The organism is Clostridium sp. AF27-2AA (assembly GCF_003478505.1).
GTDB lineage: Bacteria > Bacillota > Clostridia > Lachnospirales > Lachnospiraceae > Brotaphodocola.
Genome location: NZ_QUFI01000001.1, coordinates 57,448 through 115,118, shown reverse-complemented (window position 1 = coordinate 115,118; position 57,671 = coordinate 57,448). Strand labels below are relative to the sequence as shown.

The 57,671-nt window shown below is 43.6% G+C and carries 63 protein-coding genes and 1 pseudogene; 37 read left to right on the top strand and 27 right to left on the bottom strand.

The features are described 5' to 3' along the window. Positions 1–4: 4 nt before the first annotated feature. From DWY84_RS00595 to DWY84_RS17535, 5 genes are all read right to left on the bottom strand, one after another. Entirely contained in the window at positions 5–235 is a 231-nt protein-coding gene (locus DWY84_RS00595; RefSeq protein ID WP_118529931.1) for a hypothetical protein, read from the bottom strand. 13 nt (positions 236–248) lie between these two features. Continuing rightward, the gene (locus DWY84_RS00590; protein ID WP_118529929.1) at positions 249–908 is read right to left on the bottom strand and encodes a hypothetical protein; all 660 of its coding nucleotides are present in this window, start codon (positions 906–908) and stop codon (positions 249–251) included. Positions 909–1,018: 110 nt separating this feature from the next. Beyond that, positions 1,019–2,692 (bottom strand): AAA family ATPase, encoded by a 1,674-nt coding sequence (locus tag DWY84_RS00585; RefSeq protein WP_118529927.1) that lies wholly within the window; start codon positions 2,690–2,692, stop codon positions 1,019–1,021. Between the two features lie 27 nt (positions 2,693–2,719). Then, a complete protein-coding gene (locus DWY84_RS00580; RefSeq protein ID WP_118529925.1) occupies positions 2,720–4,417 on the bottom strand; it encodes an AAA family ATPase in 1,698 nt (565 codons plus the stop codon). A 133-nt stretch (positions 4,418–4,550) separates the two neighbouring features. Further along, positions 4,551–5,051, bottom strand: a complete 501-nt coding sequence (locus DWY84_RS17535) for a hypothetical protein (protein WP_243024688.1) — start codon at positions 5,049–5,051, stop codon at positions 4,551–4,553. A 1,138-nt stretch (positions 5,052–6,189) separates the two neighbouring features. On the opposite strand from DWY84_RS17535, the gene DWY84_RS00565 reads away from it, so the two are divergent. The 10 genes and pseudogenes from DWY84_RS00565 (at position 6,190) to DWY84_RS17610 (ending at position 13,150) form a co-directional block, all read left to right on the top strand. Continuing rightward, on the top strand, positions 6,190–6,912 hold the full coding sequence (locus DWY84_RS00565) for a hypothetical protein (RefSeq protein ID WP_118529919.1): 723 nt from the start codon (positions 6,190–6,192) through the stop codon (positions 6,910–6,912). Positions 6,913–6,985: 73 nt separating this feature from the next. Beyond that, positions 6,986–7,852: a DUF6017 domain-containing protein gene (locus DWY84_RS00560; protein ID WP_118529917.1), complete on the top strand. Its 867-nt coding sequence runs from the start codon at positions 6,986–6,988 to the stop codon at positions 7,850–7,852. A 14-nt stretch (positions 7,853–7,866) separates the two neighbouring features. After that, positions 7,867–8,103: a DUF5348 domain-containing protein gene (locus tag DWY84_RS00555; protein ID WP_118529915.1), complete on the top strand. Its 237-nt coding sequence runs from the start codon at positions 7,867–7,869 to the stop codon at positions 8,101–8,103. Between the two features lie 87 nt (positions 8,104–8,190). Next, positions 8,191–8,667, top strand: a complete 477-nt coding sequence (locus DWY84_RS00550; RefSeq protein ID WP_118529913.1) for a PcfB family protein — start codon at positions 8,191–8,193, stop codon at positions 8,665–8,667. Between the two features lie 86 nt (positions 8,668–8,753). Next, a pseudogene (locus DWY84_RS00545) lies at positions 8,754–9,168 on the top strand (hypothetical protein); the annotation flags it as partial. After that, entirely contained in the window at positions 9,158–9,961 is an 804-nt protein-coding gene (locus tag DWY84_RS00540; protein ID WP_118529911.1) for a hypothetical protein, read from the top strand. The pseudogene DWY84_RS00545 and the gene DWY84_RS00540, both read left to right, overlap by 11 nt. A gap of 2 nt (positions 9,962–9,963) precedes the next feature. Continuing rightward, positions 9,964–11,934, top strand: a complete 1,971-nt coding sequence (locus DWY84_RS00535) for a C40 family peptidase (protein ID WP_118529909.1) — start codon at positions 9,964–9,966, stop codon at positions 11,932–11,934. Between the two features lie 22 nt (positions 11,935–11,956). Then, a complete protein-coding gene (locus DWY84_RS00530) occupies positions 11,957–12,220 on the top strand; it encodes a DUF4315 family protein (RefSeq protein ID WP_118529907.1) in 264 nt (87 codons plus the stop codon). Next, entirely contained in the window at positions 12,213–12,974 is a 762-nt protein-coding gene (locus DWY84_RS00525) for a DUF4366 domain-containing protein (protein ID WP_118529905.1), read from the top strand. Before DWY84_RS00530 ends, DWY84_RS00525 begins: the two co-directional genes overlap by 8 nt. Continuing rightward, positions 12,971–13,150, top strand: coding sequence for a hypothetical protein (locus DWY84_RS17610; protein WP_118529903.1), 180 nt, complete (start codon positions 12,971–12,973; stop codon positions 13,148–13,150). Before DWY84_RS00525 ends, DWY84_RS17610 begins: the two co-directional genes overlap by 4 nt. Here DWY84_RS17610 and DWY84_RS00515 read toward each other — a convergent pair. Beyond that, a complete protein-coding gene (locus DWY84_RS00515; protein ID WP_118529901.1) occupies positions 13,134–13,751 on the bottom strand; it encodes a hypothetical protein in 618 nt (205 codons plus the stop codon). The genes DWY84_RS17610 and DWY84_RS00515 overlap by 17 nt on opposite strands. 52 nt (positions 13,752–13,803) lie before the next feature. Between DWY84_RS00515 and DWY84_RS00510 the strand changes: the two genes are divergently transcribed. From DWY84_RS00510 to DWY84_RS00495, 4 genes are all read left to right on the top strand, one after another. Then, positions 13,804–15,540 (top strand): DNA topoisomerase, encoded by a 1,737-nt coding sequence (locus DWY84_RS00510; RefSeq protein WP_118529899.1) that lies wholly within the window; start codon positions 13,804–13,806, stop codon positions 15,538–15,540. Between the two features lie 7 nt (positions 15,541–15,547). Beyond that, positions 15,548–15,793, top strand: coding sequence for a helix-turn-helix domain-containing protein (locus DWY84_RS00505; protein ID WP_118530265.1), 246 nt, complete (start codon positions 15,548–15,550; stop codon positions 15,791–15,793). 427 nt (positions 15,794–16,220) lie between these two features. Beyond that, positions 16,221–16,415, top strand: coding sequence for a DUF3173 domain-containing protein (locus tag DWY84_RS00500; protein WP_118529897.1), 195 nt, complete (start codon positions 16,221–16,223; stop codon positions 16,413–16,415). A 35-nt stretch (positions 16,416–16,450) separates the two neighbouring features. After that, complete coding sequence (locus tag DWY84_RS00495; protein ID WP_118529895.1) at positions 16,451–17,635, top strand: site-specific integrase; 1,185 nt, start codon at positions 16,451–16,453, stop codon at positions 17,633–17,635. 240 nt (positions 17,636–17,875) lie between these two features. On the opposite strand, the gene DWY84_RS00490 is transcribed toward DWY84_RS00495, so the two are convergent. The 9 genes from DWY84_RS00490 to DWY84_RS00450 form a co-directional block, all read right to left on the bottom strand. Then, positions 17,876–18,094 (bottom strand): hypothetical protein, encoded by a 219-nt coding sequence (locus DWY84_RS00490; RefSeq protein WP_118529893.1) that lies wholly within the window; start codon positions 18,092–18,094, stop codon positions 17,876–17,878. 78 nt (positions 18,095–18,172) lie between these two features. Further along, positions 18,173–18,589, bottom strand: coding sequence for a YjdF family protein (locus DWY84_RS00485; RefSeq protein WP_118529891.1), 417 nt, complete (start codon positions 18,587–18,589; stop codon positions 18,173–18,175). A gap of 216 nt (positions 18,590–18,805) precedes the next feature. Continuing rightward, entirely contained in the window at positions 18,806–19,120 is a 315-nt protein-coding gene (locus DWY84_RS00480) for a hypothetical protein (protein ID WP_118529889.1), read from the bottom strand. Positions 19,121–19,133: 13 nt separating this feature from the next. Then, positions 19,134–20,483 carry a plasmid recombination protein gene (locus tag DWY84_RS00475; RefSeq protein ID WP_118529887.1) on the bottom strand — a complete coding sequence of 450 codons (1,350 nt, stop codon included), beginning with the start codon at positions 20,481–20,483 and terminating at the stop codon, positions 19,134–19,136. Between the two features lie 179 nt (positions 20,484–20,662). Then, positions 20,663–20,902: a hypothetical protein gene (locus DWY84_RS00470; protein WP_118529885.1), complete on the bottom strand. Its 240-nt coding sequence runs from the start codon at positions 20,900–20,902 to the stop codon at positions 20,663–20,665. A 108-nt stretch (positions 20,903–21,010) separates the two neighbouring features. Next, positions 21,011–21,991, bottom strand: a complete 981-nt coding sequence (locus tag DWY84_RS00465; protein ID WP_118529883.1) for an AAA family ATPase — start codon at positions 21,989–21,991, stop codon at positions 21,011–21,013. 101 nt (positions 21,992–22,092) lie between these two features. After that, positions 22,093–22,470, bottom strand: a complete 378-nt coding sequence (locus DWY84_RS00460) for a hypothetical protein (protein WP_118529881.1) — start codon at positions 22,468–22,470, stop codon at positions 22,093–22,095. Continuing rightward, positions 22,467–23,552 carry a site-specific integrase gene (locus DWY84_RS00455; protein WP_118529879.1) on the bottom strand — a complete coding sequence of 362 codons (1,086 nt, stop codon included), beginning with the start codon at positions 23,550–23,552 and terminating at the stop codon, positions 22,467–22,469. The genes DWY84_RS00460 and DWY84_RS00455 overlap by 4 nt, the downstream gene beginning before the upstream one ends. A gap of 55 nt (positions 23,553–23,607) precedes the next feature. Continuing rightward, a complete protein-coding gene (locus DWY84_RS00450) occupies positions 23,608–23,832 on the bottom strand; it encodes a DNA-binding protein (RefSeq protein WP_118529878.1) in 225 nt (74 codons plus the stop codon). A 204-nt stretch (positions 23,833–24,036) separates the two neighbouring features. On the opposite strand from DWY84_RS00450, the gene DWY84_RS00445 reads away from it, so the two are divergent. The 5 genes from DWY84_RS00445 to DWY84_RS00425 all read left to right on the top strand — a co-directional run bounded on the left by DWY84_RS00445 (position 24,037) and on the right by DWY84_RS00425 (position 28,086). Further along, positions 24,037–24,510: a GNAT family N-acetyltransferase gene (locus DWY84_RS00445; RefSeq protein ID WP_118529876.1), complete on the top strand. Its 474-nt coding sequence runs from the start codon at positions 24,037–24,039 to the stop codon at positions 24,508–24,510. Between the two features lie 22 nt (positions 24,511–24,532). Beyond that, the gene (locus DWY84_RS00440) at positions 24,533–25,102 is read left to right on the top strand and encodes a helix-turn-helix transcriptional regulator (protein WP_118529874.1); all 570 of its coding nucleotides are present in this window, start codon (positions 24,533–24,535) and stop codon (positions 25,100–25,102) included. Positions 25,103–25,150: 48 nt separating this feature from the next. Continuing rightward, positions 25,151–26,629 (top strand): hypothetical protein, encoded by a 1,479-nt coding sequence (locus DWY84_RS00435; RefSeq protein WP_118529872.1) that lies wholly within the window; start codon positions 25,151–25,153, stop codon positions 26,627–26,629. Between the two features lie 743 nt (positions 26,630–27,372). Then, positions 27,373–27,687 (top strand): YdcP family protein, encoded by a 315-nt coding sequence (locus DWY84_RS00430; protein ID WP_002578441.1) that lies wholly within the window; start codon positions 27,373–27,375, stop codon positions 27,685–27,687. Between the two features lie 21 nt (positions 27,688–27,708). Next, positions 27,709–28,086: a YdcP family protein gene (locus DWY84_RS00425; protein WP_118529870.1), complete on the top strand. Its 378-nt coding sequence runs from the start codon at positions 27,709–27,711 to the stop codon at positions 28,084–28,086. Between the two features lie 120 nt (positions 28,087–28,206). On the opposite strand, the gene DWY84_RS00420 is transcribed toward DWY84_RS00425, so the two are convergent. Continuing rightward, positions 28,207–28,473 carry a hypothetical protein gene (locus tag DWY84_RS00420; protein WP_117845358.1) on the bottom strand — a complete coding sequence of 89 codons (267 nt, stop codon included), beginning with the start codon at positions 28,471–28,473 and terminating at the stop codon, positions 28,207–28,209. 141 nt (positions 28,474–28,614) lie between these two features. On the opposite strand from DWY84_RS00420, the gene DWY84_RS00415 reads away from it, so the two are divergent. The 11 genes from DWY84_RS00415 to DWY84_RS00365 all read left to right on the top strand — a co-directional run bounded on the left by DWY84_RS00415 (position 28,615) and on the right by DWY84_RS00365 (position 40,645). Continuing rightward, a complete protein-coding gene (locus tag DWY84_RS00415; protein WP_118529868.1) occupies positions 28,615–30,012 on the top strand; it encodes an FtsK/SpoIIIE domain-containing protein in 1,398 nt (465 codons plus the stop codon). A 164-nt stretch (positions 30,013–30,176) separates the two neighbouring features. Further along, positions 30,177–31,388: a MobT family relaxase gene (mobT, locus tag DWY84_RS00410; RefSeq protein WP_347560259.1), complete on the top strand. Its 1,212-nt coding sequence runs from the start codon at positions 30,177–30,179 to the stop codon at positions 31,386–31,388. Positions 31,389–31,439: 51 nt separating this feature from the next. Then, positions 31,440–31,661: a hypothetical protein gene (locus DWY84_RS00405; protein WP_002570387.1), complete on the top strand. Its 222-nt coding sequence runs from the start codon at positions 31,440–31,442 to the stop codon at positions 31,659–31,661. A 186-nt stretch (positions 31,662–31,847) separates the two neighbouring features. Continuing rightward, the gene (locus DWY84_RS00400; protein WP_074133969.1) at positions 31,848–32,354 is read left to right on the top strand and encodes a superinfection exclusion B family protein; all 507 of its coding nucleotides are present in this window, start codon (positions 31,848–31,850) and stop codon (positions 32,352–32,354) included. 73 nt (positions 32,355–32,427) lie between these two features. Beyond that, positions 32,428–32,922 (top strand): antirestriction protein ArdA, encoded by a 495-nt coding sequence (locus DWY84_RS00395; protein WP_074133967.1) that lies wholly within the window; start codon positions 32,428–32,430, stop codon positions 32,920–32,922. A 16-nt stretch (positions 32,923–32,938) separates the two neighbouring features. Next, positions 32,939–33,436, top strand: coding sequence for an antirestriction protein ArdA (locus DWY84_RS00390; RefSeq protein ID WP_118529866.1), 498 nt, complete (start codon positions 32,939–32,941; stop codon positions 33,434–33,436). A gap of 90 nt (positions 33,437–33,526) precedes the next feature. Beyond that, positions 33,527–33,919 (top strand): conjugal transfer protein, encoded by a 393-nt coding sequence (locus tag DWY84_RS00385; RefSeq protein ID WP_005427021.1) that lies wholly within the window; start codon positions 33,527–33,529, stop codon positions 33,917–33,919. Next, entirely contained in the window at positions 33,903–36,356 is a 2,454-nt protein-coding gene (locus tag DWY84_RS00380; RefSeq protein ID WP_055058889.1) for an ATP-binding protein, read from the top strand. Before DWY84_RS00385 ends, DWY84_RS00380 begins: the two co-directional genes overlap by 17 nt. After that, entirely contained in the window at positions 36,353–38,719 is a 2,367-nt protein-coding gene (locus DWY84_RS00375; RefSeq protein WP_118529864.1) for a YtxH domain-containing protein, read from the top strand. The genes DWY84_RS00380 and DWY84_RS00375 overlap by 4 nt, the downstream gene beginning before the upstream one ends. Continuing rightward, entirely contained in the window at positions 38,716–39,720 is a 1,005-nt protein-coding gene (locus DWY84_RS00370; RefSeq protein WP_118529862.1) for a bifunctional lysozyme/C40 family peptidase, read from the top strand. Before DWY84_RS00375 ends, DWY84_RS00370 begins: the two co-directional genes overlap by 4 nt. Before the next feature lie 16 nt (positions 39,721–39,736). After that, entirely contained in the window at positions 39,737–40,645 is a 909-nt protein-coding gene (locus tag DWY84_RS00365; protein ID WP_118529860.1) for a conjugal transfer protein, read from the top strand. A gap of 74 nt (positions 40,646–40,719) precedes the next feature. On the opposite strand, the gene DWY84_RS00360 is transcribed toward DWY84_RS00365, so the two are convergent. Continuing rightward, positions 40,720–41,280: a TetR/AcrR family transcriptional regulator gene (locus tag DWY84_RS00360; protein ID WP_103900079.1), complete on the bottom strand. Its 561-nt coding sequence runs from the start codon at positions 41,278–41,280 to the stop codon at positions 40,720–40,722. A 179-nt stretch (positions 41,281–41,459) separates the two neighbouring features. On the opposite strand from DWY84_RS00360, the gene DWY84_RS00355 reads away from it, so the two are divergent. Further along, entirely contained in the window at positions 41,460–42,155 is a 696-nt protein-coding gene (locus tag DWY84_RS00355) for a hypothetical protein (RefSeq protein WP_015552517.1), read from the top strand. 32 nt (positions 42,156–42,187) lie between these two features. Here DWY84_RS00355 and DWY84_RS00350 read toward each other — a convergent pair whose 3' ends face one another. Further along, the gene (locus DWY84_RS00350) at positions 42,188–42,544 is read right to left on the bottom strand and encodes a helix-turn-helix domain-containing protein (RefSeq protein WP_118529858.1); all 357 of its coding nucleotides are present in this window, start codon (positions 42,542–42,544) and stop codon (positions 42,188–42,190) included. A 600-nt stretch (positions 42,545–43,144) separates the two neighbouring features. On the opposite strand from DWY84_RS00350, the gene DWY84_RS00345 reads away from it, so the two are divergent. The 4 genes from DWY84_RS00345 to DWY84_RS00325 all read left to right on the top strand — a co-directional run bounded on the left by DWY84_RS00345 (position 43,145) and on the right by DWY84_RS00325 (position 45,789). Continuing rightward, positions 43,145–43,564, top strand: a complete 420-nt coding sequence (locus tag DWY84_RS00345; protein WP_172749839.1) for a sigma factor-like helix-turn-helix DNA-binding protein — start codon at positions 43,145–43,147, stop codon at positions 43,562–43,564. Then, positions 43,561–43,800, top strand: coding sequence for a helix-turn-helix domain-containing protein (locus DWY84_RS00340; protein WP_118529854.1), 240 nt, complete (start codon positions 43,561–43,563; stop codon positions 43,798–43,800). Before DWY84_RS00345 ends, DWY84_RS00340 begins: the two co-directional genes overlap by 4 nt. Positions 43,801–44,373: 573 nt before the next feature. Further along, positions 44,374–44,568: a DUF3173 domain-containing protein gene (locus tag DWY84_RS00330; protein ID WP_011861908.1), complete on the top strand. Its 195-nt coding sequence runs from the start codon at positions 44,374–44,376 to the stop codon at positions 44,566–44,568. Between the two features lie 36 nt (positions 44,569–44,604). Then, a complete protein-coding gene (locus DWY84_RS00325) occupies positions 44,605–45,789 on the top strand; it encodes a site-specific integrase (protein ID WP_015552515.1) in 1,185 nt (394 codons plus the stop codon). 310 nt (positions 45,790–46,099) lie between these two features. On the opposite strand, the gene DWY84_RS00320 is transcribed toward DWY84_RS00325, so the two are convergent. The 8 genes from DWY84_RS00320 to DWY84_RS00285 all read right to left on the bottom strand — a co-directional run bounded on the left by DWY84_RS00320 (position 46,100) and on the right by DWY84_RS00285 (position 53,328). Then, positions 46,100–46,597, bottom strand: a complete 498-nt coding sequence (locus DWY84_RS00320; protein ID WP_009247521.1) for an aminoglycoside nucleotidyltransferase — start codon at positions 46,595–46,597, stop codon at positions 46,100–46,102. 84 nt (positions 46,598–46,681) lie between these two features. Then, the gene (locus tag DWY84_RS00315) at positions 46,682–48,226 is read right to left on the bottom strand and encodes an ATP-binding cassette domain-containing protein (protein ID WP_009247522.1); all 1,545 of its coding nucleotides are present in this window, start codon (positions 48,224–48,226) and stop codon (positions 46,682–46,684) included. Positions 48,227–48,679: 453 nt separating this feature from the next. After that, the gene (locus tag DWY84_RS00310; protein WP_009247523.1) at positions 48,680–49,057 is read right to left on the bottom strand and encodes a TnpV protein; all 378 of its coding nucleotides are present in this window, start codon (positions 49,055–49,057) and stop codon (positions 48,680–48,682) included. 26 nt (positions 49,058–49,083) lie between these two features. After that, positions 49,084–50,244 carry a plasmid recombination protein gene (locus tag DWY84_RS00305; protein ID WP_009247524.1) on the bottom strand — a complete coding sequence of 387 codons (1,161 nt, stop codon included), beginning with the start codon at positions 50,242–50,244 and terminating at the stop codon, positions 49,084–49,086. Positions 50,245–50,578: 334 nt separating this feature from the next. Further along, the gene (locus DWY84_RS00300; protein WP_009247525.1) at positions 50,579–51,733 is read right to left on the bottom strand and encodes an AAA family ATPase; all 1,155 of its coding nucleotides are present in this window, start codon (positions 51,731–51,733) and stop codon (positions 50,579–50,581) included. Then, on the bottom strand, positions 51,723–52,058 hold the full coding sequence (locus DWY84_RS00295; RefSeq protein WP_009247526.1) for a hypothetical protein: 336 nt from the start codon (positions 52,056–52,058) through the stop codon (positions 51,723–51,725). Before DWY84_RS00295 ends, DWY84_RS00300 begins: the two co-directional genes overlap by 11 nt. Further along, positions 52,048–53,139 (bottom strand): site-specific integrase, encoded by a 1,092-nt coding sequence (locus DWY84_RS00290; protein WP_009247527.1) that lies wholly within the window; start codon positions 53,137–53,139, stop codon positions 52,048–52,050. Before DWY84_RS00290 ends, DWY84_RS00295 begins: the two co-directional genes overlap by 11 nt. Then, the gene (locus DWY84_RS00285; RefSeq protein ID WP_009247528.1) at positions 53,140–53,328 is read right to left on the bottom strand and encodes a transcriptional regulator; all 189 of its coding nucleotides are present in this window, start codon (positions 53,326–53,328) and stop codon (positions 53,140–53,142) included. Between the two features lie 448 nt (positions 53,329–53,776). Between DWY84_RS00285 and DWY84_RS00280 the strand changes: the two genes are divergently transcribed. Further along, positions 53,777–54,307 (top strand): helix-turn-helix transcriptional regulator, encoded by a 531-nt coding sequence (locus DWY84_RS00280; RefSeq protein WP_009247529.1) that lies wholly within the window; start codon positions 53,777–53,779, stop codon positions 54,305–54,307. 292 nt (positions 54,308–54,599) lie between these two features. Here DWY84_RS00280 and guaA read toward each other — a convergent pair whose 3' ends face one another. Beyond that, positions 54,600–56,144 carry a glutamine-hydrolyzing GMP synthase gene (gene guaA / locus DWY84_RS00275; protein ID WP_118529852.1) on the bottom strand — a complete coding sequence of 515 codons (1,545 nt, stop codon included), beginning with the start codon at positions 56,142–56,144 and terminating at the stop codon, positions 54,600–54,602. Positions 56,145–56,437: 293 nt separating this feature from the next. Between guaA and DWY84_RS00270 the strand changes: the two genes are divergently transcribed. Then, on the top strand, positions 56,438–57,523 hold the full coding sequence (locus tag DWY84_RS00270; RefSeq protein WP_118529850.1) for a DUF4349 domain-containing protein: 1,086 nt from the start codon (positions 56,438–56,440) through the stop codon (positions 57,521–57,523). Positions 57,524–57,671 lie beyond the last annotated feature (148 nt).

Here is a 57,671-nt window from a genome sequence, read left to right as displayed (position 1 = left end):
TTTGTTACGATGTATCCGTTCGGAGCGAAATAGTAGCACTCTGAATTGCATCCTTGTTTCCATCAATCCACTGCCAGCCATCGTGATACCAGGTTGTTCCTGTGGCATTTGTTCCGTACCACCATCCTGTTTCATTCTTCTGCCATCCGATCGGGTTATCCGCAAACACCGGAACAACCATGATGAGTGATAATGTAAGCGCAGATAACGCGATTAACTTCTTTCGTAACTTCATCGATTTCTCCTTTTTACTGCTTCTTTACGTTCTCATAGCCATTCTCAGTCTCTGCGACCATTATACCAGGTGCTGAGAAATAAATATATGAATCACTACTGATGGCGGTTCTATTCGAACTTGTGCATTTAAACACGGTGTAGCCCATCTCATTTACACCTGCATAATGGTACGTATCCGTGACTCCGCCAAATCCAGGAAGCCATTCGGTATCTGTCAGCGTCTTGGTTGCCGGATCATACACGATCTTCATTGAAAACGAGTAAGTGCCAATATTGTATGCATAGGTTCCGCTATAGATATCGGTTGCCGGAGCCTGTGAATTTGTGGCCGTTCCGTTTGATGTATTCGACAGCACGGGTTCTGTGCTTACGTTCTTCGTCTTTACGGCTCCTCCTTCCGTCCATGCCCCATCACCGTTTACTACGTATCCATCCGGAGTTGTGGCATTTGAAAGCATATAGCCGCTGCCATCAAAGTAATAGCATTCTGCAATGCCATCTTTATTGCTATCGATCCACTGCCACTGTGACTTCGGGTAAGCGCCATTATCCTCCTGCCACCACCAGCCTTTTGAATTCTGCTGCCACTGACCGGCAAGTGCAGTCGTTGCTGTGCCCATCATCATGGCTACAATCATTGCAGATGCGATTAGCTTCTTTTTTATCTTCATATTCCTCTCTCCTTTTTTGAATATTTTGTTTTTCTTATGATCTTATTATCTCACAAGCGGATAATGGTTTAAAGGGTAATCTGTTTTTCAGATACGTATTTTTGTGAAAATCAACCTTTTCCCTTTACCATGCAGCGTTTCTTGAAAAACGAGATACCGTAGCAGAGAATCTTATCGTAATCATCCTCATATTCCTTCGCATACATCCGATTGTCGATCTGCTGCAAAGCCGTATCGCAGTCCTTCTCCAGGTTTCCCAGGGTCTTCGTATATTTCGCTTCGAAAATCGCAACGCACGCATTGATGGGATCATAAACGACCACATCGCTTCGCCCTTCTCCATGCTCCTTATTGGAGTCCACCATATATCCAGCGCCTGTAAAAATGCCCGCGAGAAATGCGTGGTAGAAATCCTCCCGATAGTCATGGTAGCTGATGGTGCGTCGGAGCAGGGCATTCATTTCCCTATTTATGCCTTCACTGTCACCACTAAAGACGGCATCAAACAGCGCATTTCGATTCCACTTCTTCGCGCTGTCATCAAACCATTTGATGACTGTTGTTTCGAAAATCTCGTTAATTTCTGCATTCGGAATCATGAGAGCTACCATACCGTCTGGAACTTCACCTTTATAATCCTCTTCCCGCGCCCGTGTTAAATATCCCGTCAGATATAGTGTACTCCAGAGGTTATCTTCTGATGAATGGAGATAATCATAGGTCAGGTTTTCATCCACACGTTGGACGATGCAGCCGCCCGCCATCAGTGTCTCAAGCTTCTTTGTGATCGTACTGCCCGCATAATCGATAAAGGAACGGATGATGGCATTGTCACTTGTGTTTTTCCAGTAGCTGATCGGCTTTGCCTTCGGATTGCGCTGAAGCTCCAGCATATAATTCATGACATCCCACGGACAGTAGACATCGAAATCCCCGAAATGGTAGCCATCGTACCATTTCTTCATGTTCTCTGCCTGTTCTGTCATATCAGCAGCTTTCAGCAGCTCATTAACCTCGCTCTGTACGAAGCCGAAATACTCGTTGAGACGAGAATTTGTAATCGTATCCGATACGAAATTATTTGTTCCCGTAAAGATGCTCTCTTTCGCGATCTTTAAACAGCCTGTCACGACCGCAAAACGAAGTGCCGGATTGTCTTTCAGGGCCTGCATCAATCCCTTCATAACATCAAGCATTTCATTATAGTAACCGTTGTTGTTCGCTTTCGCGACGGGAACATCGTACTCATCTATAAGAAGAATGACAGGCTTTCCATAATGTTGCTGCATCATTCTGGTAAGCAACATCAAACTTCCTTTCATGTTCTTCATGGAAGCCTGCCCCCATTCCAGCTGTTTCGCGATCTCCTTATCACTGGTGTCGATTCTGTCGCTGTCCAGCAGATAGCGATGCTCTTTATATAGTTCTGAGATAACCCATGTGAGCATATCGTATGCTCCGGTGAAGTCGAGGCCATCTACCTGTCGGAACGAAACAAAAATCGTCGGATACTGATTCATCCACTCATCGCACAGCGCCTGATTATCTGCAATCTCCAGCCCTTCAAATAACGCTTTGCTGTCCTTTCGGATATCGAAGAAGCTTTCCAGCATACTCATGCCGAGCGTTTTTCCAAAGCGCCGAGGACGGGTAATCAGTGTCACTTTCGTTCCGGTTCTACTGAGCAGTTCTCCGATCAGTCCCGATTTATCGATGTAGTAATACCCGTTTTTACGAATTTCTTCAAAGTCTGAAACCCCAACAGGAATATTCATTTTTTTCATTTCTGCGCCTCCTTTCGTCTCAATACCTCACAGCTTTTCACTGATTGCACAGCACCGTTTCTTACAGAATGTAATACCATACAGCCGGATATCCTTCCGATCATCATTCAGAAGATATTCCTGATAACGGCGATCCCTGATCTGATCGATAGCCTTTTGACAAGTCATCTTCATATCGTCAAAGTTTTTCGTATATTTTAGCTCGACGACGATCCCCGCATCCGGATCATCCGTTTCTACGATGATATCCGCAAATCCTTCTCCAGCTTCGACGTTTGACTTTACAAGCCAGTCTGCGTTTCCGGTAAGGATCCCGACGAGAAGATTGTGATAAGAGCTTTCTTTTTCTTCTTTTCTTGCCTTTGTATCAAATACGCTAATGGAATTACTGAGTACGCGGTTTAAATACTGCTCGACGCCTTCGGTATCACCTTCCTCAAACGCCTTCCAGAATGTGGTGAGGCGCTCCGTGTTACTGAAGATCGATTTTTTAAACCACTCGTTAATTTGAAGACGAAAGACTTCTCGTACTTCCCGGTTTGGAATAATCAACCGATAAGCTCCGTCTTCATTTCTTCCACTCTGCGTCAAATACCCGGTTGTAAAAAGAACGCTCCAGAGATTTTCGATGCTCTGATCGACCTCTTCATACGTGAGATCCAGGCGAAGCTCCTTTTCGATGGCCTCCCCGTTGACCAGACGCTCAATTTCATTCTTCGTCGTTTTATTTGCTTTATCGATAAAACGCTTTACGAGGTCATTTCCGCTCGTGTTGATCCAGTACGCTTCCGGCTTTGCCTCTTTGTCATCCTTCGCGCGGTCCACAAAATTTATTACATCCCATGGACAGTATACATCTGCATTTCCGAATCTGTATCCATCGTACCACTCCTTCACTTCTGCAAAACGATCTTCCATCTGATAATCAGAAAGTAACGTCCGTACCTCCGTATCTGTAAATCCAAATTGTTCATCGAAGCGTGTATCTGTGATCGATAGAATTTTAAAGTTGTTGAGACCAGTAAAAATACTTTCCTTCGAAACGCGAAGACAGCCGGTCAATACCGCGAACGCAAGCGAGTCATTCGTTTTTAATGCTTCACCTAACAGTCCGCGAATAAAGTGAACCATTTCTTTGTAATATCCATGCTGAAATGCTTTATCAAGCGGGACATCGTACTCATCGATGAGAATGACTGTTTTTTTACCATAATGCTTATATAAAAGAGCCGATAGCATTTTCATAGACGAAGATACAATGTCGGAATCTTCTTCCTGGACTGTCATATCTAAAAGTCGGCAATAATTCTTTTTATCTATATCCAGAAGTCGCTCGCTGTTTTTCAAACCATAAAATCTTTCAGCTTCCCGTTTGATCAGTTGAATACATCTACGTTTTGCTTCCGAAAAGCTTAAGCCCTCCACGTCCTTTAAAGAAAGAAAGATAACCGGATACTGTCCCTGATGCTGTTCGCACAGTTCCTTATTCTCAGAAATATAGAGCCCATCAAACAGCGATGTATCCGTTCCGATTTCAAAAAAGCTCTTCAGCATACTCATATTCAGGGTCTTACCAAAGCGACGCGGACGCGTGAACAGACTCACCTTGCCTAGACTGTCAAACAGCTGTTCAATCAGTTTCGTTTTATCGATATAGTAATACTGGTTTCTTCGAATCTCTTCAAAGTTTTCGATTCCCACCGGAAGTTTTAATCTTTTTTTCATAAATGCCTCCCGCCTTTATTTAGAACTTCTGTTTTCTTTTATTGTCTCACATTTTTAGTAAAAAAGAAAGAGGACGGAAAAAACATATATAAAAACACCGGATAAGAATTATTATCTTACCCGGCATTTTTCGTTATTTCTCTTCTTTAAATTTCTCGAAGCCCTTCTTATCTTCCGATGCTACACCTCTCTTATAAAAGTATTGACAGGTTTTACAATTTTCTGTTCCGTGCTTCTTATATGGGCACTTTATCATTTTATCGTACATGCAGCGATTCCGTACCTTTCTTGTGATAAGGAAGGCGATGAGTCCTGCAAATACGACAAACGGAATACTTGTTGCGACCGGATGCTCTTTAAAGGATGTAGCGAGTGCAGTATACACAGCAGTGATAACGCCAAGTGCCATCGCTGCAAGCTTATCTAAGAAGCTTGTTTTTGTGGCGACTGCGTTTGCCTGCTCGTAGCTTACATCTACCGCCATTGTGTAAACGGTCTGCTGTGACTCCGGGATCTTCTCCGCATATTCGCACTTCCAGATATAGCCTTCTGTTTCCGGAAGCGTTACTTCTCCATTGTAGACTGCAGAAATATCCTGTACAAGCTTCTTTCCCTTTCCAATGGCCTTTGCCAAAGCCCTTATTGGACATTGCGCGCATATCGAGGTCTTCCACACATACAGCATCATACCGATTGGCTATCTCGGTACTAAGCTTATGCATACAGTCCTTTCGCTGATTCGCAATGTGGCTTTCCTGGCGGTTTACCAGGCGGAGCTGTTTCATAAAGTTCTTAGACTTTCGTTCACCCTTACGGGAACCCTGCTTCTTCGAGAGCCTGCGTTGCAGCTTTGTTCGCTTGCGCTGCGCCTCCCGATAGAAATGTGGTATATCCTCCGTATGCCCATTTGAATCCGTATACAGTCCATCGGACTTATAATCAAGTCCAAGGACGTTTTCCGGCTTCAGTACAACAGGAGTGATATCCGGCACTTCTTTCTTATACGTGATGCTTACATAATATCGATTGTCTGCTTCCAGACTGACCGTGACGTAACAGATACTGCCATCCGGGATTCTCGTTTCCGGTGTCCGGACCCATCCGAGACATGGAAGCTTTACTCTATGCGGTTCAACACATATGACGCTTGCATGCGTAGTCGTATAAGATTGTTTTCCACGCTTGCTGTGAAACCTTGGATAACTACCCTGTTTATGAAAAAATCGATCAAACGCTGCATTCAGCTGACGGCAAGCATACTGTAATGCCTTTGAGTCTGCTTCCTTAAGCCATGGAAGATAGTTCTTCATTTCTGGAAGGAGATTCTGCATGGCATAGTAATTAAGATGTTCCTTGCGACGATTGTAGATCACCGTATTTCGTTCAAGCATCTTGTTGTAGATGTATCGGCAATGACTGAGTGTCACATCTATCTTATGGCGCTGCTCATCGTCTGGATAGATCCGCATCCTGATGGCCCGATTAAGAATCATACGTTGCCTCCTTTCAACCACTTATTGAGGAAACCGAATTTTACGTGAATGGCATTTTCAACCATTTATTTCGGTTAGCCCGTATCTTACTGCGTTTAAGCCTCTCTCTTTGTGAGAATCGAAATTCCGTTTTTTACACTTATCGACAAGATATTACCGCTACTATCCACACTTCTAGGTGCTTTCATAACATACTATGTTACGGTACTTAGCAAAAAAAATGAGATAAAGGTTAATGCACAAACTAAAGCAAGAGATGAATATTGGATACCTTGCTCTATGGCAATCTCAAATTTGCAAAAGAAAATTGCAGCATTAACAAAAGATGAAAACTGTTACGTTAGCTTTCAAGGAGAAAATAGTTGCGAACTACAAACTGCTGAATTATTAAAATATCTTCAAGCAGATAAAAGAGTTTTCTTTTATGAAAGAACCAGAAACATATTGAGCTTATTAGAAAAGAACATACAGGATTTTGAAAATGCAGTAGATAATGATGTTCAATCTCTCATAAAAGATTTCCGCAAACATTACTATTCTATGCTTCACAATTTTTCAGTCTATATCAACAACAACTGTACCGATTGTGCAATAACTATCAAAAAGACTTTGCCGCAGGAAATAAAAACTGCTCTATTAACACACAACGGTATCGTTTGGCATGGACAAGTAGTAAATGTTGACTTTATCAGAGGCGATTACGACCTTTCAAACACCTTTTCAACCGATATGTCCTATTCCTCTGATGATTTTTATTTTGATGTATGGTATCAAATAAAAGAGGGGTGCAAACAAAGAGAGGAATTTGGTTTAGCCCCCGAACAACAATTAGGTTTAGATGTTCTTGACTTTGAATATGAGAATATCGGCAAATTTGCTAACATACTAAACCAAGCTATTAAAACCAAAGATTATCAAGCAGAATATACAAAGATATTTGAAACGTTATCTTTACTACAATCAGAAATTTTAAATAACATTGACAAAGCCACAATTTTATAATTTCAATCCAAGTAGACGTTCAGCAATGAGCGTCTATTTTTTTACCCCAAAACCAGAAAGGAGCTGATACACCATGCCTGTATTCCGAGTGGAAAAGACAAGTAGCTACACCGTTATGTCGAACCACCACCTACGCAACCCAGATTTAACCCTAAAGGCAAAGGGACTTCTTTCTCTTATGCTCTCACTTCCCGAAAATTGGGACTACACCTTAAAAGGGCTGTCCTGTATCTGCCGGGAAAATGTTGACGCTATCCGCACCGCTGTATGGGAGCTGGAAAAAGCCGGGTACATTACCCGCAGACAGGGACGAGATGAAAAAGGGAAAATGACTGCTATTGAATACACAATATATGAATTTCCCCAGCCGCCGAAGCCCAAAATCCCGGTATCGGAAAATCCAATATCGGATAACCCGACAACGGAAATCCCGGTATCGGAAAATCCAACGCAATTAAATAAAGATAGATCAACCAAAGATTTATTAAATACAGATGTATCAAGTACCTATTCCATTCCTTTCCAGAAAGAAGCGGCTGCACCGCCGGAACGGAAAGGAAACGGATATACCAACATGGACGCAGTAAGGGCTTATGAGGAAGTCATTAAAGACAATATCGAATACCCCTATCTGATACAGGACAAGTCCGTTGACAAAGGTATGCTGGACGAGATTGTTTCCCTTATGCTGGAAACCGTCTGTACCCGCCGCAAGATGATACGGATTGCCGGAGACGATTATCCGGCAGAGCTGGTAAAAAGCAAATTTATGAAGCTAAACAGCAGTCATATCCGTTTTGTGCTGGACTGTATGCACCAGAACACCACCAAGATACGCAATATCAAAAAGTATCTGCTTGCGGTACTGTTCAACGCACCAAACACCATTGACAGCTATTACACCGCCCTAGTCAACCACGATATGTACGGCGGTGCTTGAAAGGAGGACAACACATGACAATCAAACCGGGAACGCTGGTTTATGACAAGGAAAGCGGACGCTATGACATACGCTCCGGCTTAAACGAGTATTACGGGGGCTTACATTGCGGACAGAGCTTTGAAGTCTTTGACGGGAAGCATTGGAAGCCTACCCGTATCGAAATGGATATGTGCCGGAACTGGTATCTGGTGGGTATCGACACCGACAATTTAGAGGGCTTACGGGTACGGAGAAATGCAAAGAGATAATACAGGGACAGCCGCAGAAACGGTATGTCCCTTTTTTCATGCCCGACCACCACCTAAATCACCCAATCCCACGAAAGGAGGAAAATCATGCAGGAACAAGTCAACGAAAAAACCGTTGCCCTATCCATAAAAACCGCCAAACTGACCGCTTCCGTTTTGCAGGCAGCTCTTAAAAAATTCCTGCAAGCCCAGAAAAATAAGCAACCCAAGCAGTACCAGGGAAAACAGACCCTAAAGCAGCTTATAAAGCAGAATACAGGCGTATCAAACATTGAAATCGCAGACGAAAACATCAAAGCCTTTGAGCCAATCGCCAGAAAGCACGGGCTTGATTACAGCTTAAAGAAAATCAAGGACGAGAACCCGCCCCGGTATCTGGTTTTCTTTAAGGGACGGGACATAGACGTTATGACCGAAGCGTTTCGGGAGTTTACCGCTACCCAGCTTAACCGCCAAAAAAAGCCGTCTATCCGTAAAGTCCTTGCTGCCTTTAAAGAAAAGGCAAAGGAGCTTAACAATAGCCGGGATAAAGTAAAAAACAAGGACAGGGGGCGTGAGCTATGAAACCAAATGTAAAAAAGCTGCTTATCCTTAATCTGCCGTACCTGTTCTTTGTATGGCTGTTTATGAAAGTGGGCGAAGCATACCGATTGGAGGACTTATATAACGCCTTAAAGGAACAGCCGGAAGCGGAAGCCCAGAGGGTAGCCGCCGCATTGGAACTATATGTGCATGGCAGCCTTAACGTGTTCAACCACCGCACCAACATAGACATACATAACCGCCTTGTGTGCTTTGACATTAAGGAGCTGGGGAAGCAGCTTAAAAAGCTGGGTATGCTGATTATACAGGATCAGGTCTGGGGACGTGTGACCGAGAACCGGGAGCTGCACGCAAATACATGGTTTTATTGTGATGAATTTCACTTGCTGTTAAAGGAGGAACAAACAGCCGCCTACTCCGTGGAAATCTGGAAGCGTTCCCTTTGTTGACCGCTTCCCTACCGATACGGAGCTGTACCACATAATGACAACACGCCCGGAGGAACTTGCCAATGGAGCGTAACAATCATCTTTTGTTGGAGATAAGGGAGCTGCCGCAGACGGAAGCGGTTGCGTTTATTCGGAGCTACCACTATTCAAAGGTACTGCCCCGCCTTATCAAGTATTATTTGGGCTTTTATGCAGACGAACAGCTCTTAGGGGTAGTCACGTTAGGCTGGGGAACACAGCCCTTACAGACCATAAAAAAGATATTTCCAAAGCATGACCTTGTAACTGCGTCCTATCTGGAAATCGGGAAAATGTGTTTTCTACCCTCTGAAAATCATAACGGGTATTTTGGCAGCCTTGCCCTCTCAACACTTGCAAAGTGGCTACGGGAGAATACGGGCTGCTTATTTTTATATACCCTTGCAGACGGCATTATGGGAAAATGCGGCTATGTATACCAAGCTGCTAATTTCCGCTACTTAGGGTGCTTTACTACAAGCGTTTACCGCTGTATGGCTACCGGGGAAAAGATACACCCCCGGAGTGCCGGACAGCTCCTAAAAGAAAACGCTGCCCTAGAGGGCGTTCAAAAAAAATGCTGGTTATCCCATGAATTTTGCGCCGCAAAAGGAATTGAAAAAATTAACGGGAGAATGTTCCGATATATCTACCCGTTACAGAAACAGGCACGAAAAATCTTAGACAGCTACCCACAGTATCAAGGCTTGCACTATCCCAAAGAAAAAGATTTATTTTTTGCCAGACGGACAGGCGAAAGACAATATATCCAGATTGCACAACCCACCTTTAACCGGGACGTGTGCCAATATAACCCGCAAAGCTACGGGACAGACAAGGAGGTGTGAGCTTGCAGCAGTTTAAGGCAAAGGACAAAATCACGCAGAAAATGACCCGTGACGGTGTTGTGGAAACCAATAAGGCTACCGGGGAGCAGACAAGAACCAGCAGCCGGGAAGCGGAAACCGATTATACCGAAAAATCTACCGCAGAAAAAGTCATTGACAAATCAAGTTATAGCGCAGGGAAACGGAAAGCCGGGAAACAGGCAAAGAAAGCCACAAAGGAAAACAAGCAGGCTGAAAAAGCCCTTAACCGTGAAAATCCCCGTCTGCATTTTTCCGAGGAAGAACGTGCCGACCCGGATTTGCAAAAGGCAATCCGTAAATCAGAAAAGGCAGCGGACAGGCTGGATACGGCAAAGGCGAATATCCCCAAACAGAAACGCATTAAAGCCGCCAGACGCTTTGATGAAGCAACCGGGCGGGCAAAGACCCGCCTGTACTTTGAAGAACGGGACAAACCGCCAAACGGGAAGTTCAAGCACAATCCGGCAGAACGACCTATTCGGGAAGTGACCTCTTTCATACACGGCAAAGTACACGAGGTAGAAAAAGATAACTCCGGCGTGGAGGGCGCACATAAGACGGAGCTTTTAGCAGAACGGGCGGCAGGCACAGCCAGACGCAAAATAAGGGAGGGTATCAGAAGCCATAAGCTAAAGCCCTACCGGAAACTTGAAAAAGCGCAAGCGAAAAGCCAAAAGGCAGATATAAACTACCTGTACCAAAAGACCCTCAAAGAACACCCGGATATTGCAGACAACTCCCTCTCCCACTTTTACCAAAAACAGAAAATCAAGCTGCAATATGCAAGGGACTTACGGGCAAAACAGAAAACCGCTGGTGCAGCCGGAAAAACAGCAAAAGCCGCCAAAAAGACGGCAAAGGAAGCCGCTAATAGTGCAAAGAATACCACAGATTTTTTTGTGAAGCAGTGGAAACTGATTTTACTTATCCTTGCTTTTTTGCTGCTCTTTGCCCTGCTCTCTGCGGGGCTGACTTCCTGCTCTGCCATGTTTGAGGGCGGTTTGACTTCCATTATTGGCACGTCCTACACCGCCGAAGATGAAGCTATCCGGGAAGTGGAAGCTGACTATAAGGCATTGGAAAGTGAGCTGCGGGAGAAAATCGAAAATATTGAAACCGATTACCCGGACTATGACGAATACCAATACCACTTAGACGAAATCGGGCATAACCCTTTTGAATCGGCTTCTTATCTGACCGCAAAGCTGCATGACTACACCAGAGCGGAAGCACAGGCAGAAATACAAGCCCTGTTTGAAAAGCAATATACCCTTACCCTGCGGGAAGAAGTACAGACACGCTACCGCACGGAAACCACCACCGACCCGGAAACCGGGGAAACAACCACCGAGGAAGTCCCCTACGACTATTGCATTCTCCATGTGACCCTAACAAACAAAAACATCTCTACCCTTGCCGGGGAGCTTCTTACCTCACAGCAAAAGGAAATGTTTGATATTTACATGGAAACCAAAGGCAATAAGCCGGACGTGTTCGGAGAAAATATCTATGCCGGGACACCGGGCGGCGGGCAGTATACCGATTATGAGATACCGCCGGACGCTCTATCTGATGAACGCTTTGCCGCCATGATTGCGGAAGCAGAAAAATATTTAGGCTACCCTTATGTGTGGGGCGGCAGCTCTCCGAGTACCAGCTTTGATTGTTCCGGCTTTGTGTGCTGGGTAATCAATCAGTCCGGCGTGGGAAATGTGGGGCGAACTACCGCACAAGGTATTTTCAACTACACAACGCCAATCGCACCAAGCGAAGCTAAGCCGGGGGATATTATCTTTTTTACCGGGACATATGACAGCGGAAGTGCGGTAAGCCATGTAGGAATTTATGTTGGTAACGGCATGATGATACATTGCGGCAACCCGATTTCCTATGCGTCCGTCAATACCCCTTATTGGCAGCAACATTTTTATGCTTATGGGCGGTTGCCATAACACAAAGAAAGGAGTTTTTCACATGATGAAGTTAGAAAGAATTGAAGCGGAAATTGCAAAGACCAAAGAAACAATTTCCAAACAACAGACAAGGCTTAGAGAACTGGAAGCCCAGAAAACCGAGGTAGAGAATTTGCAGATCGTTCAAATGGTGCGTGCGTTACGCATGACCCCGGCAGAGCTTTCCACCTTTTTAAACGGCAAACAGGAAAGCCCTTTAAAGGCTGCCCCTGCTGCTTCCACCACAAACACATTTACCAGACAGGAGGACACCGAGAATGAGTAAAAAAATCTTACATACCTTTATGACACTTGCTGCCGCCCTTATCCTTACGGGCGGCTTTTCCATGACTGCCTATGCAGGCGGCGGAGAGGAATACAAAATAACCGAACCTACACCTGCCACAGAGCCGGAGGAAACCACAGAACCCAGCGACCCTCTGACCCCGGAGGGCAACGCTACCCTTGTTGATGATATTTACGGAGAGAATAAGCAGCTTATCACGGTAACAACCAAATCGGGCAACTATTTCTATATCCTGATTGACCGAGCCGCCGATGGAGAAAATACCGTGCATTTCCTTAACAAAGTAGATGAAGCTGACCTTATGGCACTTATGGAGGAAACCGAAACTGCGGAAGAAACTACCATAATGCCCCAGAGCTGTATCTGTACCGATAAATGCGAAGCCGGGAGCGTCAACGAGAGCTGCCCGGTCTGCCTTAACAATCTTTCTGCCTGCACCGGGAAAGAGATAGTACAGGAAGAAAGTACAGAGCCGGAAACGGAGCAGCCTGCCGGAAAAAGTCCGCTAAAAAGTATCTGCCTGCTATTCCTTTTAACCCTGTTTGCAGGCGGTGGGGCGTTCTATTATTTCAAGTTTATTAAACCAAAGGACACTACAAAGGGAAGCACAGATTTTTCCGATTTTGACTTTGAGGACGAGGACGAAGAAACCGAATATGAGGACGAAACAGACACCGAAGCCCCAGAGGACGCAGACACCGGGGAAACTGACCCTGCGGAGGAAAATGTATGACGTGGTTTACAGACAGCCCCTTTGAAAAAATGATGACCCAAAGACCTAACGGGCGGCGTGAAAATGCACCGTCCGTTTCTCATGCTCCAGCTTGTAAGGGCTGCGCCTATAAGAGGAATAGCCCTTGCGTGGGGTATTGTATTAGAAAGGTGCAAAATATTACGAAGAACCTTTAGTAGATGTTGTTTCCATTTTCCTGTCAACAAAGGAAATTAGTCTATTTGCAAAAAAATCTGTAAACGAAACATCTAATAAAAGAATTGCAAAAGTCCACAGTGTAATTGTATCACTATTAAATGCAGCTAAAAATAAAATCCAGTTATGCGCTTGTGCAAACAGCATTGATAGAAATAGAAGCAGTGAAAAGATAGTATACACAGGTAAATACCATTTAAACATTTTTTCTACTTGAATAGATAATAAATGATTTTTTACACATATTTCACTTTTTCTTTCCATTTCTTCTTTCCACGCTTGAACCTTACCGTCCGTATCAACATCTTCAAAAGGGACAATACTATCATATATGGCTTTAGCTTCACGGTAATCTGCATGGGAAGCGCTGATTTTTTCTAAAAGAATTTGCTCTGCCTTATCCTTTATTTTATACATAAAATCAATAATACCGATTAAAAATAGTGGTACTATTGCCGCTTTTGCAATATTAGAAACATACTCTGTTGTATAAAAGGTATTTATCAAAGCTAGTAAACAAACAACACCAAACAAGGCATAACTAAATATGTTTTTTACTTTCGTAATAATCCCACCTTTCATAAATTTGTTTCATTGTATCATCAATCAACTAAATTATAAAGGAGATTTTAATATGCAGTTAGTAATTGCAGAAAAGCCAAATGTGGCTATGAGTATTGCCGCTGTCTTAGGTGCTGACAAAAGACAGGACGGCTATATGGAGGGCAACGGTTATCTAGTAGGCTGGTGCGTGGGACACTTAGCCGGGCTTGCAGACGCTTCCCATTACGGGGACTATAAAAAATGGCGTTATGAGAATTTACCTATCCTGCCGGAAACATGGCAGACCGTAATTGCCCCGGACAAAAAAGAACCCTTTGACACGCTGAAAAACCTTATGGAGCGTGAGGACGTGACCGAGCTTGTTTGCGCCACGGACGCAGGACGTGAGGGAGAACTTATCTTCCGCTTTGTCTATGAAAAAACAGGGTGTCAAAAACCGTTCTATCGGTTGTGGATCAGCAGCATGGAGGAAAGCGCAATCAAGAAAGGATTTGAAGATTTGAGAGCCGGGCATGATTACGACAACCTTTACCAATCGGCATTATGCCGGGCAAAGGCTGACTGGCTAATCGGTATCAATGCGACCCGTCTTTTCTCTGTCCTTTACAATCATACCTTGAATGTGGGACGGGTACAGACCCCTACCCTCTCCCTTTTGGTGGAACGTGACAACGCTATCCAGAGCTTTGAAAAGAAAAAATATTATGTGGTACATATTGGGAACGGAAATCTGGAAGCCGTAAGCCCGCCGTACACAGAAAAAGCCGAAGCGGAAAAGCTGCGGGCTGCTTGTGACGGGCAGACGGCAACCTGTACGTCATATCAGAAGGAAAATAAAACCGAGAACCCGCCTAAATTGTTTGACCTTACTTCACTTCAAAGGGAAGCAAACAGACTTTACGGATATACAGCAAAGCAGACCCTTGATTATACCCAATCACTCTATGAGAAAAAGCTCTGCACCTATCCCAGAACCGACAGCCAATATTTAACGGACGATATGCTCCCTACCGTGGAAAATTTAATATCGGGATTGTTTGATGTGCTGACCTTTGCAAAGGGGATTGACCTTCCCCCGGATATTCCCCGTATCTTAAACAGCAAAAAGGTATCAGACCACCACGCTATCATTCCCACCGCCGAAGCCATAAAGACCGCCCCTGCCGCCCTGCCGGAAAGTGAAAGAAATATCCTGTTTTTAATTGCGGCAAAGTTGCTTATGGCAGTTGCACAGCCCTTTGAATATGAAACCGTGACCGCTTCTTTTTCCTGCGGTGGAATGACTTTTGCGGCAAAGGGAAAAACTGTTAAGAAAGAGGGCTACAAAGAGTTAGAACGCCGTTTCCGCTCCACCTTAAAGGAGCAGACAGAGGATAAGAAAAATAAGGACGTTTACCTGCCGGAGCTTAGTGAAGGACAGACCTTTCCTGCAATGACGGCGAAGCTTTCCGAACATGACAGCACCCCGCCCAAACCTTACACGGAAGATACTCTGCTGTCGGCTATGGAGCGTGCCGGAAATGAGGATATAACCGAAGAAGCAGAACGTAAAGGCTTAGGGACACCCGCCACCCGTGCGGCTGAGGTCATGGGCTTAGAGATAGCGATAGCTGATGAACTGTTAGCGGAAGCCTTACAGACTTTGCCACAGGACAGATTAGAAATCGTCCTGCTATCTTATTTCTTAGGTATGTCTGACCCGGAAATTGCCGACCAGCTCAACCTTGTGCGCCGGACGGTAGCCTACCGCCGGACAAGCTCTTTACAGGCACTCAAAAAATTTATGGAGGGACAAGCTGATGAATAAATCCATGATGAAAAAGCAAAGCAAAAACGGCGGTAAGGGCTTACTTCCCTACCCTGTAATTGCGGCGGCTGTTTCCGGCAACGTGGACGCTATCAACAAAGTCTTGAAGCACTATGAGGGCTACATAGCCAAATTGTCTACACGAACCATGTATGACGAAGCAGGCAACCCACATTTGTGCGTTGATGAAGAACTGCGCCGCCGTTTGGAAACAAAATTGATTACCAAGATTTTGACCTTTAAGGCAGCCTAATAAAAGCCCACAAGGGGGGAATGTGACAACTCCCCTTTCCACTTCCCCGGCGTGGGCTTTTTTTGTGCTTATCATTCCACAAAAGCATATCTTTCCCTGTGTGCTTTTGCGGGCTGACAAACCCCTGTACTTTGACAAAGAAAGCGTATCACGCAGCATAGGGCAATCGGATACGTTCTGTATACGGCGAGCCTGCGGGCTGGTACGCCATGACCCGTATACAGGGATAATGATACACCCGTATGACACGGCTACTCACAAGAATGAGAGGGGTGCAAGTCCCGTGGAGCTGCCAAGCCGTCCGAAAGCTCATAAAACCTTAAATCAACATTTGCAAGAAAATAATCATTTCACTTTTACTGAAAATCTGATATGATCGTAGACAAGATATTGAGGTTTTCGTATCTGGTCTATGGAAAGGAGGATAATGGTTACAGTAACCAAGAGCGATTTAATCGCACTAGGATATGGAACATCTTTTGCGGCAAACATCATAAGGGAAGCAAAAAAACTAATGATTTCCAAAGGACACACCTACTATCAGTCCAGAAAACTTGACAGAGTACCAAAGGAAGCCGTAGAGGAAATATTGGGAATTACCATTCCAGACAGGCAAAACTGATTGTACTTCTTGCATGATATGTAAGGAGTGAAATCATGGCAAAAGACCCAATCAAAAAAGCTGATAACGGAACTTATTATTTTAGAGCAAATTTAGGTTATAACCCGATTACAGGAAAACAGATACAGAAATATCGCAGCGGCTTTCAGACAAAGAAAGAAGCAAGGGAAGAATATTCCAAGCTGGTATTGACTTCCACAGCAGAGCTTACCGAGAAAAAGAAAACAATTTCTTTCCAGCAGTTTATTGAGGAAACCTATCTCCCGTGGTACAAAACACAGGTAAAAGAAAGCACCTACTTAAACCGCCGTTCTACCATTCAGAAGCATTTTTCCTACTTCTACAAAATGGCAACGGACGAGATAGAGCCTATCAATGTTCAGAATTGGCAGTTAGAGCTTGCAAAGGAATTTAGCCCTAACTATATCCGTATCGTACAGGGTATGCTTTCGATTGCATTTGACAGGGCTATTGTTCTGGGTATCGCAAAAAAGAACCCGTCACGAATGGTTGGCAACATCAAAAGCAAAAAGACGAAAGTAGACTTTTGGACGTTGGAGGAATTTCAGAAAGTGATCTCCCTGCTCTATAAGGGCGATTACTACGAACATTACCTGTTTATCTCTTTCTGGTTATTATTTATGACAGGAATGAGAATAGGAGAAGCGGCAGCTTTGCAATGGTCTGATATTGATTTTGAAACAGGGCTTTTGAATATCAATAAGACCCTGTACTATAAGTCAATGGACGAGTACAAATTTGTTGATCCTAAGACACAAGCCAGCGTCCGCACTATTTACATAGACGCCGACACTATCCGGGAGCTGAAAGCATGGAGAGCGGTACAGCAAAAGGTATTAAAAGGCTGCGGTTTTATATTAAGTTATAGCGGTATTCCAACCAGCAAACATACATTACCACGGGCTTTGGAAAAACTTGCCTGGCTTGCTGGCGTACACCGTATCAAAATTCACGCTCTAAGACATTCTCACGCTTCCCTGCTAATCAGCATGGGCGAAAACCCTTTACTGATCAAGGAACGTCTGGGACATGAGAAGATACAGACCACGTTAGGAACATACGGACATTTATATCCGAACACCAATCTTGAAGTTGCCCATAAATTAACTGGCGTACTGCATTATACTCCGGCAACACAGAGTATCGCAGATTACACCAGCAATCAATTCACAGCAAACTATCATAGAGAATTAGAATAAAAGATGCAATCATAATGCAATGAAAAAGAGAAAAAGCCGCAAAACCCTTGATTTTACGGGCTTTGCTACTTAGCTTCAACTATTCAAACTCCCTGCAACTATAACATAATTGTTAAATATTCATTCGTCTTTTGTTGATTTTTATATTTATAATATCAAAATTTCACGCCGTATTCATAGTTTCCGATCAAGCAGGTATCATACGGGTATCACGAATAAGAGCGAATAAATCTAATATAATTATTTTCGTTTCGTTACTTTTGTTTCCACAATAGTTCCATTTGGATATTGTGTTGCACTATATTTAGAATTTCCATTATCTGTTTGCACTTTAACTACCCGTCGATTAGAATCAGTAACGCGTGCTTCTAATCTGTCTCCCGGTTTATTTAAAATTCCCGGTTTGCTAACAATCTCTGAATCATCCTTTTTCCCAAATATATTTAATAAATTTTTCATTTGACCTCCTTGTTCATAAATACAACATGGTGCTAGCACCATGTAAATACTACACCTAAGGGAAATCCGGGACAGATATTACCTGCCCCTATGCTTCTCTTTTCTTTTCTGCTGTTTCAGTTCAAACTGTCTCTGTTTCTCTGCTTCCCGCTGTTCCCGGCTCACAGTCTTGCGTTCAGTTTTCAACTGCTCCTGCTGTAATTTCAAAGCCTGTTGCGACTTCGTGCCGATCCCGGTATTCTGTACCTGTTTCCGCACTTCTCTCTGTACCCGTTTCGGATTGCGAACAGCTTCTTTTACATCAGTTGCCACAGCCGGACTAAATTTCAGTCGATAGTAATTTCTCAAAACAAAATCGTATACCTCATAATCTTTCGGCTCCGCCCCAAACGTAACCTTGCATACAGATAATTTCCCCTCCGATATGCGTTCAAACACCCCTATCCAGAATGGTTCCTCAAAAAATACTGTCAATCTGCATGATACTTTGTCCATGACAATTCCTCCTTAAAAATTGTACTGAACAAAGAACGGACGACCCAAGGAGGGAGGGCTACTTACACCAAAACGGTGCGGCCGGACTACCTACCGGCTCTATAAGAGATGTTATCCCTTACGTTGTGTTTTTATCTCTGCTCTTTGATTTTAGCATATTATCAGCAATTTTGCCACAAGAAATAAGGGGCACAGCCGCCGCCATGCCCCAAATTCCTACCGTTCCAATTCTCTCTCGATTTTCTGCTTCTGCCCTTTCAAATCATTCTGCTTCTCATACAAGCTCTCACGTTCTTTACAGAGTGACTTCATGTGCTCCAACTGCGTCCGCACTCCCTCCCGGCAATCCGGCTCTATCCGCTTATATTCCCCGGTTATACTTCGTATCTCGTTATTGTTTGATTTTATCTGCTCCGACACACACATCCAGTCAATTAGATTGCGTACTTCTATATCTGTATCATACAAATCTGTTTCTGAAAGGATTTTCGCACACAGCCGAACCATAACTTTTTTCTCCATATCTGTCATTCTATCAATCCCCCTATCTGCTCATATCAAATACACGTTTCGGACGTTTATTTTCCTTTTCTGCCCATTCCAGAGCCTTAGACCGCTCAACTATCGACTGCACCTGTTCTCTGCCGAAATAGCGTTCCAAACGCTCCAAATCTTCCATTTTCTCCTGCAATCGGTCAATAATGTCGCTCTGCTCCATGACCTTATCTGTCAAGCGACTGATCTGCTGCTCCTGCCGGGTAACTTTATCTTTCAGTTTCTTTCCCTGTTCCGCAAGCTGAACGCATTTAATCGTCAGTGCTTTTATCGTCTCTTTCAATTTCTCCACAAGTGGAGAGGCTTTTTTATCCTTATAAGCCTTTGCAGACATCAACGCCGCCGGTTCAGGCAACTGCCACTTCTCGTCCTCGTCATAAGCGTGTATGTTCCGTTCCATGACCGCCTTAGACTGAACCATTTTCTCAATATCTTGTTGCAATTTCTTCTGTTGCTTCTCCAATTTCACATTATCAGACAGCAGCTTTTTCTTGTCCTCTGCCAGCGTTGTCGCCTGCTCCTTCAGCAAATCACTTGTTTCCGAAAGTTCCGACACTTCCTGCCGGATTGCTTCGCCCTTCTGCCGTATCTGCTCTGTTTCCTGCACTGCTTTTCTATGCTGAATCTGAATATCTGATAATCGCTCTTTTCCGTCAGAAATAGATTGCTCCAATTCTGCGACTTCCTTTGCCCGCTCCTTTTTCTCAAAGTCCAAAACAGATAAATGCTTTTCATGTGTGCCTTTCTTCTCCCACTCAATCCCATGTTCCAGCATAACGGCGGCAAGCTGTTCTTTCTCATAAGCCACCCACTGATTTAATTCCGTTTCCCGCCTTGTACCGCCTTTAAATCCGAGAGCAGATAACGCCTGTTTCAAAGAAACTCTTGTATCAAGTCCCCGCTTGCTTCCTGTCGTATACGGTACAAAATCTATATGCAAGTGGGGCGTTGCTTCGTCCATATGAAGATAGGCACTAAATACTCTTAACGTAGGATTTCGCCGCTGGAAATCCCGCATATATTTATCCAGCACCTTTGCCGCAAGCTGTCCGTTCTCTGTCTTTGCCCCCATGTTGTCCTTATCCCCGATTTGCAAAATAATTTCATGGAATGGCTTTTCCTGCTTGCCGGAACGGATTTTCTCATAATAATCGTCAATCCGGCGGTCACTTCTGGTCTGCTTCTCATTGTACCAGGCGAGTGCTTCATCAAATAATTCGTGATATACGTCCTTAACATTTTCATTGCAGTATTCCACGTTCAGACAGCTTCGCTCCGGGTCAGTATTCTTTGCATGGAATTTTCTGCTATTATGGTTGACAGAGCCTTTTCCTGTCATAAAGCTGATAGTTCGCTTCAATCAATATCCTTTCTCCCTGTCCGGGTAATCAGCGCCGGATACGGCGCATAGGCTTTGTTACTTTCGCCGAAAGTAACCGAAAGTAAACGCAAAAGCACTTTTGACAGGCTCCGCTCTATCAAAAGCTGCCTTTGCGCTCTGCCGAGGGCTTTTCCGTCCTACGGACGGAGCGGCTGTTCCCGCCGCTTTGCTTCCGCCGCCATAGCTTTTCGGATAACCGAAAGTACATTTTCTACCGTACATGCCTCCCACCCGCACAGCCATACCAGCGTCTGCATTTCTTCCGCAGTCAGTTCCACATTCCCAAATATTTCATTGAGTGCGGCAATCCTCCGGGCTTCGCTCTCATAAAAATATCTGTTCACGTTTCTTGTTCCCCATTCCGGCTGTCGTATCATATTCGCCCTCCTTTTTAAGACTGCAACAACGCAAGGTCTATATCTTTTGCAACCTTGCAGACACCAAGCCCGCAAATTCTATATACTCTGCATTGTTGCGCTGTTGCCTTATTCCAGTTTGATTTTATCCAGTTCCCAATACCATGAGTTGTTTATCCGCTTTGCTCTAATACCCAATTCCTTTTTCGCATTTTCAAGCGTCCGTCTGGATATGCCCTGTTCCTCCGCCAGATTGAAAATCTCATTGCTCTGCATGGCATTATTTGTTTCCGCCACTTCCCGGAGCAGACGCTTCGCCTGTTCCAGCTTATTCTCTTTCGGAGCAATACCGCCCAGCACTTCATCTGCGGTAATCTCATAATCTCCGAGCCATTGAAAACCGTCCTCTGATAATTCAAAGGCTTTCGGGTGTCCGAACGCCGCAAGATTATTTTTTATCTGGACTACCGCCCTTATATTCGCTTCGCCCTCCACTCTGCCGACCAGCAGGACGCTCCTTGCCACTGCAAAGAAATCAATGGAACCCATGCCCCGGTACGCCGCCTTATTTCCCGCTGCTTTGTTCATATGTCCTACAAGCACAATAGCACATTGATATTTCTCCGCCAGAGCCGCCAGCTTCTTTGTCATATCCCTTGCTTCGTTCGCCCGGTTCATATCCATACCGCCGCCGAGATATGCCTGTATCGGGTCTAAGATCAGCAGCTTCGCCTTTGTCCTTATGACCGCTTCTTCCAGACGTTCATCCATCATGGAAAGTGATTTTACGCTCTCGTCAATGACGGAAATATTTTCACAGTTTGCTCCTGCCGCTTCCAGCCGGGGCTTTACTGTATCGGCAAGCCCGTCCTCTGCACTCTGGTAAATCACAGCCAGCGACTCCGTCAGCTTCATCTCACTGTCTATACCCTCGCCCTTTGACAGCTTCGCCGCTATATTCAGCACTAGCGTTGTCTTACCGTCCCCCGGATCGCCCTGCACAATCGTCAGCTTCCCATAGGAGATAAACGGATACCACAGCCACGCTACCTCCTGCGACTGTATCTCCGACATTTTAATCATCTGTAATTCTGTTCTTGTTTCTTCCATAAAGACCTCCATTTCTGAAAAATTTCGTTGTCACTGGAAGAAACCTCTGCTATACTTGAATTGTGATTGTTGATAACAGAGGTTTTCCAGTTATCACAGCCCTAACAGTTGCCGCTGTCAGGGCTTTTTTCTTCGCCTTGCCACAGATACCTTGCACCGTCCAACATCCAAAGAATTGCTTTCAGCATATCTTCATAGGCTTCCCGCAAATTTCTGATTTCTTCGGAAGTAATCTCTGGCTCTTTGCTATCAATTTGCTCCGCCAGTTCCACCAGACGATTCTCCATTTCTTGTAACCGTTCCACAATCTGATAGACTGTTTCTTTCTTGCCTACCACGCACACCCTGTTATAAATGCAGGAACGGACAAAATAATCTTTTTTCTTCATACCGCTTGCGAAAATCTTTGCCTCGATTTCTTCCCGCTCTCTGGGAGAGATACGGAAACTGATTGTTGGATATTTGTGTGTGCCGCTCATTCCTCTGCGCCCTCCTTAAATTCTTTATTCAGCAATTTTGCCATTTGTGTCTGCTCTGTCGGGAACATATGAGCATAGCGATAAGTAATATCCACGCTTTCATGCCCCACCCTGTTTCCGATTGATACCGCCGAAAATCCCATATTGATAAGCAGCGATACATGAGAATGTCTCAAATCGTGGATTCTAATGCGTTTTACTCCTGCTTTCTCCGCTCCTCTCGTCATTTCATGGTGCAGAAAACTTTTTGTCAGATGAAAGATACGGTCAGTGGGAAGAATCCCGTACAACCTACCGATATAATCTTTCAGCTCTTCGCATAAGAAATCCGGCATACTCACATTCCGTTTGCTTTTCGGTGTCTTTGGATCTGTAATTACATCTTTACCCTCCAACCGCTGATAAGATTTTGTTATCCGAATGACTTTGTTATCAAAATCTATATCCTGCGGCGTGAGGGCTAACAGTTCGCCCACCCGTAAACCGCACCAGTACAATATCTGAAACGCATGGTAGGAATATGGTTTGTCCTTTACCGCTTCAATGAATTTCAGATATTCCTCTTTTGTCCAGAACAGCATTTCCTCCGCTTTTCCTTTTCCCAGTGGCCCTGCCTTTACAACAGGATTGCTTTTCAGTTCATAGAATCGTACCGCATGATTGAACAATACACTCAATTCTGATTGCAGAGTTTTCAAATAAGTCGGAGCATAGGGCTTTCCTTTTTCATCACGATAAGAAATCTGCTCATTCTGCCACTGGATAATATCTTTCGGACGAATATCACGCATTTTCTTATCTTTGAAATAAGGCAGTAGCTTTGTCCTCAAAATATGCTCTTTTGTCAGCCATGTATTGTGTTTCAGCTTCGGCTTCATATCTCTTGTGTACGCCTGAACAAATTCCTCAAAAGTCATATCCAAGTCAGCCGCTTCTTTCATGCGAAAATGCCGCTCCCACTCTGTCGCTTCCCGTTTGGTCTTAAATCCCCTCTTGACTTTCCGGCAATTCTTACCAGTCCAGTCATAGTAGTGAAAGGACACATACCACGTTCCCCTCTGTTCGTCTTTATACGCCGCCATAATCTCACTCCTTTCAATTTCCGTAGCAACGAGCCAAGTGAATACGCTTGCATATTCATTTGGCGACTGCCACAGGAGTGTGAGAACTTGTTCTCACACCCTGCGCCATACCATAAAATTTTTCTTCATAGTATTTTCTGCTTACTCGTCCGGCGATTGTAATAAATCCTTTCGCTTCCAGTTCTTCATTCATCTGCCGAATCAGCTTATAAGCAAATGGTTTGGAAACACCTAAGTCTTGCGCCACTTCTCCGGCTGTTACAAATAAAACATTTTTCAAATACACGTCCTCCTTTTTCTTTTTAACTTTTTTGTTAAGTTTTGCATTTTTAGTATACTTAACATTTCTGTTATTGTCAATAGCTTTTTTGTTAAATTTATCTTTTTTATTAAATTTAGCATTTCTGATAAGTTTTTGTTGTCATATTATTTGAGGTATGCTACAATGTAGGAAACGGGATAGCCATTTTCACAGGAGGGATTTATGGAATATGCGATACGGGAAATGACAGTGCCGGAATATCCGTTGTTGAGCGATTTTCTATATGAAGCTATTTTTATTCCAGACGATATAAAGCCACCGTCGAGAAATATTATTTGTTCTCCCGAATTGCAGGTTTATATTGACCGATTCGGATCATTAAAAGATGATTTTGCATTAGTTGCAGAAATTGAGGGAAAAATCATTGGTGCTGTTTGGATACGCATCATGTACGATTATGGACATATTGATGATGAAACTCCCTCTCTTGCAATATCCCTCTACAAAGAATACCGAGGACGGGGGATAGGAACCGAAATGATGAAAGAAATGCTGTCTTTGTTGAAAACACATAATTATAAACGTGTTTCGCTGTCCGTTCAAAAGGCTAATTATGCGGCTGAAATGTATCGAAAAATCGGTTTTGATATTGTACGGGAAAACGAAGAAGAATGGATTATGATATGCAATTTGTAAATTAGAGAAAGGACACAGAACTATGATACTGGGAGAACGAATTAAGAGAATCCGCACATTTCGGGGATTGACACAACGGGAATTAGGCCTGAAATTAGGATATGAAGAACGAAATGCCGATGTTCGTATAGCACAATATGAATCCGGCTATCGTGTTCCTAAAAAAGATACTCTTATGGAAATTGCCAGGATTTTAAATGTCAATTATATCAATTTCATTACTGAAGCCCCCGGCTGCGCCGAGGACATTATGCAGACTTTTTTCTGGCTTGACGAGGATAACCGTAACACCTTTCATCTGTTCCAGCTTGTCCGTAATCCCAGCAAGTGCAACGCTTCTGATGATAAATCCGTTCGGTACAATGACGGTGACGAATGGCCCGCTCATGCTCCTGTCGGTATGTGGATTGATTATGGTCTGGTAAATGAATTTCTGCGTGAATGGTGTTTACGGAAAGAACAGCTAAAAAGCAGAGAAATTTCAGAGGACGAATATTTTGAATGGAAAATCAACTGGCCTGCTTCCAGTAGTAGTGTTGATGAAAAGGGGAATGATAACTGTAACAATTCCTATCAATGGAAGTCTAATTAATCACATCTTATATGCTTAACTTTAATTTAAATTGCGGAGGATTTTTTTATGAATAAAAAAGAAGTTTTGCAAAAAATTGATTTAGGAAATTCAATTGCAGAATATGATGAAAATATATCACAATATTATATAACCACTCAATCTACGTTAGATTTAATCAATGACCGATATGATATAATAAAAGGCGTTAAAGGTTCTGGCAAAACCGCTATGTTAATTGCAATATGTGATAATCAATCACTCTATCCCCAATTAGAAAATAAATTGCTAATAAAAGCAATTCAACTTAAAGGGGACCCTGATTTTAAACGTGCTTTTTCTACTGTATCTATCAAAACAAGTGATATCCAAAAACTTATAGATGCATGGAAAATTTATCTCATTAATGTTATATGGAAAGAATGTAAAGAACTTTTTTCCAATTATGAAAATCTTGAATCTCAATTAAAAAAAGCTGGCCTTTTATCCGGAAAAAAAGGCATATTGGATAATCTTATTTACTCATTAAAAAGAGTAAAATTTTCATTTACCAATACATTTTCACCAGATGGCAAAACAATCCAAACCGTTGAGGTCACTCCTAGTGACTTTAATGAATCACAAACACCAAATGATAATGCTAACACTTTAGTCGATTTTAATAGTATTTTCAGTTCCTTAAATGAGTTAATCATAAATAATTCATCTTGTTTTTGGGTTATGATTGATAGATTGGATGATGCTTTTCCTGATAATACATCAACAGACACACTTATTTTAAAATCTCTTTTCTATGCATATAAAGATATTTGTGGATATTCTGGATTCAAAATAAAAATCTTTATTCGTGACGATATATTTAAAACCATAACACTTGATAAAGGTTTTACTTCCTTAACGCATATATCAGCAAAAACTATGAATTCTATCAAATGGGAACGTGACATAATTGAACAATTATTAGTTGAACGATTATTATATAATGCATCTTTTGCTGATTATGTTAAAGCTCAAGGATATCCAACAACCTGTAAAAAACTAACTCCATCTGAACGCTTAAAGATTTTATTTCTTTTTATTAAGCCACAAATTGATGTTGGATCAAAAAATCCCGATTCCATTGGATGGATGATAAACCATGTTAAGGATGGCAATGGTATTTATACTCCCCGTGATATTATTAATATATTAGATAAGGCACGGGCGTTTCAATTGAATCAATTAAATGAGAAAAATGAAAAAGATATATCCGAATCATACCTTATTTCATCAAACGCGCTTCGTTTGGCTTTTGCAGAAACATCAAAGGAGAAACTAGAAACACAACTTTTTGCAGAATACCCTAAATGCCGAAAATGGATTGAGTCTTTTAAAGATCAAAAGGCTGAACATACAGCAGAATCTCTAGCCAGAATATTAGGAAGAAACTGGAAGAGTAGAACCGAAAAGCTAAAAGAAATTGGATTCTTAGAAGAAAAAAATAATTCGTGGAAAATACCATTTATATACCGTGAAGGACTAAATGTTAGTCAAGGAAAAGCTAAATAGGTATCAAAAAGGTATCACGCTACACACTAAGAGCCGGGAAGTCCGCTGTTTATGCGGCTTCCCGGCTCTCTGTTTACTATTCAAACTCCAGACAGACAGTATGCTATATAAGTGAAAATCATTGATTTTAAGGCATTTTCAGGAACTATCAACCACTAAAATTTATATGAAAAAAAATAAAAAATGCAATAAAAATGCAATCGAAGTACATTCAGATTTTATAAGATAGACCAGCAAACCTCAATATCATCCCAAAATAGACGTTCAAGAATGAGCGTCTATTTTTTGTTTCAAAATTAAATGGGGCTGAAAACAGCCCCGATGGGAATTGGAGATTTGACCCTCCCGGATTCTTCATGTCATGCCAGCCGTAATTTTTCCCACTGCCCCTGCACACTTTAGCAAAAATTCCCAGAAATTCCGTTGCCCACCATAATGCTTTTTACAGTCGTTATTATTGTCATAACCGTACCTCCTGATATTATAAATCTCCACTGAAATCTACTTTTAAGTTGTTGGGAGTACATGACAGAGCTGCATGAGAAAATACAAGCTAACAATCCTAACCATGACCATTTAATTTTTAACACTTAGATAATATCACAACCCTGTAATTTCTTCAATAGCCCCAGAAAGGATGTGATACTACGAAGAACTCACCACCGCTGGAGCGTTCCCCTCCGCTTCCAGACCAGAACCCAAAACCAACAAACACAACATTCAGAAAGGACAGATACATCTATATGGAATTAAAATTCGTTATCCCCAACATGGAAAAAACATTTGGCAACTTGGAGTTTGCCGGAGAAGACAAAACAGAACAGAGAAGAATCAACGGACGCATGGCGGTACTCTCTCGCAGCTTCAATCTTTATTCAGACGTACAGAGGGCAGATGATATTGTGGTTATCCTCCCTGCTGAAGCAGGAGAGAAACATTTTGACTTTGAGGAACGTGTGAAGCTCGTCAATCCTCGTATCACCGCAGAGGGCTATAAAATCGGCACAAGGGGCTTTACCAACTACATTTTACACGCTGACGATATGGTAAAAGCGTAAGGAAAAGGAGGACATCAGACTATGAGATTAGCAAACGGAATCGTGATTGACAAGGAAGCAACATTCGGGGCATTGAAGTTTTCTGCCCTCCGCCGTGAGGTTCACCTCCAGAATGAAGACGGCTCGGTATCAAAAGAAATCAAAGAACGTACCTATGACTTAAAATCCAGAGGGCAGGGGCGTATGATTCAGGTTTCCATCCCTGCCAGCGTGCCGTTAAAGGAGTTCGATTACAACGCAGAGGTAGAAATTATCAATCCTGTGGCGGATACCGTAGCAACGGCTACCTTTCAGGGAGCAGAGGTGGACTGGTACATCAAGGCGGAGGATATTGTCCTGAAAAAAGGGGCTGCCATGAATCCGCAGCAGCCGAAAAAAGATGAAGTAGTTAGAAAATAGGAATAGACATGGTTACTGAATATAAATAACATAGGTCAAGATTTTTTGCATAGCATCCAAAACCTTTAGTAGCCGAATTACTCATACAGCGAGTAGTTCGGCTACACCTTTCATAAGTTATTATAAAAAGTTTTCAATCAATAAAAATATAACTAAATCAATAAGCAAACTATCTTGTATAGTGGAACAGAACGGTAAAATCTTATTATAGTTAGTAAGAATAAAAGATATTAGTTGCTTACCGATTTTGGGTATTGCTGACATGTTCGATGAATCAAAAGTTGATTTAGACGTTGATGACGTTGTTAGAGATAACAATAACTCTGTTTTTGTATCTGTTTTCTCTCGATGAAAAGAAAAAGTAGTAGAATGTTTAATTTTTTTCATAACAATCCTCCTTAGCTGTTTGAGGTTAGCAACATGAATCTACTTTCATGCCGGTATCATCTAGTTATATTTATTGTATAACACTTATTCATTCTTTTTGTCAAGATTAAAAATTTAATTTATGAAAAGGAGGATTTCAGTATGAAACCATTTTTCCCCCGTGGAAAACGTATCCGTCCCACGGATAAAGACCTTGTGTTCCATACTTCCCTTGCCGCCCTGTTCCCTGTCTTCCTGCTGGTTGTCCTGCTGTTTCATATCCGGCAAATTGCCGGAACCAACTGGCAGGAAGTGTCCCTCTCCCAGATAACACAGGATGTAAATCTCCCTTATCTGCTATTCAGCATGGGCGTGGCAGGAATGGTGTGCCTTACAGCCGTTCTTCTGTTCTGGCGATACCGCAGGGATGAAGTAAAGCAGCTCATCCACCGCCAAAAGCTGGCAAGAATGGTGTTGGAAAACAAGTGGTATGAATCTGAACAGAGAAAGGAAGACGCTTTTTTCAAGGACTTGTCTTCCAGCCGTTCCAAAGAAACCATCACTTACTTTCCCAAAATCTACTACCGGATGAAACAGGGCTTGCTCCATATCCGTGTAGAAATCACCTTGGGGAAATATCAAGAACAGCTCTTAAACTTGGAGAAAAAGCTGGAAAGCGGCTTGTACTGTGAGCTGACGGATAGGGAATTAAAGGATTCCTATGTGGAGTACACCCTGCTCTATGATACCATTGCCAACCGTATCTCCATTGAGGACGTACAGGCAAAGAACGGCAGGCTCCGGCTTATGAAAAATGTCTGGTGGGAGTATGACAAGCTGCCCCATATGCTCATTGCCGGAGGAACCGGCGGCGGAAAGACCTACTTTATCCTGACTCTCATTGAAGCCCTGCTCCGCACCAATGCCGTCCTGTTCGTCTTAGACCCAAAGAACGCCGACCTTGCGGATTTACAGGCGGTTATGCCGGATGTGTACTACAAAAAGGAAGATATGCTCTCCTGCATTGACCGTTTCTATGAGGAAATGATGAAACGCAGCGAAGACATGAAGCTCATGGAGAATTACCGGACAGGGGAAAACTACGCTTACTTGGGACTTCCGTCAAATTTCCTTATCTTTGATGAATATGTGGCATTTATGGAAATGCTCGGCACAAAAGAAAATGCCGCTGTCCTCAACAAATTAAAACAAATCGTTATGCTTGGGCGGCAGGCTGGCTTCTTCCTGATTCTCGCCTGCCAGCGTCCGGACGCAAAGTATCTGGGGGACGGAATCCGTGACCAGTTCAATTTCCGTGTGGCTCTGGGGCGGATGTCGGAAATGGGCTATGGGATGATGTTCGGGGAAACCACAAAGGACTTCTTCCTAAAGCAGATAAAAGGGCGTGGCTATGTGGATGTGGGAACCAGCGTTATCTCGGAGTTTTACACGCCCCTTGTCCCAAAAGGACACGATTTCCTCAAAGAAATTAAAAAGCTCATAGACAGCAGGCAGGGAGTGCAGGCGGCGTGCGAAGCAAAAGCCGCAGAAACGGACTGACCTGCTGTAGCTGGTGTGCCGTAAGGCACGCCAGCATAAACCCCTCGTATCTAACAGAGGGGTACAAATCGACAGGCAACAATCAAACAACAGGGCAGAATCCCACGGTACACAAGGGATTTTCCCCATATCCGGCGTGTGTCAACAAAGCTCTGAAAGTTGACATACGCTTTTTTAGACAGGAGGGATTTTCACTGAATGAAAAAACATGGGTACGGGACATCAAAGAGAAACGGGAAGTTTACGGTATCTCACAACAGAAACTTGCCCTAGCTGCCGGAATCACCCGTCCGTACCTGAGCGATATTGAAACGGGCAAGGCTCACCCGTCCGAAGCATTACAGGAAGCCATCACGGAAGCTCTGGAACGCTTCAATCCAGACGCTCCCCTTGAAATGCTCTTTGACTATGTGCGGATTCGCTTTCCCACTACGGATGTGAAGCATATCGTGGAAGACGTGCTGCGGCTAAAGCTCCCCTACTTTATCCATGAAGACTACGGTTTCTACTCTTACACAGAGCATTACTATCTGGGGGATATTTTCGTTCTGGTATCACCGGAACTGGAAAAAGGGGTGCTGCTGGAACTGAAAGGGCGTGGCTGCCGCCAGTTTGAAAGCTATCTGCTGGCACAGGAACGGAGCTGGTATGAGTTTTTCATGGATGTTCTCATGGAGGACGGCGTGATGAAGCGGCTTGACCTCGCCATCAATGACAAAACGGGAATCCTGAACATTCCCCATCTGACAGAGAAGTGCCGGAATGAGGAATGTATCTCAGTCTTCCGCAGCTTCAAAAGCTACCGCAGCGGCGAACTGGTACGGCGTGAGGAAAAAGAATGTATGGGGAACACCCTGTATATCGGTTCCCTCCAAAGTGAGGTGTACTTCTGCATTTACGAAAAGGACTATGAGCAGTACAAAAAGCATAATATTCCCATTGCGGACGCAGAGGTAAAGAACCGCTTTGAAATCCGGCTGAAAAATGAGCGTGCCTTTTACGCCATCCGTGACCTGTTAGAACATGACAATCCAGAACGGACAGCCTTTCAAATCATCAACCGCTATGTCCGGTTCGTGGACAAGGACGATACGAAACCCCGTTCTGACTGGCGTATCAGTGAGGAATGGGCGTGGTTCATTGGGGAACACAGGGGAAGCCTGAAACTGACAACCAAACCGGAACCCTATTCCTTTGAACGCACCCTGCACTGGCTCTCCCATCAGGTAGCACCCACATTAAAGCTGGCTCTCCGTCTGGATAAGATGAACCACACCCAGATTGTCCATGACATCATCACCCATGCAAAGCTGACGGAGAAGCACGAAAAAATCCTGAAGCAGCAAGCCGCCGCTGCAAAGGAGGTGGTGCTTTAACGGCGGCAATTTTGGAACCTAAGAACTCTTACAGGAAAGAAAGGAGCTTTTATGAATTTCGGACAGAATCTTTACAACTGGTTTTTATCCAACGCCCAGTCCCTTGTGCTGCTGGCAATCGTGGTAATTGGACTGTACCTCGGATTTAAGAGGGAATTTTCCAAACTTATCGGTTTTCTGGTAGTTTCCCTTGTAGCGGTTGGGCTGGTCTTCAATGCGGACGGTGTAAAGGACATCTTACTGGAACTGTTCAATAAGATTATCGGTGCATAGGAAACCCTTGTTACACTTCCGTTATGGAACAAGCTCTGATTGCTTCATGGCGGAAGTCCACTAGGGGCTTGGGGAGCGTAACTCCCCAAAAGAAAGAAGATGTAATATGATAGTGTATGATAATTGAGATAAACTAAGAATGGTGGTATAATTTCTTTATATAGTAATTGAAAGTGGAGGAAATGTATGAAGGATTTTATTGATTTTTTGAAATTACCACCGAACATTTTAGGAGCTTTATCTATTGCCAGTGGTACATTATTATTATTGCCTCAAAAGTTAGCCCAAAAGTTTTATATTATAAATTTTCGGGAAAAATATGGTTTTACAATAGGCATTGTTTTTGTGATTTCCACAGCCTTACTAATAGTTTTATTACTATCTAAAATTTTTCATTTCTTTTATGACAAGTATGCTTCAAAGAAATTAGGAACTGCTCAGATTAAATATTTGAAAAATATGACACCAGAACAGGTGACAATCATTCGGGAGTTTTTACATGAACCAACTCACACCCTGCCATTACCCATGAACAATGGATTAGTAATAGAACTTCAACATTTACAAATATTAACCCCTGCCGGACAAACTCATTTAGTAAGTATGTTAGACCCACAAATCAATTATTTTTTACAACCTTGGGTAATTAAAAAAATCAATAGTGATGAAGAATTAAAGCGAATATTTTATTAGAAAAATGGCAACTGACAAACAAAGTTAGTTGCCATTTTTTGTTCTAAGAAAGGACGTGATACTGATTGAGGAAATGAGAATCTACATCCTGAACACCACACGGTTTTACCATGAGGATTTTGAGGAATACCCTGGGGCATGGTTTTCCTGTCCTGTGGATTTTGAAGAAATCAGGGAACGTCTTGGCGTTCAGAGTGAGGAAGAAATCGAAATTGAAGACTATGAGCTGCCGTTTCCATTGGAGGGCAACACAAGGCTCTGGGAAATCAACGCCCTTTGCCGGATGGTACAGGAAATGCAGGGAACGCCCCTCTATTATGAAATGGATGTGGTACAAAAGCGGTGGTTTCCCAGCTTTACAGAATTTATCGACCACAAAGACCAGATACGCTGCTATCCGGTGCAGGACGGGGAAGCTCTCGCCCGTTATCTGGTGCAGGAGGTACAGCTATTTGGAGAAGTACATCCAGACCTGTTGAACCATATCGACTACGCTGCCATTGGTCGGGAACTGGAAAACAGTGAACACTACCTGTTTACGGACAATGGTATCTTTTATTACCGCTAAAAGGAGGTGGAGGAACTTGGAGGAAATGCGGATTTACATTGCCAACTTAGGCAAATACAATGAGGGCGAACTGGTAGGGGCATGGTTCACGCCACCTGTGGGCTTTGAGGAAGTCAAGGAACGTATCGGCTTGAATGATGAGTATGAGGAATACGCCATCCATGATTATGAGCTGCCCTTTGCGATTGACGAATATACCCCCATTGAGGAAGTCAACCGCCTGTGTGAGATGGTGGAGGACTTACCGGAATATATTCAGGAGGAACTATCGGAGCTGCAATCCTACTTTGGCAGTATCGAAGAACTCTGTGAGCATGAAGACGATATTATCTACCATTCCGGCTGTGACGATATGGCGGATGTGGCTCGCTGCTATCTGGAAGAAAGCGGACAACTTGGGGAACTTCCGGCACACTTACAAAACTATATCGACTATGCCGCCTATGGGCGTGACATGGAATTGGAGGGAACCTTTGTTGTCACAAACCACGGCGTATATGAAATCTTACGGTAGACCCGTCTGTATCTCTTTCAGGAAATACAGGCGGATTTTTTGATTCAGGGGTGGCTTTTGCTGCCCCATCTTTTAGAAAGGACGGATAACATGAAAAAAATACGAAGCTATACCAGTATCTGGTCGGTGGAAAAGGTACTCTATTCCATCAATGATTTTAAACTGCCATTCCCCATCACGTTCACACAGATGGCGTGGTTCGTGGTGTCGGTGTTTGCGGTTATGCTCTTGGGGAACCTCCCTCCTCTTTCGTTCATTGACGGAGCATTTTTGAAATACTTCGGCGTACCCTTTGCCCTCACTTGGTTCATGTGCCAGAAGACCTTTGACGGGAAGAAGCCTTACGGCTTCCTGAAATCCGTACTGGCATATCTGGTACGCCCGAAACTGACCTATGCAGGAAAGCCCGTGAAGCTGGAAAAGGAATATCCGGCACAACCCATCACGGCAGTAAGGAGTGATATTTATGGCATATCCGATTAAGTATATCGAAAATAACCTTGTATTCAACCATGACGGGGAGTGCTTCGCTTACTATGAGCTGCTTCCCTACAACTATTCTTTTTTAAGCCCTGAACAGAAATATCAGGTACACGATTCCTTCCGGCAGCTTATCGCCCAGAACAGGGACGGGAAGATTCACGCCCTGCAAATCAGCACCGAATCCAGCATACGGGCAGCACAGGAACGCTCCAAACAGGAAGTGACGGGCAAGTTAAAGGACGTTGCCTGTGCAAAGATTGACGCACAGACCGAAGCCCTCATTTCCATGATAGGGGAAAATCAGGTGGACTACCGCTTTTTTATCGGCTTCAAGCTGCTTGTCAATGAGCAGGAAGTCACCATGAAGCAATTTCGCAGGGAAGCAAAGACCGCCGTTTCCGATTTCCTCCATGAAGTCAACCACAAACTCATGGGGGATTTTGTTTCCATGAGCAATGAGGAAATCTGGCGGTTTCAGAAGATGGAAAAACTGTTGGAGAATAAAATCTCACGCCGCTTCAAAGTCCGGCGGCTTAACAAGGACGATTTTGGCTATCTGATTGAGCATTTATACGGACAGACCGGAACTGCCTACGAAGATTATGAGTATTATCTTCCGAAGAAGCGGTTTCAGGAAGAAACGCTGGTGAAATACTATGACCTCATCAAACCCACCCGTTGTCTGATAGAGGAAAACCAGCGGTATCTGAAAATCGAACAGGAAGACGGGACGGTCTATGCCGCCTACTTTACTATCAACAGCATTGTGGGGGAACTGGACTTCCCATCCTCGGAAATCTTTTACTATCAGCAGCAGCAATTTACTTTTCCCATTGATACCTCTATGAATGTGGAGATTGTCACAAACCGGAAAGCCCTCTCTACGGTGCGGAACAAGAAAAAAGAGCTGAAAGATTTGGACAACCACGCATGGCAGAATGACAGTGAAACCAGTACAAACGTGGTGGACGCTTTAGACAGCGTAAATGAACTGGAATCCACCTTAGACCAGAGCAAGGAATCCATGTACAAACTGTCCTATGTAGTGCGTGTGACGGCTCCCGACTTGGAAGAACTGAAACGCCGCTGCAATGAGGTGAAAGATTTTTATGACGATTTGAACGTGAAGCTGGTTCGCCCCTTTGGAGATATGCTGGGGCTGCATGGGGAATTTCTCCCTGCCAGCAAGCGGTATCTGAACGATTACATCCAGTATGTCACCAGCGACTTCCTCGCTGGTCTTGGCTTCGGGGCAACCCAGATGTTGGGGGAACCGGAGGGCATTTATATCGGGTACAGCCTTGATACGGGAAGAAACGTGTACTTAAAGCCTGCCCTTGCCAGTCAAGGAGTAAAAGGCTCCGTCACCAACGCCCTTGCTGCCGCTTTTGTCGGCTCCCTCGGCGGTGGAAAATCATTCAGCAACAACATGATTGTCTATTATTCCGTATTATTTGGGGCACAGGCTCTCATTGTTGACCCGAAAGCAGAACGGGGACGGTGGAAAGAAACCCTGCCGGAAATCGCCCATGAAATCAATATCGTAAACCTGACTTCGGAGGAACAGAACAGGGGCTTACTTGACCCGTATGTGATTATGGAGAACCCAAAGGATTCCGAATCACTGGCAATCGACATCCTGACTTTTTTAACAGGCATTTCCAGCCGTGACGGAGAGAAGTTCCCTGTTCTTCGGAAAGCCATCCGTGCGGTAACAAACAGTGAGGAACGGGGGCTTTTCAAGGTGATTGAAGAACTTCGGGCGGAGGGAACCACCATCAGCACCAGCATAGCCGACCATATCGAATCCTTTACGGACTATGACTTTGCACACCTGCTCTTTTCGGATGGGGATGTCACACAGTCCATCAGCCTTGAAAAGCAACTCAACATCATTCAAGTGGCGGATTTGGTGCTGCCGGATAAGGAAACCTCGTTTGAAGAATACACCACAATGGAGCTACTTTCCGTGGCAATGCTCATTGTAATCAGCACCTTTGCCCTCGACTTCATCCATACCGACCGCAGCGTGTTTAAGATTGTGGATTTGGATGAAGCATGGAGCTTCTTACAGGTGGCACAGGGCAAGACACTCTCCATGAAGCTGGTTCGTGCCGGACGTGCCATGAACGCAGGCGTTTACTTTGTCACCCAGAACACGGACGATTTGCTGGATGAAAAGCTGAAAAACAATCTGGGCTTGAAATTTGCGTTCCGTTCCACAGACATCAACGAAATCAAGAAGACCCTTGCCTTTTTCGGGGTGGATTCCGAAGATGAAAACAACCAGAAGCGGCTCCGTGACTTGGAAAACGGACAGTGCCTTATCAGTGATTTATACGGGCGTGTGGGAGTCATACAGTTCCATCCTATCTTTGAAGACCTGTTCCATGCCTTTGATACCAGACCGCCCGTAAGAAAAGAGGTGGAGGAATGAAGATAAGAAAGCCCATCCAGCAGGGGACAGCTCTTGTCCCTTGCCGGACAAAGGGAGAAAACTCTTTTAAAAAAATCGGGAGTATAGCAGGAAAAGTGCTTCTGGCACTCCTTTTCATCCTCCTGCTGTTTGCAGTCTTCGGCACAGCCGCCCACGCTGCCGGACTGGTGGATGATACGGTGGACGCTGCCAACGAATACAGCAAATATCCTCTGGACAACTACCAGCTTGATTTTTATGTGGACAGCGGATGGGACTGGCTCCCGTGGAACTGGCTGGACGGTATCGGAAAACAGGTGATGTACGGGCTATATGCCATCACAAATTTTATCTGGACAATCAGCCTGTACCTTTCCAACGCCACGGGGTATCTGATTCAGGAAGCCTACTCGCTGGACTTCATTTCCTCTACGGCGGATTCCATTGGAAAAAATATGCAGACCTTGGCAGGCGTTACCACAGGCGGCTTGTCCTCGGAGGGATTTTATATCGGGTTCCTGCTGATTCTCATTCTGGTGGTGGGGATTTACGTTGCCTACACAGGGCTTATCAAACGGGAAACCACAAAAGCCATCCATGCCGTTGTCAATTTCGTGATGGTGTTCGTGCTGTCCGCTGCCTTTATCGCCTATGCCCCTGATTATATCGGGAAAATCAATGAATTTTCCGCAGACATCAGCAATGCCAGCCTGACCCTTGGTACAAAGATTGTGCTGCCGAACTCGGAAAGTCAAGGAAAAGACAGCGTGGATTTGATACGGGACAGCCTGTTTTCCATACAGGTAAAGCAGCCGTGGCTCCTGCTGCAATACGGCAACTCGGATGTGGAAAGCATTGGGGCTGACCGTGTGGAAAACCTGCTCTCAACCAGCCCAAACGAAAACAATGGGCAGGACAGGGAAGAAATCGTAGTGGAGGAAATCGAAGACAGGGAAAACACCAACCTTACCATCACAAAGACCATCAACCGCTTGGGAACCGTCTTCTTCCTGTTCATGTTCAATATGGGTATCTCCATTTTTGTATTCCTGCTCACAGGGATAATGATTTTCTCACAGGTGCTTTTTATCATCTACGCCATGTTCCTGCCTGTGAGCTTTCTCCTTAGCATGGTTCCCTCTTTTGAGGGGATGTCAAAACGTGCCATTACAAAACTGTTCAACACCATCCTTACCAGAGCCGGAATCACCCTGATTATCACGGTAGCGTTCAGTATTTCCACCATGCTCTACAACCTGTCTGGGGAATATCCGTTCTTCCTGACGGCGTTCTTGCAGATAGTGACCTTTGCCGGAATTTATTTCAAGCTGGGGGATTTGATGGGGATGTTCTCCTTACAGAGTGGGGATTCCCAAAGCATGGGGAGCCGTATCATGCGAAGACCCCGTATGCTCATGCACGCCCATATGCACCGTTTACAGCATAAGTTAGGACGTTCTGTGGCGGCTCTTGGGGCTGGTACGGCTGCCTACCATGCAGGAAAACAGGCTGGCTCAGACCAGAGAACTGCTTCCAGCTCCGGCTCTTCCAAACGGACGCAGGCAGACCACAGCAGACCAGACGGACAGGCAGCACCGGAAAAGGAATCCGCATGGAAACGGGCTGGCTCTGCGGTAGGTGCGGTGGCAGATACCAAAGATAAGATAGCCGATACTGCCGGACAGCTTCGGGAGCAGACAAAGGATTTGCCTGTCAATGCAAAGTACGCCCTTTACCACGGGAAAACACAGGTATCAGAGGGAGTACGGGATTTTACTTCCAGCGTGACCCAGACCCGAACTGCCAGAGCCGAACAGCGAAACGCACAGGCAGAAAGCCGCAGACAGACCATTGCAGAACGCAGGGCGGAACTGGAACAGGCAAAACAGCCGCAAAAGACAGCTTCCGAAGCACCCAAAGGGGCGGCTCCTGTCCATGAACGCCCTGTTACTGCAAAGCAGCCAGAAGATTTCCGACATCATGCAGGAAAACCAGCCATGCAGCCAGCTTCCCCATCCATCAGGGAACGGGGACAGGTTTCTTATGGGGGAACTGTGGCGGAACGGGCTTCGGTTCCGGTGGTAAAAGCAGCTTCCATCCACCATGAGCAAACACCGCCAGTAAGGACGGAACGCCAGATACTCCCTCCGGTTTCCCCAGACAAACCAGAGGAAAGACAAAAGACAAGTCCCACCATCACCCCTGCTGCTCCCCATCCGGCAAGACCTGTCCAGAATGATACGGCTCCTGTGATACCGGAAAGAAAACGGGCTGCCCCTGTGGTAAAAGAATCGAACTTTACCATCCGGCGTACCACCGCCAGAAAGGAGTGGACAAAAACGGTAAAAGCGGCTGCCAAACAAAAGCAAGGGGAGAAACCATGAAGTTAAGACACCTTTTCTTTGCCTGTTCCGGCGTGTTCGTGATGATGTTCTCCCTGCTCCTTTTGGTGGTAATTGTCTTCTCGGATGAGGAAGACGGCGGAAGCGGCGGAAACCTTATCTATGGGGGCGTGAGCGTATCACAGGAAGTCCTCGCCCATAAACCTATGCTGGAAAAGTATGCAAAGGAATATGGCATAGAAGAATACTTAAATGTGCTGCTCGCCATCATTCAGGTGGAATCCGGCGGCACGCTGGAAGACGTTATGCAGTCCTCGGAATCTCTGGGGCTTCCTCCGAACTCCCTTAGTACAGAGGAATCCATCAAACAGGGCTGCAAGTATTTCTCGGAACTGCTCGCAGCAGCAGAAACAAAGGGCTGTGACTTAAACAGCGTGATTCAGTCCTATAACTACGGCGGCGGTTTTTTAGATTATGTAGCAGGACACGGGAAAACGTACACCTTTGAACTGGCAGAGAGCTTCGCAAGGGACAAATCCGGCGGAAAGAAAGTTACCTACACCAACCCTGTTGCCGTAGAGAAAAACGGGGGCTGGCGGTATTCCTACGGGAATATGTTCTATGTCCTCTTGGTATCGCAATACCTGACTGTGGCACAGTTTGATGATGAAACGGTACAGGCTATCATGGAGGAAGCCTTAAAGTATGAGGGCTGGACGTATGTGTACGGGGGCGATTCCCCCTCCACTTCCTTTGACTGTTCGGGACTGGTGCAGTGGTGCTATGGCAAGGCAGGAATCGCCCTGCCACGGACAGCACAGGAACAGTATAATGTGACGCAGCACATCCCCCTGTCCGAAGCAAAAGCAGGGGATTTGGTCTTTTTCCACTCCACCTACAACGCCGGAACCTACATCACCCATGTGGGGCTGTATGTGGGAAATAACCGGATGTACCATGCCGGAAATCCCATTGGTTACGCAGACCTGACAGGCTCCTACTGGCAACAGCACCTTGCCGGAGCCGGACGAATCAAACAATAAGAAAGGATGAACCGATATGATTCAGATTAGAAAAGAGGATAACCAGAAAAAGCAGAAAGAAAAGAAACTGAAAGTTTACAAAGTCAATACCCACAAAAAAACCGTGATTGCCCTGTGGGTGCTGCTGGCAATGAGCTTCCTGTTTGCCGTCTATAAGAATTTCACGGCGATAGACATTCATACTGTCCATGAAACCAAAGTGATTGAGGAAACCATCCTCGACACTCACAAGATAGAAAACTTTGTGGAGAATTTCGCAGAAGTCTACTATTCATGGGAACAGTCCGCCACTTCCATTGACAACCGGACAAACGCTTTAAAAGGGTATCTCACCGGAGAGCTGCAAGCCCTGAATGTAGATACTGTCCGAAAGGACATCCCCGTATCGTCTGCCCTGACCGATTTTCAGATATGGGAAATTACAAAAGAAAAGGAGCAGCATTATCAAGTGACCTATACAGTGGAACAGCGTATCACAGAGGGAGAATCCAGTAAAACCGTCCGTTCCGCCTATCAGGTGACGGTCTATGTGGACGGCTCTGGAAACCTGACGATTATCCAGAACCCAACCATCACCAGCGTTCCTGTAAAATCCGGTTACACCCCAAAAGCGGTACAAAGTGACGGTACGGTGGATTCCATCACCACGGAGGAAATCAACGAATTTCTCACTACCTTTTTCAAGCTGTACCCTACGGCAACCGCAAAAGAGCTGACCTATTATGTGAATGAGGGCGTGCTGAAACCTGTGGGGAAAGAATATATCTTCTCGGAACTGGTAAATCCTGTCTACAACCGAAACGGAAATCAGGTGACAGCTTCCCTTGCAGTAAAATATCTGGATAACCAGACCATGACAACACAGGTATCGCAGTTTTACCTTGTGCTGGAAAAGAACGGGGAAAACTGGAAAATTGTGAAATAGTTATAGAGAAACGTGCATTTCTCATTTGGAGATTTGCACGTTTCTCTTACAAAGTATTTAAAAGAAATTTTCGTTTAATCTTTATATTTTTGATTAGCTCCCAGCAGTAGTGTATCAATTGCTTCGGATAATTCTTTTCTTACTTTATCAGGATTTGAAAAGGCATATCTTAATTGTAATGTTGTATAACCATGAAGCATACCTGTTACCATGCTCAAAATTTCAGTGGTCTTATCTGGATTAAAGCCACATGAGCAAATAAGTGTTTTAAGTAAAGATAGATAATCATTAAAAATGATTGCTGTTTCCTCTGTTCCATTCCAACTAGCCCATTGAATTATTTCATACACACCGGGATGTTCAATCATATAATTAAGATATTCAACTGCCACTAATTTTAACGCTGAATCCCCTGTCTTACCGATTGCTGCACGAATCATTTTTTCATTCATAGTACGCATACCACTATGTGCTATCTCCCTAAGAAGTTCATCCAAACTTCCTATATGATTATATAAGGAGGGGGTACGAATCCCTAAATTTTCAGCAATAGCTTTCAAAGAAACATTATGAAGTCCATTTCTATCAGCCATATCAGACGCTGTTTTTATAACTTCGGCTCTTGTAACTCGCATATTCATTTTCCTCTTTCTTCACATCATTTACCTCATTTTAAGTAATTAAATTAGCGAAGTCAATAATTAGGTTAGAAAAAAAGAACTTTTATATTGACAAATTGTATTATAATATTTAATATTACTAATATAATTAGTTTTGATACTACTATAATTAGTTTATGAAAGGAACTACAAATATGTGTACAAGATTTGTGTATAATGGGAAAGAAACCATTGTTGGGTTCAATTTTGATATTGACCTTTCTGAATGGGAACATACCGTAATTGCTGAAAAAGACCGTTTTTTTATAGGGATAAAAATGTCCGATAATAAGTATCACTCTTTTCACGGAATCAATAGAAATGGGAATGTTGGCACATTGTTGTATGTACATGGAAATGACAATGCACAATTTTGCGGTAATGAATCATGCTATACAATAGCTGATTTGACAGAAAATTTTATAAAAGGCAACCTCTCTTTTGATGATTCATTGGAAATAGTGAAAAAAAAGAAAATTACTTATGCTCCTGACACTACTATGCAGGCTATGTTTTCGGATAGAACTGGGCGTGTTCTCATTATTGAACCGGGGATTGGGTATCGTTTGGAAAAAGAAAAATATTCCTTAATAACAAATTACTCCATTCTAAAACCAGAATTGACTAATCCATATGTTTTATCTGGGGATAACAGATATGAAAAGGCAAAGGATTTACTGCAAGGATATGGAGAAAACTTCTCTATTTCCAACGCCTTTGATGTACTTAGGTCAGTACGTCAGGAAGGACTTTGGGCAACCAGAGTTTCTTTTGTATATTCCGTTGCTAAAAATAAGGTATATTATGTGTTGAACAATGATTTCAAAAATATTGCAGAGTATCAATTCTAATATCACTGCAATTATAAACAAAAGTGGAGGATTTACATTTCCCCCACTTCCTTAGATTTGACAATACCATCTGCGACGCTTTCCATAATAACAAGGTCAGCGTCTGTGAAATTGTCTATTTTGTTTTCTAACTGCCTGCGTTTGGTACTTTTCACCCGACTGCTGGCAGGCAAGAAAAACTCATCCACTGATACATTCAGCAGAGATACAAGGTCGTAAAGCACCTGTAAGCTGGGATGCTGCCCTTTGTTCTCAATATTGGTTAAATAACGTGGGTCAATCTCAATCATTGCTCCCACCTGTTCACGGGTCAAACCCTGTTTTTTACGGGCTTCTTTTATGGCAAGCCCCAAAGCCCTGAAATCATATTTATCTTCTTTTTTACGCATAATACACCACCTCTGTACATTTTACTGTTCCTGTTATAATAGTGACAGGTATAGAAAAACGTATTGTACAGTTGTACAGTTCCTATTATGTGTACCAAAGATAAAACTATGCTGCTGAAACGGAAATAAAAAAAACCGTTATTTGGCAGTACACTTTTCTTGCGTCAAAATCACATAAGCCTTTCCAGACGACGGTTTAATAAAAGCCGCCGTCTTTCTTTTTTCCAGAACACATGGAGGTTGTATTAAAGTCAGCTTTTTTTAGGCTCCGGCGGCTTACAGGAGGAAGCCGCTATGCAAAATATTTTCTTAAATATATCTACATTCGGTAAACCGTTAAAAAAAGCCATCCACCTACGCTAGAAAAGTCTGACCTGCAATATGGTTTTTCACAATACATAGTAAGAACTATCGAAGCACACAAGCAGAAATATCGTCTGTTTGCGTGCTTTTTTAGTTGGAAGAAAAAGTTTTTAAATTTTTCTTCTCAAAACGCAACTGCACCCCCTGTCCTGTCGGGACTAAGAGCGAAAAGGGGGAAAGAAGCAAAAATTCCTATCAACTCGCTCCCTTTCAAGGCTGGAAAGGGGGTGAGCAATGATGAAGCCATCTGAATTTCAGACAACCATAGAGAACCAGTTTGATTATATCTGTAAAGTCGCTATGGAGGATGAACGCAAAGACTATCTCAAAGCGTTGTCCAGACAGTGTAAACGGGAAACCCTGTTCTGTGATATGGACGATTACACCGTCAATCTGTTTTCTTCCGAAGACACCTATCCCTCCCATTTCCATACTTTTGAAATGGATGGATTTACTGTCCGCATTGAAAACAGCCTATTAGCAGAAGCATTAGAAAATCTGGATGAAAAGAAACGTGACGTTATCCTGAGATATTATTTTCTCGGATTTGACGATACGGAAATTTCAAAAATTCTGGAAGTCAACCGTTCTACCATCCAGAGAAGAAGACACGCCGGACTGGAATTTATCAAAAAATTTATGGAGGAAGAAGCATGACATCAAAGCACCCTATGATTCCGTTTCCTGTAATTGTAAGGGCTGCGGACGGTGATATTGAAGCAGTCAACCAGATTGTACGCCATTACAGCGGTTTTATTGCCAGCCGTTCCATGCGTCCCATGAAAGACGAATATGACAATACTCACATGGTTGTAGATGAAACCCTACGCCGCCGGATGGAAACACGTCTGATTGCAAAGATTTTATCTTTTGAAATCAGGGAACCAAAGTAAAAATAACGCTCTCCTGTGGAAGCATGGACAAGCCCATGCTTCCCAGACAGAGCTTGCCAGCCTATTAAAGTGCATTATCACCAGTGCATTTTAACAGGCTGACAAAGCCGGATTGTTCCTTGAAAAAGAAAGCGTCTAATCAACGCAGCATAAAGCAGCCGAATACGTTTCGATAGAAAGAGAGCCGTTGGGCTGGCACGCCGTGACCCACCAAAGGAGGGATGAAACCGGATAGCGATTCCTGCCAGCGTTCCATAAGCAGCTTACCGCAGAGCTGCCGCCATGACCTTTCTATTGTGATAATGATACTTCCGTACAGCCTTAGTCCGTGTGATGATGTAGCACCGCTGGCAAAGGGTACGGCTGGATGAGAACCATGCAGGGGTGAGATTCCCATGAGCTTTAGCGAAAGCTGCTCGGCTTGCTTATATACTATTTTGAATTAGAATTTTTCATTCAAAATCAAATAACTATTCGCAGGAAATACAATCTTAATATTACTTTTGCCACAAAATCTGATATAATATAGACAGATATTGAGGGTTCCATATCTGGTCTATGGAAAGGAGGAACATGATTACAGTAACAAAAAAAGACTTAATAGAACTGGGTTATGGGACTTCATTCGCAGCAGACATCATAAGAGAAGCAAAAAAACTTATGATTTCAAAAGGGCATACCTACTATCAGTCACGCAAACTGGACAGGGTTCCCAGAGAAGCTGTGGAAGAATTGTTAGGGATTACTTTTACTGATAAATCAAACTGATTGTACTTCTTGCACATTTATGTAAGGAGTGAAATCATGGCAAAAGACCCTATTAAGAAAGCAGAAAACGGAACTTATTATTTTAGAGCAAACTTAGGTTTCCACCCGATTACCGGAAAACAGATTCAGAAATACAAAAGCGGATTCAAGACAAAAAAGGAAGCCAGAGAAGCATATTCAAAGCTTATGCTTACATCCACAGAGGAATTGACAGAAAAGAAACAGCAGCTATCCTTTCAGCAGTTCATTGAAGAGACTTACCTACCTTGGTATAAAACACAGGTAAAGGAAAGTACCTATCTGAACCGCCGTTCTACCATTCAGAAACATTTTTCATACTTTTACAAAATGACGGTGGATGAGATAGAACCCATTAACGTCCAAAACTGGCAGCTTGAACTCGCAAAAGAATTTAGTCCAAACTATATCCGTATTGTACAGGGTATGCTCTCCATTGCCTTTGACAGAGCAGTTGTTCTCGGTCTTGCAAAGAAAAATCCGTCACGAATGATAGGAAACATCAAGAGCAAGAAAACAAAAGTGGATTTTTGGACACTGGATGAATTTCAAAAGGTAATTTCCCTACTCTACAAGGGCGATTATTACGAACATTACCTTTTCATTTCATACTGGCTCCTGTTTATGACTGGAATGAGAATCGGAGAAGCCGCAGCCCTGCAATGGTCGGATATCAACTTTGAAACCGGACTTTTAAGTATAACGAAAACGCTGTACTATAAAACAATAGACGAATACAAATTTGTGGAACCAAAGACACAAGCCAGTATTCGCACTATCTATATTGACACAGATACCATTAAAGAATTAAAAGCATGGCAGGAAGTACAGCAAAAGGTTTTAAAGGACTGTGACCTTGTACTAAGCTATAATGGGATTCCCACCAGTAAGCACACCCTCCCACGGGCATTAGAAAAACTTGCTGGATTGGCAGGCGTACACCGTATCAAAATTCATGCACTCAGACATTCCCATGCTTCCCTGCTCATCAGTATGGGAGAAAATCCTTTATTGATTAAAGAACGTCTGGGGCATGAAAAGATACAGACCACGTTAGGAACCTATGGACATTTATATCCCAACACCAACGTGGAAGTTGCCAAAAAATTAACTGGCGTTCTCACTTATACTCCGGCAACAACCAGTGTTGCCGATTACACCAGCAATCAGCATACAGCAATCTATCACAGAGCAGTTGAATAAAAAAATGCAATCAAAATGCAATTCTAAAAGAAAAGAGCCTCAAAACCCTTGAAAATAAAGGCTTTGAAGCTCTGCTCCAACTATTCAAACTCTACAAAGACTAACGCTTTTTGTTTAGGAATTATTCTCTGTAATGTTTCTCGTTCTTTTGATTATTTGATATATCCATATTATCCTGCCTATACGAGCTAATGTTATCATTTTGTTATCGGCATTGATAACACCTACTCGATAACTGTGGATAATAACTATATGTAGCATGTCAAATTATAAGCTATTTTGCTTAGAGATTCAACACAAAACTGAAATTTTACTTTTCCTTATATTCATCTGGTATTGCTATTTGAAATGTTTCACACAACAGCATCACATCATGCACATCATTTTTATCGTGTTCATATCCCAAATGAAGCATTACCTGACTCAATGGTTCAATACAAGAAACAGTTATATCTCCAACTTTTCCAATACCGGAAAAAGTTTTTGATGGAAATATATCTCCCTCATAAACAATTCCGTCATCTGTAAATTCAAAACAATGTAAATCAATGATTCTTTGTTTATCATCTTTCCAGACAGTATGACCATCCGTTGTATAATCAGTATTTACTTCCTCAAATCCATGCTGCTTAATCACATAAATATAATCATGATAATGTTTCAGTTCAACAAACAAATCAATATCATTGTGTATTCTTGATTCTCTTTTAAGAAGTGCATCAACACCCCATCCGCCATCTAAATATACTTTAATTTCGTTTTGCAAAGCATATTTTATAATTTCACATGCATCTTCTGTACGTACCATAATCTATCCTCCAAATTCAAATCTTTGTATGCTTTCCAACTCACTAAAAGCCTGAAATTTGTCAGTCTTTCATCCTTTTTGTTATCAATCACCAATTAGCTGTAATCCATTAGGATTTAGCTGATATATTTTATCGCACACCTCTTCAATATACTTTCTATCGTGAGAAATGCTAATGACAGCCCCCGGAAATTCTCGGAGCATTTTTCTTATTACCGGACCGGACAATGGTGAAAAATTTCTTGTCGGTTCATCCAGAATAAGAACATTTGCACCACTTAAGCTCATCCTCAAGAGAAGCACTTTCGCCTTTTGTCCGCCTGATAACTCCCGAATCGGATGCTCCATTTCATCTGGTGTGTATTTAAGTGAACCAAGGTATGTTCTAATTCTTGTACGCTCTTCTTTATCTCCTGTTTTATCAAGGTAATCAACCGGTGTAACATCCAAATCCAGCAGGTCTTCATAAGTTTGAGGCATATATTCTGCTTTAATGTCATTCCGATTTAGGAGTTCTTCCGCTATCTTTTTTAGAAGAGTCGTTTTTCCTGCCCCGTTGGCTCCTATCATACAGATTTTTTCTGAACCTTTTATTTTTAAATGAATTCCTTCTGCTAAAATTCTTTTGCCATCCGGAGTCACAAGCTTTGAAAGTTCATATTCTATGACCGTTTTTCCTGCGGGAATGTGTGAGTTTTCATCCCCTAATTTGACAAAGATTGCTTCTTCCTGTTCCGGCATCTGAGTCATATTTTCATCTTCTTTTTCAAATCTTCGTTCCATTGCCTTAACCGTATGCATTTTGTCCTTTAAGTTTTTGGCAACAGACGGTGCTTGTCTGGTACAACTTCTTAATGCACCTTGTACACTCTGCATAACTCTTTGATATTTTTCATCGCGAATCTTTTTCTCCCTACGGTCACTCAGTGCCCGCTGTTTTTGGATTTCAAATTTATGAAGCCGTTCTTCCACATAGCGTCTATAGGGAAGCTTTGCCACGGTATATCTCGCCTTTGTTTTTCGTATAATCTGCTCGATATGTATCACCATGTTGGCAGTACGCTCTATCAGCGTTTCATCGTGTGAAATAAAAAGCACAATGTGCTTCCAGTCATTTATGATTTTTTCCAGTAATGTAAGCGTCGCAATGTCGATGTCATTGGAAGGTTCGTCCAACAACAGCACAGAAACATCGCGAATGAAAAGCCTCATAAGTTGTGTCTTGACTTTTTCGCCTCCTGAAAGACTACCCATTGTCTGGTTACTGTAGAAAAAATCATTTTTCATTCCAAATTTTCCCGCAATAACAGACAATTCTTTAGGCGTTTTCTCCCAGAATATTTCCTCTTCAGAAAAATATTCGTATATTGTTTTTTCCTTATCTTCATCGAGCATCTCCTGCGGAAGATAACCAAGACGTTCGTGTCCCATTATCCTTTCCCCATCTGCTTCTATATAGTTTTCTACAAGCGACGGATTGTATATCCACTTCATTAATGTCGATTTCCCATTTCCCTCTTCTCCAATAATAACTGCCTTATCTCCATCATTTAGCACAAGGTTGAAATCATTAAGAATTATTCTCAGGTCTTTTTTATGTGTTAAATTTAATTTTTTTATCTGCAACATTAAAGTTTCTCCTTTTCGAAGTCTGAGCCAATTATTATTTTGAACACACAAAAACGAGTCTTTTTTGCATACGCAAAAATAGACTCGCTAAATAGCCCCTTATTTCTTTTCCAAAAGGAAAACAAAGGAAATGCCTCTTGCGATAATCCAACTTAAGCGTACACAAAACAAACCTATTCTCTACAGGCTCAATAACTATATGTGTCTTACTTAAATCAAATTATCTATTAATCATTTCCTCACCTTACACAAAATGTGCCTTTCTTTCTTCTAATGGCAATACTATCATACTGTATTTTTTGTGTCAATACATTTCACCTTATGGAAGTGCAAATTAAAATTTTCACTTCCTAATTATACATCCAACCATTACGAAATTCAATCTTTCACAACCTCTTTACAACCACAACCACAGCACTCCAGCAAACGCAGGAGCACCATACCGTAAAACGCTTATGTGTAAATCAACTCCGTTCCTACAACTTCCCTCACACAAGCCTGAATATTATTCATTCTTCCAATCCATTCGTAGGGATTATCTTTCTTTAATTGTTCCGTCACATCTTGTCTGTCGGCATATTCCTTTACCAGTCGAAGAAACATATCCTCTGCTTGCTTATCGACTTCTGCAAGATAACTATGCAGCTTTCCGCTTGTCAGCAGGTTCATATATAACACTTTATAGTGTTCCTTTAAATGCCTTGCATGTCGTTTCCCCCATAAACCAATCGGCTCTATTTCTTCTTCGGCTGGTACTGTGATGTTCGGCAATAAATAATCACCCACCTGTCTATAAGTTCCGCCCATTTCTTCAAAAATTGTCTTTGTCATTTTCCTTTTCCTCCTGTGATTTTTGTCTATCGTGATCGTGTATTATCACGCTTGCGACCTTTAACTGTTCTTGCCTGCTCCAACAAATCATCTATCTGTTTGCGACCAAAAACCTTACGGAGCAGGCTGTAATCTTTATTTTCTGCTTTTAGGATTTTGTTTTCTTCGGTCAATCTTTCATTGACTTTCTCCAAACGCTGATTGGTGCGGTATAACTGTGCATTCGCTGTATTCAGCCTATGATAGTTGTCCCACCCCTCAAAGCAGCGGGCAAGCACCGTTTTGACAAGTTGCTTCAATTTCCTTACAACCGGCTCTGCCATTTTGGTTTTATATGCCTTTGCAGTCATAAATTTCTCTGGTTCTGGCAACTGATATTTCGGTGCAGTATCAAGCTCTATTTCAAGATTTGACAGCTCGTCTTTTGCCTTATCATAGTTCAATACTCGTTCCGACAACACATCAAATTCAATCTGTTTCTGCTCGATTTTCGCACCTAATGCCGCCACTTCTTTTTCTCTTTCCTGCTTTTTATAATCCAAAACAGAAAGATGTTTTTCGTGTGTGCCTAAATGTTCCCACTCAATCCCATAACGTTCCATCACCGCCGCAAGCTGTTCTTTTTCGGACTGTATCCATTGCGACCACTCCGTATCGCCACGACTGCCGCCCTTAAAACCTTGCGTTGCAAGAGCCTGCTTTAGTGACACTCTTGTATCAAGTCCACGCTTGCTGCCTGTGGTAAAAGGTACAAAATCTATGTGCAGATGTGGTGTAGCTTCATCCATATGCAGATGAGCCGAGAACACCCGAAGCTGTGGATTTCGCTCCTGAAAACCCTGATAGTATTCATCTAAAATCTGCTTTGCCAGTTCTCCGTTTTCCGTATCGGCGTTCATATTTCCCTTACCGCCCACCTGTAAAATGATTTCGTGGAACGGTTTTTCCTGCTTGGAACTTCGGATTTTTTCATAATAATCTTTTATCTTTCGGTCTGACCTTATCTGCTTGGCATTGTATCTTTCCAATGCTTCATCAAACAATTCGTGATAAACTGTCTTTATATTTTCATTGCAGTAGTCGATATTGAGATGAGTACGAGTTCCGTCTACATTTTCTGCTCGGAACTTTCGGCTATTGTGATTGACCGAGCCTTTACCGACCATTGCACTTATCGTTCTCTGCATTTTTTCATCTCCCATCTGTAAATTTCAACATTCTCAGGTTTTGTTACTTTTGTCAAAAGTAACGCAAAAGCACTTTTGACGGGTACACCCATCAAAAATGCGACCTGTAAACAGGTTTTGCGTTCTCCGAAGGCTCTCCGAGGGGTGAGCGTGTGCCGGTGGCACACACGCCTGCGAACCGACCGAGCCAGCAGGCGAGACCAAAGAGCCGCCTTTGAAAAGGCACTCTCTGCACACTCCCCTAAACTTTATCCGGTGTCAAAGTGTGACGATGGTGACAATGTTTTTCACAGCGTGCTGCTCTCAAAAACATTGACACCTTTGACACCGTTTGTCACGCCGTCTGCTCGGTTTCTTTCCAAAGTGAAACCTTTCTTCCGTCGTGTGTGCGGCTGTTCTGATAACGGATACCGTAATCACGAAACAGCCTGCTTGCGTTGATACTGAGCCTTAAAGAAAGTACATTCGGCTTTATATCCACCGCAAGCCTTTCGCAAAGTTCCGAAGCAGTTCCTTCCCATCTGTCACTTTCCGAAAAGAGCGTATCCGCTATCTTCTCAAGCAGAGGTTCGGGCGGTTCTTTCCACATCTCCGTTTCCGATTTTGCAAAGTTCCACACCAATCGCTCGCTGTCCCTTACAAGATGGATTTTCATATCCTGCTGGTCTCTGCCAGCAACATCAAGTGTGGCATTGTTGGAAGTACGCTTGTCCTTACTGAGAACAAATGCACCGTCTGCCGCACCCATCAGACCATTCGTGCCTGAAATCATATCGAATATATCTTCCGATTTTTGTTTGCGTGTATGATGAACAATAAGCATTGAAACCTTGTAACTGTCTGCCAACGCTTTCAGCCTTGCCACAACATCATAATCACTTGCGTAGCTGTAATCTGCTCCGCCTGCTTCACGCACACGCTTTAAGGTGTCTATGATAATCAAGCCTGTGTCTGGGTGTTCCCTCATAAACCCTCTTATCTGTTCTTCCAGTCCGCCATTGACCGTTTTACATTCCGTTGCGAAATACAGATTGCCTGTCTCCTTTGCACCGAACATCTGAAACAATCGCTTCTGCAAACGTGGGTAATCATCTTCAAGGGCAAAATAAAGCACCGTTGCCTTACGCACCTTATACTCCCAAAGCGGTGTGCCTGTGCTGATATGATAGGCAAGCTGTGCCATCATAAAGCTCTTTCCCACTTTCGGGGAACCTACGAAAAGGTAAGTTCCCCTTTGGAGCAGACCGTCGATAAGTGGTGTCTGAACCTCAAACACCGTATCATACAGCGTTGTCATTGATACTGTTTTCAGATAGGAAGGGTCTAACTGTCTGAGTATTTCCCTTTGCATTTCTTCAAAAGATTGCTCGTACCCCTTGAAATCCGTATCCTGATTGACTATACTATTGTCAGTACATTTGGAAAGTGACTGTTCCGCATCTGTTGCCGCAGATACATTTGGAATAGTCATTTCTTTTTTATTCTCCATTCGCATCCTCTCCTTTCAAACCGCCGAGAATAATGGAAATCAGTTCTATTACACTCAGCAGTTCATCATCCACACCTTTTCCTGCTTCAATCCTTTTCAGTTCCGCAAGGACTGTGGCAAATTCCGTTTTCAACGCCTTATACACTCTCGGATTGCCCTGTACCACCACATCCTGATTTAAGCAACGGCGGTAACAATACTCCTGTTTTGGCAATCCTGATAGAGCTACAGCTCTGTTAATGAGTTCGTTTTCTTCGGGCGATACTCGAAACCCTACTGTGATATTCCTCCAACGATTTTTGTTATCTCTGTTCTTAGCTGACATTTTCAAAATCTCCTTTCCCTAAATCATCTAATTTTTCTGCCATCTCAATCTGCTTTGACGGAAAGAGGTGTGCGTACTGATAAGTAATATCAATACTTTCGTGACCAACTCGGTCAGCAATCGCCACCGCAGAAAAGCCCATATCAATCAAGAGTGAAATGTGGCTGTGACGGAGATCGTGAATGCGGATACGCTTCACGCCTGCCGCCTTTGCCCCTCTGTCCATCTCGTGATGAAGATAGCTTTTCGTCACCGTAAAGATACGGTCTTTCTTCTTCAATCCGTAAAGCATACCGAGATATTCTTTCATTTCCTCACACAGAAACTTCGGCATTTTAATCGTGCGGTTGCTCTTTTTCGTTTTCGGAGAAGTAATCACATCCTGCCCTTTCAAACGCTGATAGGATTTATTGATTGTGACTGTTTCCTTATCAAAGTTGAAATCTGCCGGAGTCAAAGCTAACAGCTCGCCCTCTCGGATACCGCACCAGTAAAGCATTTCAAACGCATAAAAGGAAACAGGCTTGTCCATCATCTCAAAAGAGAATTTCTTGTATTCTTCCTTTGTCCAGAACAGCATTTCCTTGTGTTCCTCACGTCCCATATTTCCCACCTTTGCCGCAGGATTGGAACGCAGTTCATAGTAGCGGACAGCGTGATTGAAAATGGCGGACAACTGATTGTGCAGCGTTTTCAGATACGTCTGTGAATAAGGCTTTTTCTTCTCATCACGATAGGCAAGCATTTCATTCTGCCAAGTAATAATCTCCTTTGTGGAAATCTCGCTGATTTTCAGTTTCCCGAAATACGGAAGTATCTTTGTGCGTATGATATGCTCTTTGGTAAGCCACGTGTTTTCCTTCAAACGGTTCTTCACATCATTGATATAAAGCTCCGTAAAGGCTTCAAAACTCATATCAAGGTCTGAAGAAGTCTGCAATTTGAACATTCTTTCCCATTCCTGTGCTTCTCGTTTGGTAGCAAAGCCACGCTTGCATTTCTGCTTGCGTTCCCCTTTCCAGTTCACATACCTTGCCATCACATACCAAGTACCGTTATCTTCATTCTTAAATACCGGCATTTACATTTCCCCCTTTCCTGCTCCGTAGAGCCTTTCGTAAAAATACTGGCGATTTACACGCCCTGCAATCGTAATAAAGCCCTTTGCTTTCAATTCCTCATTTAATTGTCTGATGAGTTTATATGCATAAGGTTTTGATACGTTTAGTTCCTGAGCCACATCTTCGGCTCGGATAAATCTGTTTTCCATATCCTTTTTCTTCCTTTCTTAAAATAATTTTTTGCTTGCCGCTTTCTCCGTGTTAAAGTTCCAACAGGCACTCCTGCTTGTCGGCAGGCGCTGTGCTGTCCCAATGCACCGCAGTACATCAGGCGCTCGCTCGTATAGGGGTTCCCGAAAAGTCGGAGACTTTTGGGGAAGAGGAGGAGCAGTGCAGCGAATGAGCTTTTGTGCTTGCACACAAGCGAACGATACGGAACTTGCTCCGACGAGGTCTTGGCGGTTTGGCTTTTCGGACGGTCATTCAGTTGTCGCATTAAGCATATTTGTTTAATTCGTAATTTATTTTACTAAACATATTTGCTATTGTCAAGTGGTTGCAAAGAAAATATTAAACATTTTTGTTTCGGTTTTTCTTGACTTCCACTAAACATTTCTGCTATACTTATTTCACTAAATATAAAAGGAGCGTATCATTATGGCTATCAGCGAAAGAATACATTTTTTCAGACTAATGCGTGGTATGACACAAAAGTATCTCGGTACAGCAATCGGTTTTCCAGAAAAGAGTGCTGATGTGCGTTTGGCACAGTACGAAACTGGTACACGCAAACCGAAAGCAGACCTTACAAATGCATTGGCACAGGTGCTTGATGTTTCTCCACAGGCTCTTGATGTTCCTGACATAGACAGCTATATCGGTCTTATGCACACTCTGTTTACCCTTGAAGATATTTACGGTCTTACTGTCAGTGAAGCAGACGGAGAGGTATGCTTAAAGGTCAACAAGGACAAAGGCAGAGAAGCATATGAACTCCTCAAAATGCTGTATGCTTGGAAAGAACAGGCAGACAAGCTATCTTCCGAAGAAATCAACAGAGAAGAATACGATAACTGGCGTTACCATTATCCAGAGTTCGACACCACACAGCGTTGGGCAAAAGTTCCATCACAGGAATTAAGTGACGCTCTCGTGGAAGCATTCAAAGACCACTTGAAAGATAAATAAGCCCCTACAGGCCCTGCCACTGGCAGCTCCCTACAGATGCTTTGGCAACGACAAAAAAGCCCTTAACTATGGTTATTAACCACAGCTAAGGGCTTAGTTTATAATATGGAATTTGTTCAGAGCCAAGCTCCGAACTTTAGTCTGCAAGCCACCTGTTAATTGTTCCGTTACCCATAAACCACTGGATAACAAGAATAATGGCACTTGCTATGACTGTTATCAATTTGTTATCAAAAGACTAATCGAAATCGCTGAAACCCGCATAAACACTGGCTTTTTTAAGCAACTCGATTTATTCAAACTCAATTGTTGCCGGTGGTTTCCCCGTGCAATCATACAGTACTCTGTTCACATGCTTCACTTCATTGACGATTCTACTGGATACTTTTCCAAGTACCTCCCACGGAATCTCAGCTGCTTCTGCGGTCATGAAGTCGATGGTGTTGACTGCTCTTAACGCGATGGCATAGTCATAGGTTCTCTCGTCACCCATAACGCCTACGGAACGCATATTGGTCAGGGCTGCGAAGTACTGGCCGATGCTGCGGTCGAGACCTGCGTTTGCAATTTCCTCGCGGTAAATGGCATCTGCCTCCTGTACCATTTTTACTTTCTCAGCGGTTACTTCTCCGATGATACGAATTCCGAGGCCCGGGCCAGGGAACGGCTGACGGTATACCAGCTTTTCCGGAATACCAAGCTCCAGACCTGCCTTACGGACCTCATCCTTGAACAGATCGCGCAGCGGCTCGATGATCTCCTTGAAATCAACATAGTCAGGAAGTCCCCCGACATTGTGATGGGACTTGATGACAGCGGACTCACCGCCCAGGCCACTCTCTACGACGTCCGGGTAGATGGTTCCCTGTACCAGGAAATCCACAGCGCCAATTTTCTTTGCCTCTTCCTCGAATACACGGATAAATTCCTCACCGATGATCTTACGCTTGCGCTCCGGCTCCTCTACGCCTTTTAACTTTGCATAGAAACGCTCCTGCGCGTTCACGCGGATGAAATTTAAATTATACGGGCCGTTTGGTCCAAATACTTCCTCGACCTCGTCTCCCTCGTTCTTACGAAGCAGGCCATGATCTACGAATACGCAGGTCAGCTGGTCGCCAACTGCCTTTGCCAGCATGACTGCTGCTACGGAGGAATCTACGCCGCCGGACAATGCGCAGAGCACTTTACCCTTGCCGACCTTCTCACGAACCGCCTTAATGGTGTTCTCTACGAACGCATCCATCTTCCAGTCGCCTGCACAGCCGCAGACTTCATATACGAAGTTGGACAGCATCTTGGTTCCCTCTACGGTATGCAGTACTTCCGGATGGAACTGGATTGCGTAAAGCTTCTTCTCCTCGCACTCTGCTGCTGCCACCGGGCAGTCCGATGTGTGGGCAATGATCTTAAAGCCAGGAGCTTCTTTCTCAATGTAGTCGTTATGGCTCATCCAGCAGATGGTCTTCTCAGATACATTGCCAAACAACTTGCTGGACTTGTCCACGGTTACTTCAATCTTTCCGTACTCACGAACAGGAGCCTTGCAGACATGTCCGCCCAATACATGGCTCATGAGCTGCGCGCCATAGCAGAGTCCCAGTACCGGAATACCAAGCTCAAACAGCTCTTTGCTGCAGGTAGCAGCGCCCTCCTCGTACACGCTGTTTGGACCGCCAGTCAGGATAATGCCCTTCGGATTCATTTCTTTAATCTTTTCGATATCAGTCTTGTAAGAATAAATCTCACAATACACATTGCACTCACGTACACGGCGGGCAACCAGCTGGTTGTACTGACCGCCAAAGTCGATTACAACAATCTTCTCTCTGTTCACGAGTTTTCCTCCTATTTATTGTGATAAAACCGAAGTAACTCAGTTTCATCTTGATGTATCTCACGCTATTATACCTAAAAATACCGCACTATACAAGTGGGTTCCGCAAAATTGGCAAAATCCTCAGTCTCTGCCGCGTTCTGTAAAATTTTCCGTACAAAAGCTCCTGTTTCTGAATAACCGCTGTCTTTTTCTCCTTACAATTCACTTGCCAACTGTTTAAGATTCCCAGGAACACCTTGTTTTATCCCGGAAATATGGGATAATGAAAGTAAAGAGAGGAGGAACTGATTATGAAGAAAAAACTGATTACCCTTTTGCTTGCATCCATCGTTCTGACCGGCTGTGGGGCTGCATCCAGGAATGCTTCCTCACAGGTTTATATGGCAGAAACTGCCGCCGCTTATGACACGGCTTCCGGTGCAGGAAATGGAATGCCTGCCAGCTATTCCAAATCCGCCACCACTAATTTTGATTCTGAAGCTTCTTTTGATGATTCCGATTCTGTCCAGTTATCAGAAAATGATATCCTGTCCCAGAATCCGGAAAAAAATCCGGATACAGATCCATCTGACTCCGAAAACGCCTCTGCCGAAACTTCCCAGACGCCCATGGAACGCAAGCTGATCCGCAACGTGAACATGGATCTGGAAACCCGGGAATTTGACGCCCTCACAAAATCCATTACCGATGCGGTAACTGCTTTTGGTGGCTATATTCAGCAGTCTGATGTCTCTGGCAACAGCCTGAACTGGTCCGGTGACCGCTCCAGCCGTTACTCCACCATCACAGCCCGCATCCCTTCCGACAAGCTGGATGCCTTTCTCACAGAAGTATCCAGCCAGGGAAACGTCACCTACAAAAACGAAAGCGTGCAGGATGTTACCCTCCAGTACACCGATATCACCAGCCGGAAGAAAACACTCCAGATGGAGCAGGAACGCTTATGGGCGCTTCTGGAAAAGGCAGAATCTGTTGATGCTGTCATTGCCCTTGAATCCCGCCTTTCCGAAGTCCGCTACCAGTTGGAATCCCTGGAGTCCCAGCTTCGCACCCTGGATAACCAGATCGTGTACAGTACCGTTTACCTCTCCATCCAGGAAGTCCAGGTTCTCACCTCCACTGACCCGGATACCATTCTGGTCCGCATCCAGAAAGGACTCAGCCGCAGTTTGAACCAGCTGCAAGTCTCCTCCGTAGATTTTGTGGTGTGGTTCATATCCAGCCTCCCGATTCTCCTGGTACTGGCAGTTCTGATCTTGATTGTAATCGTAGTTTTTCGGAAAATCTTCAGGCGGCAGGGTTTTAGAAAAAGCAAAAAAACAACTAAAAATGAAACAAAGGCCGCAAACGTTGAAGCAAAAGAAGAAAACAAATAGAAATGCCAATTTAAAAGCAATCGCAATAAAGGTCCGAAGCCGGTAATCCCGGCATACCGCTGCGCAAAATATGGGTATTGTGTTCGGACGATGCAGCTGACAGATGTTTGCGGATAGTCCGACGAATCGTCCGCCTCCCTCAAACACT

Coding starts and splice junctions, on each gene's coding strand:
- DWY84_RS00515 (WP_118529901.1), bottom strand. CDS start 13,751: ATGAAAGGTGGGATTATTACGAAAGTAAAAAACATATTTAGTTATGCC.
- DWY84_RS00485 (WP_118529891.1), bottom strand. CDS start 18,589: ATGGACAAAGTATCATGCAGATTGACAGTATTTTTTGAGGAACCATTC.
- DWY84_RS00270 (WP_118529850.1), top strand. CDS start 56,438: ATGAAGAAAAAACTGATTACCCTTTTGCTTGCATCCATCGTTCTGACC.
- DWY84_RS00425 (WP_118529870.1), top strand. CDS start 27,709: ATGAGATTAGCAAACGGAATCGTGATTGACAAGGAAGCAACATTCGGG.
- DWY84_RS00580 (WP_118529925.1), bottom strand. CDS start 4,417: ATGAAAAAAAGATTAAAACTTCCGGTGGGAATCGAAAACTTTGAAGAG.
- DWY84_RS00470 (WP_118529885.1), bottom strand. CDS start 20,902: ATGATACGACAGCCGGAATGGGGAACAAGAAACGTGAACAGATATTTT.
- DWY84_RS00370 (WP_118529862.1), top strand. CDS start 38,716: ATGAAGTTAAGACACCTTTTCTTTGCCTGTTCCGGCGTGTTCGTGATG.
- DWY84_RS00590 (WP_118529929.1), bottom strand. CDS start 908: ATGAAGATAAAAAAGAAGCTAATCGCATCTGCAATGATTGTAGCCATG.
- DWY84_RS00405 (WP_002570387.1), top strand. CDS start 31,440: ATGAATTTCGGACAGAATCTTTACAACTGGTTTTTATCCAACGCCCAG.
- DWY84_RS00315 (WP_009247522.1), bottom strand. CDS start 48,226: ATGTTGCAGATAAAAAAATTAAATTTAACACATAAAAAAGACCTGAGA.
- DWY84_RS00305 (WP_009247524.1), bottom strand. CDS start 50,244: ATGCAGAGAACGATAAGTGCAATGGTCGGTAAAGGCTCGGTCAATCAC.
- DWY84_RS00320 (WP_009247521.1), bottom strand. CDS start 46,597: ATGGTACGTACAGAAGATGCATGTGAAATTATAAAATATGCTTTGCAA.
- DWY84_RS00350 (WP_118529858.1), bottom strand. CDS start 42,544: ATGCGTAAAAAAGAAGATAAATATGATTTCAGGGCTTTGGGGCTTGCC.
- DWY84_RS00435 (WP_118529872.1), top strand. CDS start 25,151: ATGAATAAAAAAGAAGTTTTGCAAAAAATTGATTTAGGAAATTCAATT.
- DWY84_RS00540 (WP_118529911.1), top strand. CDS start 9,158: ATGGAGCGTAACAATCATCTTTTGTTGGAGATAAGGGAGCTGCCGCAG.
- DWY84_RS00415 (WP_118529868.1), top strand. CDS start 28,615: ATGAAACCATTTTTCCCCCGTGGAAAACGTATCCGTCCCACGGATAAA.
- DWY84_RS00505 (WP_118530265.1), top strand. CDS start 15,548: ATGAAAAAGCAAAGCAAAAACGGCGGTAAGGGCTTACTTCCCTACCCT.
- DWY84_RS00440 (WP_118529874.1), top strand. CDS start 24,533: ATGATACTGGGAGAACGAATTAAGAGAATCCGCACATTTCGGGGATTG.
- DWY84_RS00400 (WP_074133969.1), top strand. CDS start 31,848: ATGAAGGATTTTATTGATTTTTTGAAATTACCACCGAACATTTTAGGA.
- DWY84_RS00560 (WP_118529917.1), top strand. CDS start 6,986: ATGCCTGTATTCCGAGTGGAAAAGACAAGTAGCTACACCGTTATGTCG.
- DWY84_RS00355 (WP_015552517.1), top strand. CDS start 41,460: ATGTGTACAAGATTTGTGTATAATGGGAAAGAAACCATTGTTGGGTTC.
- DWY84_RS00525 (WP_118529905.1), top strand. CDS start 12,213: ATGAGTAAAAAAATCTTACATACCTTTATGACACTTGCTGCCGCCCTT.
- DWY84_RS00555 (WP_118529915.1), top strand. CDS start 7,867: ATGACAATCAAACCGGGAACGCTGGTTTATGACAAGGAAAGCGGACGC.
- DWY84_RS00480 (WP_118529889.1), bottom strand. CDS start 19,120: ATGACAGATATGGAGAAAAAAGTTATGGTTCGGCTGTGTGCGAAAATC.
- DWY84_RS17610 (WP_118529903.1), top strand. CDS start 12,971: ATGACGTGGTTTACAGACAGCCCCTTTGAAAAAATGATGACCCAAAGA.
- DWY84_RS00475 (WP_118529887.1), bottom strand. CDS start 20,483: ATGACAGGAAAAGGCTCTGTCAACCATAATAGCAGAAAATTCCATGCA.
- DWY84_RS00285 (WP_009247528.1), bottom strand. CDS start 53,328: ATGGAAAACAGATTTATCCGAGCCGAAGATGTGGCTCAGGAACTAAAC.
- DWY84_RS00565 (WP_118529919.1), top strand. CDS start 6,190: ATGGCAATCTCAAATTTGCAAAAGAAAATTGCAGCATTAACAAAAGAT.
- DWY84_RS00310 (WP_009247523.1), bottom strand. CDS start 49,057: ATGACAAAGACAATTTTTGAAGAAATGGGCGGAACTTATAGACAGGTG.
- DWY84_RS00550 (WP_118529913.1), top strand. CDS start 8,191: ATGCAGGAACAAGTCAACGAAAAAACCGTTGCCCTATCCATAAAAACC.
- DWY84_RS00300 (WP_009247525.1), bottom strand. CDS start 51,733: ATGGAGAATAAAAAAGAAATGACTATTCCAAATGTATCTGCGGCAACA.
- DWY84_RS00510 (WP_118529899.1), top strand. CDS start 13,804: ATGCAGTTAGTAATTGCAGAAAAGCCAAATGTGGCTATGAGTATTGCC.
- DWY84_RS00530 (WP_118529907.1), top strand. CDS start 11,957: ATGATGAAGTTAGAAAGAATTGAAGCGGAAATTGCAAAGACCAAAGAA.
- DWY84_RS00385 (WP_005427021.1), top strand. CDS start 33,527: ATGAAAAAAATACGAAGCTATACCAGTATCTGGTCGGTGGAAAAGGTA.
- DWY84_RS00495 (WP_118529895.1), top strand. CDS start 16,451: ATGGCAAAAGACCCAATCAAAAAAGCTGATAACGGAACTTATTATTTT.
- DWY84_RS00490 (WP_118529893.1), bottom strand. CDS start 18,094: ATGAAAAATTTATTAAATATATTTGGGAAAAAGGATGATTCAGAGATT.
- DWY84_RS00445 (WP_118529876.1), top strand. CDS start 24,037: ATGGAATATGCGATACGGGAAATGACAGTGCCGGAATATCCGTTGTTG.
- DWY84_RS00365 (WP_118529860.1), top strand. CDS start 39,737: ATGATTCAGATTAGAAAAGAGGATAACCAGAAAAAGCAGAAAGAAAAG.
- DWY84_RS00420 (WP_117845358.1), bottom strand. CDS start 28,473: ATGAAAAAAATTAAACATTCTACTACTTTTTCTTTTCATCGAGAGAAA.
- DWY84_RS00395 (WP_074133967.1), top strand. CDS start 32,428: ATGAGAATCTACATCCTGAACACCACACGGTTTTACCATGAGGATTTT.
- DWY84_RS00465 (WP_118529883.1), bottom strand. CDS start 21,991: ATGGAAGAAACAAGAACAGAATTACAGATGATTAAAATGTCGGAGATA.
- DWY84_RS00295 (WP_009247526.1), bottom strand. CDS start 52,058: ATGTCAGCTAAGAACAGAGATAACAAAAATCGTTGGAGGAATATCACA.
- DWY84_RS00595 (WP_118529931.1), bottom strand. CDS start 235: ATGAAGTTACGAAAGAAGTTAATCGCGTTATCTGCGCTTACATTATCA.
- DWY84_RS00585 (WP_118529927.1), bottom strand. CDS start 2,692: ATGAAAAAAATGAATATTCCTGTTGGGGTTTCAGACTTTGAAGAAATT.
- DWY84_RS00345 (WP_172749839.1), top strand. CDS start 43,145: ATGAAGCCATCTGAATTTCAGACAACCATAGAGAACCAGTTTGATTAT.
- DWY84_RS00290 (WP_009247527.1), bottom strand. CDS start 53,139: ATGCCGGTATTTAAGAATGAAGATAACGGTACTTGGTATGTGATGGCA.
- DWY84_RS00375 (WP_118529864.1), top strand. CDS start 36,353: ATGAAGATAAGAAAGCCCATCCAGCAGGGGACAGCTCTTGTCCCTTGC.
- DWY84_RS00460 (WP_118529881.1), bottom strand. CDS start 22,470: ATGAGCGGCACACACAAATATCCAACAATCAGTTTCCGTATCTCTCCC.
- DWY84_RS00280 (WP_009247529.1), top strand. CDS start 53,777: ATGGCTATCAGCGAAAGAATACATTTTTTCAGACTAATGCGTGGTATG.
- DWY84_RS00330 (WP_011861908.1), top strand. CDS start 44,374: ATGATTACAGTAACAAAAAAAGACTTAATAGAACTGGGTTATGGGACT.
- DWY84_RS00380 (WP_055058889.1), top strand. CDS start 33,903: ATGGCATATCCGATTAAGTATATCGAAAATAACCTTGTATTCAACCAT.
- DWY84_RS00500 (WP_118529897.1), top strand. CDS start 16,221: ATGGTTACAGTAACCAAGAGCGATTTAATCGCACTAGGATATGGAACA.
- DWY84_RS00340 (WP_118529854.1), top strand. CDS start 43,561: ATGACATCAAAGCACCCTATGATTCCGTTTCCTGTAATTGTAAGGGCT.
- DWY84_RS00455 (WP_118529879.1), bottom strand. CDS start 23,552: ATGGCGGCGTATAAAGACGAACAGAGGGGAACGTGGTATGTGTCCTTT.
- DWY84_RS00430 (WP_002578441.1), top strand. CDS start 27,373: ATGGAATTAAAATTCGTTATCCCCAACATGGAAAAAACATTTGGCAAC.
- DWY84_RS00325 (WP_015552515.1), top strand. CDS start 44,605: ATGGCAAAAGACCCTATTAAGAAAGCAGAAAACGGAACTTATTATTTT.
- DWY84_RS00360 (WP_103900079.1), bottom strand. CDS start 41,280: ATGCGAGTTACAAGAGCCGAAGTTATAAAAACAGCGTCTGATATGGCT.